This window comes from Streptomyces sp. DG2A-72 (assembly GCF_030499575.1).
In the GTDB taxonomy this organism is placed as follows: domain Bacteria; phylum Actinomycetota; class Actinomycetes; order Streptomycetales; family Streptomycetaceae; genus Streptomyces.
In genome coordinates, this window is the sequence record NZ_JASTLC010000001.1 from 6,730,349 (window position 1) to 6,788,019 (window position 57,671).

The 57,671-nt window shown below is 70.9% G+C and carries 51 protein-coding genes and 1 pseudogene (1 of these 52 cut by a window edge); 32 read left to right on the plus strand and 20 right to left on the minus strand.

The window, feature by feature from the left end; translation table 11 throughout:
• Positions 1-125: 125 nt before the first annotated feature.
• Positions 126-986, minus strand: coding sequence for a dihydropteroate synthase (folP, locus tag QQY66_RS32040; protein WP_301983791.1), 861 nt, complete (start codon positions 984-986; stop codon positions 126-128).
• 138 nt (positions 987-1,124) lie between these two features.
• On the opposite strand from folP, the gene QQY66_RS32045 reads away from it, so the two are divergent.
• Both QQY66_RS32045 and QQY66_RS32050 read left to right on the plus strand, forming a co-directional pair.
• Positions 1,125-1,472, plus strand: a complete 348-nt coding sequence (locus tag QQY66_RS32045; protein ID WP_301983792.1) for a DivIVA domain-containing protein — start codon at positions 1,125-1,127, stop codon at positions 1,470-1,472.
• On the plus strand, positions 1,469-2,056 hold the full coding sequence (locus QQY66_RS32050) for a DNA-3-methyladenine glycosylase I (RefSeq protein ID WP_301983793.1): 588 nt from the start codon (positions 1,469-1,471) through the stop codon (positions 2,054-2,056). The genes QQY66_RS32045 and QQY66_RS32050 overlap by 4 nt, the downstream gene beginning before the upstream one ends.
• Positions 2,057-2,125: 69 nt before the next feature.
• Here QQY66_RS32050 and QQY66_RS32055 read toward each other — a convergent pair whose 3' ends face one another.
• Positions 2,126-2,929 carry an enoyl-CoA hydratase/isomerase family protein gene (locus tag QQY66_RS32055; RefSeq protein WP_301983794.1) on the minus strand — a complete coding sequence of 268 codons (804 nt, stop codon included), beginning with the start codon at positions 2,927-2,929 and terminating at the stop codon, positions 2,126-2,128.
• Between the two features lie 381 nt (positions 2,930-3,310).
• Here QQY66_RS32055 and QQY66_RS32060 point away from each other — a divergent pair, with 381 nt between their 5' ends.
• Entirely contained in the window at positions 3,311-3,478 is a 168-nt protein-coding gene (locus QQY66_RS32060) for a DUF3117 domain-containing protein (RefSeq protein ID WP_003966491.1), read from the plus strand.
• A gap of 99 nt (positions 3,479-3,577) precedes the next feature.
• On the opposite strand, the gene QQY66_RS32065 is transcribed toward QQY66_RS32060, so the two are convergent.
• A complete protein-coding gene (locus tag QQY66_RS32065) occupies positions 3,578-4,276 on the minus strand; it encodes an O-methyltransferase (RefSeq protein WP_301987564.1) in 699 nt (232 codons plus the stop codon).
• 235 nt (positions 4,277-4,511) lie between these two features.
• On the opposite strand from QQY66_RS32065, the pseudogene sigE reads away from it, so the two are divergent.
• The 5 genes and pseudogenes from sigE to QQY66_RS32090 all read left to right on the plus strand — a co-directional run.
• A pseudogene (sigE, locus tag QQY66_RS32070) lies at positions 4,512-5,192 on the plus strand (RNA polymerase sigma factor SigE); the annotation flags it as partial.
• Between the two features lie 16 nt (positions 5,193-5,208).
• Positions 5,209-6,204, plus strand: a complete 996-nt coding sequence (locus tag QQY66_RS32075) for an anti-sigma factor (protein WP_301983796.1) — start codon at positions 5,209-5,211, stop codon at positions 6,202-6,204.
• 134 nt (positions 6,205-6,338) lie between these two features.
• Entirely contained in the window at positions 6,339-8,258 is a 1,920-nt protein-coding gene (locus tag QQY66_RS32080) for a trypsin-like peptidase domain-containing protein (protein ID WP_301983797.1), read from the plus strand.
• 245 nt (positions 8,259-8,503) lie between these two features.
• Positions 8,504-8,953, plus strand: a complete 450-nt coding sequence (locus QQY66_RS32085; protein ID WP_301983798.1) for a sec-independent translocase — start codon at positions 8,504-8,506, stop codon at positions 8,951-8,953.
• 302 nt (positions 8,954-9,255) lie between these two features.
• Positions 9,256-9,918 carry a hypothetical protein gene (locus QQY66_RS32090; protein ID WP_301983799.1) on the plus strand — a complete coding sequence of 221 codons (663 nt, stop codon included), beginning with the start codon at positions 9,256-9,258 and terminating at the stop codon, positions 9,916-9,918.
• Positions 9,919-10,043: 125 nt separating this feature from the next.
• Here QQY66_RS32090 and QQY66_RS32095 read toward each other — a convergent pair whose 3' ends face one another.
• Genes QQY66_RS32095 through QQY66_RS32105 form a run of 3 tightly spaced genes read right to left on the minus strand, consistent with a single transcriptional unit; the run spans position 10,044 to position 13,096 of the window.
• Entirely contained in the window at positions 10,044-11,177 is a 1,134-nt protein-coding gene (locus QQY66_RS32095) for an Mrp/NBP35 family ATP-binding protein (protein ID WP_301983800.1), read from the minus strand.
• Between the two features lie 43 nt (positions 11,178-11,220).
• Positions 11,221-11,811 (minus strand): DUF1003 domain-containing protein, encoded by a 591-nt coding sequence (locus QQY66_RS32100; RefSeq protein WP_301983801.1) that lies wholly within the window; start codon positions 11,809-11,811, stop codon positions 11,221-11,223.
• Positions 11,801-13,096, minus strand: a complete 1,296-nt coding sequence (locus tag QQY66_RS32105) for a CBS domain-containing protein (RefSeq protein ID WP_301983802.1) — start codon at positions 13,094-13,096, stop codon at positions 11,801-11,803. Before QQY66_RS32105 ends, QQY66_RS32100 begins: the two co-directional genes overlap by 11 nt.
• Before the next feature lie 226 nt (positions 13,097-13,322).
• Here QQY66_RS32105 and QQY66_RS32110 point away from each other — a divergent pair, with 226 nt between their 5' ends.
• Positions 13,323-14,084, plus strand: coding sequence for a hypothetical protein (locus QQY66_RS32110; protein ID WP_301983803.1), 762 nt, complete (start codon positions 13,323-13,325; stop codon positions 14,082-14,084).
• A gap of 3 nt (positions 14,085-14,087) precedes the next feature.
• Here QQY66_RS32110 and QQY66_RS32115 read toward each other — a convergent pair whose 3' ends face one another.
• Positions 14,088-14,600, minus strand: a complete 513-nt coding sequence (locus QQY66_RS32115; protein ID WP_301983804.1) for a hypothetical protein — start codon at positions 14,598-14,600, stop codon at positions 14,088-14,090.
• 23 nt (positions 14,601-14,623) lie between these two features.
• Positions 14,624-15,739 (minus strand): magnesium and cobalt transport protein CorA, encoded by a 1,116-nt coding sequence (locus QQY66_RS32120; protein WP_301983805.1) that lies wholly within the window; start codon positions 15,737-15,739, stop codon positions 14,624-14,626.
• Positions 15,740-16,205: 466 nt separating this feature from the next.
• Between QQY66_RS32120 and QQY66_RS32125 the strand changes: the two genes are divergently transcribed.
• The 4 genes from QQY66_RS32125 to QQY66_RS32140 all read left to right on the plus strand — a co-directional run bounded on the left by QQY66_RS32125 (position 16,206) and on the right by QQY66_RS32140 (position 19,243).
• Positions 16,206-16,790: a suppressor of fused domain protein gene (locus QQY66_RS32125; RefSeq protein WP_301983806.1), complete on the plus strand. Its 585-nt coding sequence runs from the start codon at positions 16,206-16,208 to the stop codon at positions 16,788-16,790.
• Between the two features lie 150 nt (positions 16,791-16,940).
• Positions 16,941-17,582 (plus strand): DUF6758 family protein, encoded by a 642-nt coding sequence (locus QQY66_RS32130; RefSeq protein WP_301983807.1) that lies wholly within the window; start codon positions 16,941-16,943, stop codon positions 17,580-17,582.
• 146 nt (positions 17,583-17,728) lie between these two features.
• Positions 17,729-18,589, plus strand: coding sequence for a PHP domain-containing protein (locus tag QQY66_RS32135; RefSeq protein ID WP_301983808.1), 861 nt, complete (start codon positions 17,729-17,731; stop codon positions 18,587-18,589).
• Between the two features lie 48 nt (positions 18,590-18,637).
• Positions 18,638-19,243: a MarC family protein gene (locus QQY66_RS32140; RefSeq protein ID WP_301983809.1), complete on the plus strand. Its 606-nt coding sequence runs from the start codon at positions 18,638-18,640 to the stop codon at positions 19,241-19,243.
• 79 nt (positions 19,244-19,322) lie between these two features.
• Here the strand turns inward: QQY66_RS32140 and QQY66_RS32145 are convergent, their stop codons facing one another.
• On the minus strand, positions 19,323-19,475 hold the full coding sequence (locus QQY66_RS32145) for a hypothetical protein (RefSeq protein ID WP_301983810.1): 153 nt from the start codon (positions 19,473-19,475) through the stop codon (positions 19,323-19,325).
• A gap of 192 nt (positions 19,476-19,667) precedes the next feature.
• On the opposite strand from QQY66_RS32145, the gene QQY66_RS32150 reads away from it, so the two are divergent.
• The gene (locus QQY66_RS32150) at positions 19,668-20,561 is read left to right on the plus strand and encodes an NYN domain-containing protein (RefSeq protein WP_301983811.1); all 894 of its coding nucleotides are present in this window, start codon (positions 19,668-19,670) and stop codon (positions 20,559-20,561) included.
• On the opposite strand, the gene QQY66_RS32155 is transcribed toward QQY66_RS32150, so the two are convergent.
• Positions 20,558-21,436, minus strand: coding sequence for an alpha/beta fold hydrolase (locus QQY66_RS32155; RefSeq protein ID WP_301983812.1), 879 nt, complete (start codon positions 21,434-21,436; stop codon positions 20,558-20,560). The two genes, QQY66_RS32150 and QQY66_RS32155, sit on opposite strands and share 4 nt — an antisense overlap.
• Positions 21,437-21,563: 127 nt before the next feature.
• Positions 21,564-23,915: a DEAD/DEAH box helicase gene (locus QQY66_RS32160; RefSeq protein ID WP_301983813.1), complete on the minus strand. Its 2,352-nt coding sequence runs from the start codon at positions 23,913-23,915 to the stop codon at positions 21,564-21,566.
• A 505-nt stretch (positions 23,916-24,420) separates the two neighbouring features.
• Between QQY66_RS32160 and QQY66_RS32165 the strand changes: the two genes are divergently transcribed.
• Entirely contained in the window at positions 24,421-25,176 is a 756-nt protein-coding gene (locus QQY66_RS32165; protein ID WP_210577226.1) for a ferritin-like domain-containing protein, read from the plus strand.
• A gap of 113 nt (positions 25,177-25,289) precedes the next feature.
• On the opposite strand, the gene QQY66_RS32170 is transcribed toward QQY66_RS32165, so the two are convergent.
• The 4 genes from QQY66_RS32170 to QQY66_RS32185 form a co-directional block, all read right to left on the minus strand.
• Positions 25,290-25,559 carry a hypothetical protein gene (locus QQY66_RS32170; RefSeq protein WP_301987565.1) on the minus strand — a complete coding sequence of 90 codons (270 nt, stop codon included), beginning with the start codon at positions 25,557-25,559 and terminating at the stop codon, positions 25,290-25,292.
• 181 nt (positions 25,560-25,740) lie between these two features.
• Positions 25,741-25,968, minus strand: a complete 228-nt coding sequence (locus QQY66_RS32175; protein ID WP_210577227.1) for a DUF3107 domain-containing protein — start codon at positions 25,966-25,968, stop codon at positions 25,741-25,743.
• A 170-nt stretch (positions 25,969-26,138) separates the two neighbouring features.
• Positions 26,139-26,780 (minus strand): TetR/AcrR family transcriptional regulator, encoded by a 642-nt coding sequence (locus tag QQY66_RS32180; protein ID WP_147993574.1) that lies wholly within the window; start codon positions 26,778-26,780, stop codon positions 26,139-26,141.
• 171 nt (positions 26,781-26,951) lie between these two features.
• Positions 26,952-27,173, minus strand: coding sequence for a hypothetical protein (locus QQY66_RS32185; RefSeq protein ID WP_301983814.1), 222 nt, complete (start codon positions 27,171-27,173; stop codon positions 26,952-26,954).
• A gap of 258 nt (positions 27,174-27,431) precedes the next feature.
• Here QQY66_RS32185 and QQY66_RS32190 point away from each other — a divergent pair, with 258 nt between their 5' ends.
• The 7 genes from QQY66_RS32190 (at position 27,432) to moeZ (ending at position 36,270) form a co-directional block, all read left to right on the plus strand.
• A complete protein-coding gene (locus QQY66_RS32190) occupies positions 27,432-28,430 on the plus strand; it encodes an alpha/beta fold hydrolase (protein WP_301983815.1) in 999 nt (332 codons plus the stop codon).
• Between the two features lie 8 nt (positions 28,431-28,438).
• A complete protein-coding gene (locus QQY66_RS32195) occupies positions 28,439-29,938 on the plus strand; it encodes a DUF3152 domain-containing protein (protein ID WP_301983816.1) in 1,500 nt (499 codons plus the stop codon).
• Positions 29,939-30,183: 245 nt separating this feature from the next.
• Positions 30,184-31,896, plus strand: coding sequence for a DUF3492 domain-containing protein (locus tag QQY66_RS32200; protein ID WP_301983817.1), 1,713 nt, complete (start codon positions 30,184-30,186; stop codon positions 31,894-31,896).
• A complete protein-coding gene (locus QQY66_RS32205; RefSeq protein WP_301983818.1) occupies positions 31,893-33,170 on the plus strand; it encodes a hypothetical protein in 1,278 nt (425 codons plus the stop codon). The genes QQY66_RS32200 and QQY66_RS32205 overlap by 4 nt, the downstream gene beginning before the upstream one ends.
• A 161-nt stretch (positions 33,171-33,331) precedes the next feature.
• On the plus strand, positions 33,332-34,291 hold the full coding sequence (locus QQY66_RS32210; protein ID WP_301983819.1) for an NAD(P)-dependent oxidoreductase: 960 nt from the start codon (positions 33,332-33,334) through the stop codon (positions 34,289-34,291).
• Positions 34,279-35,028 carry a spherulation-specific family 4 protein gene (locus tag QQY66_RS32215; RefSeq protein WP_301983820.1) on the plus strand — a complete coding sequence of 250 codons (750 nt, stop codon included), beginning with the start codon at positions 34,279-34,281 and terminating at the stop codon, positions 35,026-35,028. Before QQY66_RS32210 ends, QQY66_RS32215 begins: the two co-directional genes overlap by 13 nt.
• Before the next feature lie 63 nt (positions 35,029-35,091).
• Positions 35,092-36,270, plus strand: coding sequence for an adenylyltransferase/sulfurtransferase MoeZ (gene moeZ, locus QQY66_RS32220; protein WP_301983821.1), 1,179 nt, complete (start codon positions 35,092-35,094; stop codon positions 36,268-36,270).
• A 62-nt stretch (positions 36,271-36,332) separates the two neighbouring features.
• Here moeZ and QQY66_RS32225 read toward each other — a convergent pair whose 3' ends face one another.
• The 3 genes from QQY66_RS32225 to QQY66_RS32235 all read right to left on the minus strand — a co-directional run bounded on the left by QQY66_RS32225 (position 36,333) and on the right by QQY66_RS32235 (position 42,429).
• Positions 36,333-37,907, minus strand: a complete 1,575-nt coding sequence (locus QQY66_RS32225) for an alpha/beta hydrolase (RefSeq protein ID WP_301983822.1) — start codon at positions 37,905-37,907, stop codon at positions 36,333-36,335.
• A gap of 138 nt (positions 37,908-38,045) precedes the next feature.
• The gene (locus tag QQY66_RS32230) at positions 38,046-39,590 is read right to left on the minus strand and encodes an alpha/beta hydrolase (RefSeq protein WP_301983823.1); all 1,545 of its coding nucleotides are present in this window, start codon (positions 39,588-39,590) and stop codon (positions 38,046-38,048) included.
• 61 nt (positions 39,591-39,651) lie between these two features.
• Positions 39,652-42,429 carry a lysylphosphatidylglycerol synthase domain-containing protein gene (locus QQY66_RS32235; protein ID WP_301983824.1) on the minus strand — a complete coding sequence of 926 codons (2,778 nt, stop codon included), beginning with the start codon at positions 42,427-42,429 and terminating at the stop codon, positions 39,652-39,654.
• 176 nt (positions 42,430-42,605) lie between these two features.
• On the opposite strand from QQY66_RS32235, the gene QQY66_RS32240 reads away from it, so the two are divergent.
• From QQY66_RS32240 to nudC, 5 genes are all read left to right on the plus strand, one after another.
• The gene (locus QQY66_RS32240) at positions 42,606-42,965 is read left to right on the plus strand and encodes an MGMT family protein (protein ID WP_301983825.1); all 360 of its coding nucleotides are present in this window, start codon (positions 42,606-42,608) and stop codon (positions 42,963-42,965) included.
• 266 nt (positions 42,966-43,231) lie between these two features.
• Positions 43,232-46,624: an ATP-dependent DNA helicase gene (locus QQY66_RS32245; RefSeq protein ID WP_301983826.1), complete on the plus strand. Its 3,393-nt coding sequence runs from the start codon at positions 43,232-43,234 to the stop codon at positions 46,622-46,624.
• A 91-nt stretch (positions 46,625-46,715) separates the two neighbouring features.
• The gene (locus QQY66_RS32250; protein WP_301983827.1) at positions 46,716-50,201 is read left to right on the plus strand and encodes an ATP-dependent DNA helicase; all 3,486 of its coding nucleotides are present in this window, start codon (positions 46,716-46,718) and stop codon (positions 50,199-50,201) included.
• 10 nt (positions 50,202-50,211) lie between these two features.
• Positions 50,212-51,624 (plus strand): dipeptidase, encoded by a 1,413-nt coding sequence (locus QQY66_RS32255; protein WP_301983828.1) that lies wholly within the window; start codon positions 50,212-50,214, stop codon positions 51,622-51,624.
• A 144-nt stretch (positions 51,625-51,768) separates the two neighbouring features.
• Entirely contained in the window at positions 51,769-52,713 is a 945-nt protein-coding gene (gene nudC, locus QQY66_RS32260) for an NAD(+) diphosphatase (protein WP_301983829.1), read from the plus strand.
• Positions 52,714-52,768: 55 nt separating this feature from the next.
• On the opposite strand, the gene QQY66_RS32265 is transcribed toward nudC, so the two are convergent.
• Entirely contained in the window at positions 52,769-53,011 is a 243-nt protein-coding gene (locus tag QQY66_RS32265) for a mycoredoxin (RefSeq protein ID WP_009293545.1), read from the minus strand.
• Between the two features lie 184 nt (positions 53,012-53,195).
• Between QQY66_RS32265 and QQY66_RS32270 the strand changes: the two genes are divergently transcribed.
• The 5 genes from QQY66_RS32270 to QQY66_RS32290 all read left to right on the plus strand — a co-directional run bounded on the left by QQY66_RS32270 (position 53,196) and on the right by QQY66_RS32290 (position 57,085).
• Entirely contained in the window at positions 53,196-55,394 is a 2,199-nt protein-coding gene (locus QQY66_RS32270) for an ATP-dependent DNA helicase UvrD2 (RefSeq protein ID WP_301983830.1), read from the plus strand.
• Positions 55,395-55,559: 165 nt separating this feature from the next.
• Positions 55,560-55,886, plus strand: coding sequence for a hypothetical protein (locus tag QQY66_RS32275; protein ID WP_301983831.1), 327 nt, complete (start codon positions 55,560-55,562; stop codon positions 55,884-55,886).
• Positions 55,887-56,059: 173 nt separating this feature from the next.
• Positions 56,060-56,419, plus strand: a complete 360-nt coding sequence (locus tag QQY66_RS32280; protein ID WP_301983832.1) for a WhiB family transcriptional regulator — start codon at positions 56,060-56,062, stop codon at positions 56,417-56,419.
• Positions 56,416-56,739, plus strand: a complete 324-nt coding sequence (locus QQY66_RS32285; protein WP_301983833.1) for a hypothetical protein — start codon at positions 56,416-56,418, stop codon at positions 56,737-56,739. Before QQY66_RS32280 ends, QQY66_RS32285 begins: the two co-directional genes overlap by 4 nt.
• A 136-nt stretch (positions 56,740-56,875) precedes the next feature.
• A complete protein-coding gene (locus tag QQY66_RS32290) occupies positions 56,876-57,085 on the plus strand; it encodes a hypothetical protein (protein WP_301983834.1) in 210 nt (69 codons plus the stop codon).
• A gap of 24 nt (positions 57,086-57,109) precedes the next feature.
• On the opposite strand, the gene QQY66_RS32295 is transcribed toward QQY66_RS32290, so the two are convergent.
• Positions 57,110-57,671, minus strand: partial view of an AarF/ABC1/UbiB kinase family protein gene (locus tag QQY66_RS32295; protein WP_301983835.1) — the end only. Its footprint extends 809 nt past the window's final position; 562 of the gene's 1,371 nt are visible here — the last part of the coding sequence; its start codon lies off the right edge, out of view — the gene reads right to left on this strand; it ends in the stop codon at positions 57,110-57,112.

The following is a 57,671-nucleotide window of genomic DNA, read 5'->3' on the forward strand; positions in this document are numbered from 1 at the left end:
TGATTCTTTTCAGCCCCTCCGGCGTTTGAGGAGCGGGGGTCCGGAGGCCGACCCCCGGAACGGGGTCGAAGGGGCGGAGCCCCTTGAGGATGGGACGGGTAGGGGCGGCGGGGGCGAAAAAACGCCTACGCCAGCCCCCGCCGGGCAACAGCCGGCGGCCGACGCCCCGCGATCGACGCAACCATGTCCAGCACCTGCCGCGTCTCGGCAACCTCATGCACCCGATACACCTGCGCCCCGAGCCAAGCGGACACCGCAGTCGTCGCCAACGTCCCCACCACCCGCTCCTTCACGGGCCGATCCAACGTCTCCCCCACAAAGTCCTTGTTGGACAAGGACACCAACACCGGCCACCCCGTCCCGACCATCTCCCCCAACCGCCGCGTCGCCTCAAGACTGTGCCGCGTGTTCTTCCCGAAGTCATGCCCAGGATCGATCATCACCGACTCCCGGGGCACCCCCAGCGACACCGCCCGCTCAGCCAGCCCCACGGTCACCCGCAGAATGTCGGCCATGACATCGTCGTACGTCACCCGATGCGGCCGGGTCCGCGGCTGAGCCCCACCCGCGTGCGTGCACACCAGCCCCACCCGGTACCGCGCAGCAACCTCCGCAAGCCCCGGATCGACCCCGCCCCACGCGTCGTTCAGCACATCCGCCCCGGCCTCGCACACCGCCTCCCCGACGTCATGCCGCCACGTGTCCACGCTGATGATCACGTCCGGGAAGCGCCGCCGCACCTCCGCCACGAAGCCGACCGTCCGCCGCGCCTCCTCCTCGGCCGACACCTCTTCGCCCGGCCCCGCCTTGACCCCGCCGATGTCGATGATCGCAGCACCCTCTGACACCGCCTGCTCCACGCGCGCGAGGGCGGGCTCGTCACGGAAGGTGGCCCCCTGGTCGTAGAAGGAGTCCGGGGTCCGGTTCACGATCGCCATGATCACCGGCTCATGCGGCCCGAATTCCCGCCTGCCCAGCCTGAGCATCCCCTGTGACCTCTCCTAGTACTTCCCTGGTACATCCAGGCCTTGGGCCGCCTGCGACCCTGACTGTCAGACTCGCATGGCACGATCGGACCCTGATACACCCGACACATCCGACCGATCTCGTGGGGACCCTCAGCGATGGTTATGTTCTTGTTCCTGGTCGTCGCGCTAGCCGTGGTCGTCGCCGCGGTGACCCTCGCCGTGCTGGGCGGCGGCGAGGACGGCCCGCTGCCGGAGGTCGCCCCCGAGCGCCTCCAGGACCCGCTGCCGCTGGACCGCCCGGTCAGCCGCGGCGACGTGGAGGGCCTCCGCTTCCCGCTCGCCGCCCGCGGCTACCGCATGGCCGACGTGGACGACGCCCTCAGCCGCCTCGGCGCTGAGCTTGCCGAGCGCGACGCCCGTATCGCCGACCTGGAGTCCGCACTGGCCGGTGCGCGGGCCGCCCGCCACTCCATGGACAAGCACACCGAGGGGGACCAGCAGTGAGCGAGGGCCAGGCCGTCGCCGGCCCGGACGGCGCCCTGCGCTGCCCCTGGGCCCTGTCCACGCCGGACTACGTGACGTATCACGACGAGGAGTGGGGCCGCCCGGTCCACGGCGACGACGCCCTCTTCGAACGCCTCAGCCTGGAAGCCTTCCAGTCCGGCCTGTCCTGGATCACCATCCTGCGCCGCCGCCCCGGCTTCCGCACCGCCTTCGCCGGCTTCGAGATCGCCAAGGTGGCCACCTTCACGGACACCGACAAGGACCGCCTCCTCGCCGACCCCGGCATCATCCGCAACCGCGCCAAGATCGACGCAACACTCGCCAACGCACGCGTGCTGTCCGACTGGACGCCGGGTGAGCTGGACGCCCTCATCTGGTCCCACGCCCCGGACCCGACGACCCGCCCGGTCCCGAAGACGCTCGGCGACGTCCCGGCGGTCACTCCGGAGTCGACGGCCCTGTCGAAGACCCTGAAGAAAAGGGGCCTGCGCTTCGTAGGCCCCACAACGGCCTACGCCCTGATGCAGGCGTGCGGCCTGGTGGACGACCACCTGGAATCATGCGTGGCCAGGAGCGCCCCGTAAGGGGCGCGGGGAACTGCGCGACCAGCCCCCACGGACCCGCACCCCCCGACGGCGCTACTGTCCCGAGCTCTACCGGCCCAAATACTTCGGCTGTTCCTTATTGACAAAGGCCTGCACAGCGATCGCATGGTCCTCAGAAGACCCAGCCCGAGTCTGCAACTCGTCCTCCTTCTCCAACGTCTCGGCAAGAGAGTGCGACATGCCGAAGGCCACCGCTTCCTTGATCGCCGCGTAAGCCACCGTCGGCCCCGCCGCCAACGCCCGAGCCGTCTTCTCGGCCTCCGCCCGCAGCTCGGCGGACGGCACGACCCGGTTCGCGATCCCCAGCTCGTACGCCTCCTGCGCCTTGATGCTCCGCGGGAAGAGCAGCAGATCAGCCGCTCGCCCGGGTCCGACCACCCGGGGCAGCGTCCATGAGATTCCGGAGTCCGCAGCCAGCGCCACGCCCGCGAACGACGTATTGAAGGCAGCCGAGTCGGCCACGACTCGATAGTCCGCGGCCAGCGCGAACCCGAACCCGGCACCCGCCGCCACGCCGTTCACCCCGGCCACGACGGGCTTGCGCATCTCCGTCAGCGCCCGCGCGATGGGGTTGTAGTGCTCCCGCACCGTGGTCATGGTCTGCCGCGAGCCGGTCTCCCGGTCGGCCGCCAGCAGGCCGATGTGCTCCTTGAGGTCCTGACCCACGCAGAACGCCCGCTCACCGGCGGAGGTCAGCAGCACGGCCCGTACGGCGTCGTCGGCGGCTGCCGTCAGAACCGCATCGCGCAGCGCGACCTTCGTCGCGACGTTCAGCGCGTTCATCGCCTCGGGGCGGTTCAGGATGATCGTCGCAAGCCCGTCGCTGACCTCGTAGAGCACGGTGTCGGCCATGGCTGTCCCCTCCGGTGTGCGGCTCCGGCGTACTCGTCGGTACGTCCTGTCTCAGGACAGCATGGCGTAGATCACCGATGACGGACCGGAACGGACGTGTGACCTGCGTCAAAGAATTCATGACACGATTCGTGCGGCGGCGGTGCGAGCGGCGGCGCAGTATCGCAGTCACATCGCCGAATTGAGTGGTTTTGCTCGCGCGCGTTGCCCAAGCGATGCCGACTGATGTTGGTCATCGGGTCCTGAGATGCGGGATAATGGCTTGGAAGCAATGTGTTCGATGCCGGTGTCGCGTCTCCTGCGCCCTTTGGGCAGGGTCCGCGCATGCCCTCCAGGGCCGTCGGCTTTGACTATGAGCTGGTTTCAGGAAGGGGAACGAGCATGGCGGCCATGAAGCCGCGGACGGGCGATGGCCCGCTCGAGGTGACCAAGGAGGGGCGGGGCATCGTCATGCGCGTTCCGCTCGAAGGCGGCGGTCGACTCGTCGTCGAGCTGACCCCTGACGAGGCCGACGCGCTGGGCGATGCCCTCAAGAAGGTCGTCGGCTGACGCGCAAGCGACCATACCCTTTCAGCCGCCCCGGCATCGTATGAGATGCCGGGGCGGCTGTTTGCCGTACGGCCGTCAGGGCCGGACCGGGATGTCGGGTCAGCGCTTGACCGCGCAGAGCAGCCCGTCGCCCACCGGCAGCAGCGACGGCACCAGCTCCTGGCTCTCGCGCACCGCGCGCAGCAGCTCTCGCAGCCGCAGCACCTCGGTCGGCTGCGGTCCGGAGTCCACCGTCCGGCCGTTGGCGAAGACGCCCTCGAAGACGACCAGGCCGCCGGGGCGCAGCAGGCGCAACGATTCAGCGAGGTAGTCCATGACCTCCTGCCGGTCACCGTCGCAGAAGACGAGGTCGTAGCCGACATCGGCGAGACGGGGCAGGACGTCGAGGGCGCGGCCGGGGATGAAGCGGGCCCGGTTGCTGGCGAAGCCGGAGGCGCGGAAGGCCTGGCGGGCGAACTGCTGGTGCTCCGGCTCGGGGTCGACGGTGGTCAGCACGCCGTCCGGCCGCATACCGTGCAGCAGATGGATCCCGGAGACGCCGGTGCCGGTACCGATCTCCGCGACCGCCTTGGCGTCCACGGTGGCGGCGAGCATCCGCAGCGCGGCGCCCGCGCCGGGCGACACCGAGCGCAGCCCCGCCTCGCGGGCCCGGTCACGGGCCCAGCGCAGGGCTTCGTCCTCGGCGACATAGGCGTCGGCGAACGCCCAGCTCGTCTGCCGGTTGCCGGTAATGACCCTCTCCTGTCCCCGTGTGTACCTGGGCGTGACTGTATCCGTTGCGCCCGGGAACCCGCAGATGGGACCGGGCGTTTAAGGGGGTGGGAGACAAGAGCGGGGGACACGGATGGATCACGAAGAGGTGCGGGACGGCGAGCAAGTGCTGACGCAGCCGCATGAGCCGTATCAGCCCAGATCAATTTCTCGCAAAACCGCTTATCCGGAGCTAACGGGCGAGGTGGCTATGGTAGGGGCTCCACTGGACACCACCAGAGCCGACAGGGGAGGTGCGGCTGCGCCTGGGGATCGGGGAGGAGTGCTGCGGCGCTTTCTCGGATCGGCAGGCAAGCCGAAATCCGTGAACGACACCGCTGCTGACCACCGCCACGCCGGCGACTACGCCCAGACCGCGACCTTCTCCAGCGACGCGGACGGGCAGGCGTGGACTCCGCCCACCTGGGAGGAGATCGTCAGCACCCACAGCGGCCGGGTCTACCGCCTGGCCTACCGCCTCACCGGCAACCAGCACGACGCCGAGGACCTCACCCAGGAGGTCTTCGTCCGCGTCTTCCGCTCCCTGTCGACCTATACACCGGGCACCTTCGAGGGCTGGCTGCACCGCATCACCACGAACCTGTTCCTGGACATGGTCCGCCGCAAGCAGCGCATCCGTTTCGACGCGCTCGGCGACGACGCGGCGGAGCGCCTGCCCAGCCGCGAGCCCAACCCGCAGCAGATCTTCAACGACGCGCACTTCGACGCGGACGTCCAGCAGGCCCTCGACACGCTCGCGCCCGAGTTCCGGGCCGCGGTCGTCCTGTGCGACATCGAAGGACTGTCGTACGAGGAGATCGCCGCGACCCTCGGGGTCAAGCTCGGCACGGTCCGGTCCCGTATTCACCGCGGCCGCTCGCAGCTGCGCAAGGCCCTGGCGCACCGGTCGCCCGAGGCCCGGGCCGAGCGCCGCTCCTTCGCGGCCCGTGTCCCGGTACTGGGGGAGGGGGCGCGTCCGCGTGAGTGGATCACGGCCCAAACCCGCCGAGGGGCACCTCGCAGAACAGCACCTGGGAGACCGACTCGCCGCGCTGGTCGACGGCGAGCTCGGTCATGAGGCGCGCGAGCGTGTGCTCGCGCATCTGGCCACCTGCTCGAAGTGCAAGGCAGAGGCCGACGCGCAGCGCCGTCTGAAGAACGTCTTCGCGGAAGCGGCCCCGCCGCCCCCTTCCGAGAGCTTCCTGGCCCGCCTCCAGGGGCTGCCGGGGGGAGGTGACAGCGATGGTGGCTCTCCGCTGGACGGGTTGGGTGACGGACTCTCCGGACGGCCCGCGGCTGCCGGCGTCTTCGGGATGAAGCGGAGCGAGCGCTTCGAGTTCGGCTACGTCCCCGCCCGCGCGCATGACTCCATGCTTCCGTCGGCGGGCCGTGGCTTCCGTATACACGACGTCAGCCGCCATGAGGCCGAGCGGTCGGCCTCGCGCGGAATGCGGTTCGCGTTCGTCGCGGCCGGAGCGGTGTCGCTGGCCGCGATCGCGCTCGGCGGGGTCACCACCGGCACCGGCGAGACCACGAACGCCGCGCGGGACGGCTCCGGCGGCAGCAATGTGACCCCGATGCGGACACAGGGCTCGGGAGCCGCGACGGCGCCCGAGAACCAGCGCCGCCGAGGTGTCGGCGTCGGCCCACTGCTCGCCCAGGGCGGCCAGCAGACGCCGCTCGGTCAGACCCCGGTCGCCCCGACCGCCGTCTCGGCCCCACTGCTGCCCGGCGTTCCGGCCCCCGGCGGCGGACACGGCCAGCAGGCCGCGGCACATCCGCTGACCACGCCGGTGGTCGCCGGTGCGGCCGCCATGTCCCCGTTGATACGTCCGCTCAACTCCACCCCGCCGCTCACCCTCACCTCGTGGTCCACCGTCCCGGAGATCACGCACCCCGGCCTGTTCGCCGCGCCCGCCCCCGACACGGCCTCGTCCCCCACAGCCCCGTCCGGCTCCCCCGGCAGGGGCCACTGACCAGACCTCTGCGCTACGGCGCGTGAACCTGGTTGAATCCAGGGTGAGCCGCGCCCAGGCAGGCAGCCGGGCGCGGAGTAGACGATCTGCGGCCACCGCCGACGAGCCGTGCCGCGGCCAGCTGTGGGGAGAGCATGAACGAGGGGAAGCCCACGAAGTCGAAGTGGTGGAGCCGACCTCGCCCGCAGCCCCCTGCGGACGTGGCCCAGGGCGCTTCCCCGACGCAGGCCGAGGCGACACCGCCCGAGGCGGCCGACGGCGACTTCGAGTCGGCCCGGCTGTCGGGGGTAGGCGGCGGTGGCAGGGCTTCGGGGGATGGGGACTTCGAGCTGGATCGGCCGGCGGGGAGTCGCGGTGGTGACTTCGAGTTGGAGCAGCCTGCGGGAGGTCGGGGTGACACGGGCTCGGCCGAGGGGGACTTCGAGCTGCGGCTTCCTGCAGAGGCGGGGGCCGAGGACGACTTCGTGCGGGCTCAGCCCTCCGTGACGCCGGTTTCGCAGGCGGACAGGGAGTCGACCACCGAGCGCCCCAAACCCCTGCACGACCCCGACCCGTACAGCACCCCGCCGTACGGCGAGCCCGGCCCCTGGGCACCCGCCCCGCCGGTCCAGCACCCGGCGACCACACCGGCCGAGGGCACGCCGACGCCCGCGGCTACGCAGGACACGTCGGCGCCAACGCGTGTGCCGACGCCGACGAACGGCACGCCCGCACCCGCGCCCACGACGACGCCGGCTCACGGCACATCGGCGCCAGTACCGAACCCGCCCCCGACGCCGATCCCTGCCCTGCCTCCCGCCGCGCCAGCCCCCACCGCGCCCGCTCCGCCCACCACCCCCTTCCCACCCCCCGCCAACCCCTGGCAGAACTACGACCCCTGGGCCCCCGTCACCGGCCCCCTCCAGCAGAACGGCGCGGCCGTACCCACCACCACCCAGCGCCGTAAGCGCGCACGCAAGGCTCTGCTCGGCGGTGCCTTGCTGCTGGCGCTGGTTTCCGGGGGCGTCGGGGGCGCCGTAGGGGCGTACCTCGAGCGGAATGGTGGCGTGGGGAGTGTGGAGTTGCCGCAGGCCGATGTGGAGCCCACCGGGCGGCCGGTGGACAGTGTCGCGGGGATCGCCGCGCGGGCGCTGCCCAGCGTGGTCACCCTGCATGTCAGCGGGAGCGAAGCACAGGGCACCGGCACCGGCTTCGTGCTGGACGACCGCGGCCACATCCTCACCAACAACCACGTCGTGGAACCGGCCGGCACAGGCGGCGAGATCTCGGTGACGTTCCACAGCGGCGACACCGCCAAGGCCACGGTCGTAGGCCGGGACGGCGGCTATGACCTCGCTGTCGTCAAGGTCAGCGGCGTCACAGGACTCAAGCCCATGAGGCTCGGCAACTCCGACAACGTCCAGGTCGGCGACCCCGTCGTCGCCATCGGCGCCCCCTTCGACCTGGCCGGCACGGTCACCTCCGGCATCATCAGCGCCAAGGAGCGGCCCATCACGGCGGGCGGCGAGAGCGGCGACAGAAGTGATGTGTCGTACGTCGATGCCTTGCAGACCGACGCGCCCATCAACCCCGGCAACTCCGGCGGGCCCCTCCTCGACGCCGAGGCCCGCGTCATCGGCATCAACTCCGCCATCCGCTCCGCCGGCGACGGCTCCGACCTGGACGGCGGCCAGGCCGGTTCGATAGGGCTCGGCTTCGCCATCCCCGTCAACCAGGCCAAGCACGTCGCCGAGGAGCTGATCAACACCGGCAAGGCGACCCATCCGGTCATCGGCGTCACCCTCGACATGGGCTACGCCGGCGACGGCGCTCGCGTCGGCACGGAGGACACCGGCGGCGGCCCCGCGGTCAACGCGGGCGGCCCCGGCGACAAGGCCGGCATCAAGGCGGGCGACGTCATCACCGAGGTCGACGGCCAGCGCATCCACTCCGGTGAGGAACTGATCGTCAAGACCCGCGCCCACCGCCCCGGCGACCGTCTGGAGCTGACGCTGGAGCGCGACGGCAAGGAGATCCGGATCGCGCTCGTGCTCGGCTCCTCCGACGCCGACTGAAACACCCCGAAAACCGTGACCCGCCAAGACTTACAGAAACGTCACAGTCCGGACCCGCCAAGCCGCCCCATCAGCGCCCCCACAAGGCAAACAATTCCGAAAACCGCACTCCTACCCGCATTCGGAGGCCTCGGGACAGTACCGGTCGTACGGCATCGCCGGGTACCGTGGACCCGGCCCGGACCACGGAAGACCCACACAGACCACCGAGGGCCGAGGACCGAGGGACTCGCAAGGAGCTTCAGGTGTTCAATGACATAGGACCGCTCGAGCTGATCACGCTCGTTGTCCTCGCCGTGCTCGTCTTCGGTCCGGAAAAGCTTCCGAAGGTCATCCAGGACGTCATGCGGACCGTCCGCAAGATCCGTGAGTTCTCGGAGAGCGCCAAGCAGGACATCCGCGAGGAACTCGGGCCGGAGTTCAAGGACTTCGAGTTCGAGGACCTCAACCCCAAGACGTTCATCCGCAAGCAGCTGGACAACGACGAACTGGGGATCAAGGAGATCCGCAACGGCTTCGACCTGAAGAAGGAGATGGCCGAGGTCACGGACGCGGTCCAGGGCCGCGACGCCGACTCCTCGTCGTCCTCGTCCTCCGCCGCGTCGTCGGGTTCGTCCGGCTCCCGCATCGACATGACGAAGAAGCCCGAGAGCCCGCGCGACGAGCGCCCGCCGGTCGACTACGACGCCACGTGAGCGTTCGTACGACGCCGGCTGAGCAGTGCGTACGACGCCGCCAGAGCCGTACGGCCGCGGCGCCCGCCGGCGTCGTACGTGACGCGTTTCATACTCCGCCGCTGCGCCCTGCGGCCTGAAGACGGCGTCCGAGCGGCCCACGCGCCGGGCGATTTCCCGGCTGCCCCGAGTGCTGTGGATATGCTGCCGAGTTGTTGTGCGGACCGGATGACCGCGCCCGAGAGGGCCGGCCGTCCCGGGCCGACGAGAGCAAGGGGGGCGGGCCGTACCGGCCCGACACGAGCGAGGAGGCGTCCGGGCACATGGAGACGACGAGTCGAGTCGCGCAGCCTGCAGCCGCGGAGGGTGGACAACAGGTCCCCTCCGCCCGGCATACGGTCGACGGCTACCTGCTGGCGTCCTTCCCGTGGTACGGCCTCGACGAGGCCTTCACGGGGCCGCGCTGGCTGATGCAGGTGGGGACGGCGGCCGACGGGGCGGTGGAGCACGGGTCGATCGGGCACGGTGACGAGCCCTCCGTCCGCAGCGAGACCGTTGCCGCTGCCGATGCGAGGGAGAAGTTCGCGGTCGTGGTGACCGTCGCGGCGAATCCGTCCCGGCGGAGCGCCGACGGTACGGGGCTGCTGGAGGCCACGTCGGTGTCCTCGGCGGCGTGGCTGGCGGGGGTGGGGCTGCTGTCCTTCACCTGGCCCGGGCAGATGGACCACTCCCTGCGGGACGACTGGCTGGAGCAGCAGACGGAGACGGCGTGGGCGCTGGCCGACGATCTCGCCGGGTCGGCGTGGTCGACGTTGTCCCTGCCTGTGGACGGGGTGCCTACGCCGTTCCACTACCGGGAGTCCGAGTTCGGCTGGGTGCTGGCCGGGTCCACGCCGGAAGGGGTGCATGTGGGGGCGTACGGGAGAGGGATGAGTGCGTATGGGCTTGGCTTCGCCGTGATCAAGGACGTTGCGGCGTACGCATGACAAAGGGCGCCGCCGGGTTTGCGGCGCCCCCTCGCCGTAGGGCCTCAGGTTGTGTGGCGAGTGCGGGTCGGTTGTGGCTTGTCGCGCAGTTCCCCGCGCCCCTGAAGGCGTTTCCCCGCCGTCCGTTAAAACTTGTTCCTCGGCGTGATTCCCAGCGACATGCCCGACAAGCCCCTCTGCCGTCCCCCCAGCTTCCCCGCGATCGCCCGTAGTGCGGAGCCCGCGGGGGAGTCCGGGTTGGTCAGGACGATCGGCTTGCCCTCGTCGCTGCCCTCGCGGAGGCGGACGTCGATGGGGATGTTGCCGAGGACGGGGACGTTCGTGCCGGTGGTGCGGGTGAGGCCGTCGGCGACGACCTGGCCGCCGCCCGTGCCGAAGACGTCGACCATCTCGCCGCAGTGGGGGCAGGGGAGGCCGGACATGTTCTCGACGACGCCGACGATCTTCTGGTGGGTCTGGACGGCGATGGAGCCGGCGCGCTCGGCTACCTCGGCGGCGGCCTGCTGGGGCGTGGTGACTACGAGGATCTCCGCGTTCGGCACCAGTTGGGCGACCGAGATGGCGATGTCGCCCGTGCCAGGTGGGAGGTCCATCAACAGCACGTCCAGGTCGCCCCAGTAGACGTCCGCCAGGAACTGCTGCAGCGCCCTGTGCAGCATCGGGCCGCGCCAGACCACCGGGGCGTTGCCCGGCGTGAACATGCCGATGGAGATGACCTTCACGCCGTTGGCGGACGGCGGCATGATCATGTTCTCGACCTGGGTGGGACTGCCGTCGGCGCCCAGCATGCGGGGCACGGAGTGGCCGTAGATGTCGGCGTCGACGACGCCCACCTTGAGGCCGTCCGCCGCCATCGCCGCCGCGAGGTTGACGGTGACGGAGGACTTGCCGACGCCGCCCTTGCCGGAGGCGACCGCGTACACGCGGGTGAGGGAGCCGGGCTTGGCGAAGGGGACCTCGCGCTCGGCCGTGCCGCCGCGCAGGGCGGCGGCCAGTTCCTTGCGCTGCTCGTCACTCATCACGTCGAGTTCGACGTCGACGCGGGTGACGCCTTCGACCCGCGACACCGCCTCCGTCACGCGCTGCGTGATCGTGTCGCGCATCGGACAGCCGGAAACCGTCAGGTACACGGCGACCGCGACCGCTCCGTCCGCACCGATCTGAACCGACTTGACCATCCCGAGTTCGGTGATGGGGCGGTTGATCTCGGGGTCGTTCACCGTCGACAGTGCTTCGCGCACCGCGTCTTCCATAGCCATAAGGACGATGGTACGGCGCCTCACAAGTACCCCGGAAAGCCCGTCAGCGGTCGTCTACGTCACGTCCGTGCGGCCGTTCCGCCGGGAATACGCCGTGCCCGTCCTGCCGGTCCTCCAGTTCCTTGACCACATCCTGGAGTTCCGAGCGGATCCAGTCCCGGGTCGCGACCTCGCCGAGGCCGATGCGCAGGGCGGCGATCTCCCGGGTCAGATACTCGGTGTCGGCGATCGACCGCTCGTTCTGCCTGCGGTCCTGTTCGAGGTTGACCCGGTCGCGGTCGTCCTGCCGGTTCTGTGCGAGCAGGATCAGCGGCGCGGCATAGCTGGCCTGCAGCGACAGCATCAGCGTCAGGAAGATGAACGGGTACTCGTCGAAGCGCAGCACGCTGGGCGCGGCCACGTTCCACAGCACCCACATGATGATGGCGAACGTCATCCAGACGAGGAACCGCCCGGTGCCGAGGAAGCGCGCGATGCGCTCGCTGAACCGCCCGAAGGCCTCCGGGTCCCACTCCGGCAGGACCCGGCGCCGGGGCGGGGCGGGCTGGTCGAGGCGGGGGTGGCGCGGCCTGGCGGCGGCCGTCGCGCCGGCGGGCGTGCGCTCGCGGGTCGCGGTCTCGCGCTCAGGGACCACTCGACGTCACCCCCTCGGCGGTCTCGCTCAGGTCGTCGAACTCCGACTCCCGCCAGTCGTCGGGCAGCATGTGGTCGAGTACGTCGTCCACGGTCACCGCCCCGAGCAGCGACCCCGACTCGTCGACGACGGGCGCCGCGACCATGTCGTACGTCGCGAAGAAACCGGCGACGATGGGCAGCGCCGCATCCGGGGCGAGCGGTAGCAGGTCGTCGTCGACGAGCGAGCTGACCAGGGTGTACGGCGGGTCGCGCAGCAGGCGCTGGAAGTGGACCGTGCCGAGGTACTTGCCGGTCGGGGTCTCGTCGGGCGGGCGGCAGACGTAGACCTGGGCGGCGAGTGCGGGGGACAGGTCGGGGTTGCGGACGCGGGCGAGGGCGTCGGCGACGGTGGAGTCGGGGCGGAGGATGATCGGCTCGGTGGTCATCAGGCCGCCCGCCGTGCGCTCCTCGTACGCCATCAGGCGCCGTACGTCGGCCGCTTCGGCGGGCTGCATCAGACCCAGCAGCCGCTCCTTCTCCTCCTCCGGCAGTTCGCCCAGCAGGTCGGCCGCGTCGTCGGGGTCCATGGCCTCCAGGACGTCCGCCGCGCGTTCCTCCTTCAGCTTGCCGAGGATCTCGATCTGGTCGTCCTCGGGGAGTTCTTCCAGTACGTCGGCGAGGCGGTCGTCGTCCAGGGCGGCGGCGACCTCCGCGCGCCGTTTGGGGGAGAGGTGGTGGAGCACATTCGCAAGGTCGGCGGGGCGCAGTTGCTCGAAGGTGGCGAGGAGGCTCTCGGCGCCCTGTCCGTGCTCCTCCAGGGAGAAGCCGGTGACGTGGGACCACTCGACGGTCAGCGTCTCTCCCTTGGCCCGCCGGAAGGCGCCGCCCTTCCTGCCCTTGCGCACGAACACCCGGTCGATCTCCCAGTCCCTACGCGCCGGCAAGTGCTGCACCGACACGTCCAGCACCGTGACCTCCTCGCCGGTCTCCGCCAGCGTCACGCGCCGGTCGAGCAACTCACCGAAGACCAGCCGCTCGGTGGGCCGCTGCTCGAAGCGCCGGACGTTGAGCACACCGGTGGTGATGACCTGGCCGGACTCGATGCCGGTCACCCGGGTCATGGGCAGGAAGATCCGGCGGCGGGTGGCGAGTTCGACGACCAGTCCGATCACCCGGGGCGGACGCCGCCCGACACGCAGCACGACGACGAGATCGCGTACCCGCCCGACCTGATCACCGGCCGGATCGAAGACGGCGACGCCGGAGAGGTGCGAGACGAAGATCCGGGGGGCGCCGGCTGCCATGGCTGCGCCTCCTTCTCGTACGGGTTGCTGCATCTGTTCCGAAGTGTCGTACAGGTTGCTCACACATGTTCTGAATTGCCCGCTCGAACGGCCTTCAGGCTAGCCCGTCCCGATCGGGTCCGCCCTGGTGAGCGGTCCGGACGGACTGGCTCCGCCGGACCCGCCCGGCCCCGGTACTCTGCGGTACGCCGCTGAAGGAACCCTCGTCAGAAAGGCAGCTCCACCTGTGACTGCGATTCCCCAGGGCCGTACCCGCAGTGCCACGCTGGTGAGCGCGATGTGCGCCCTGGCCGTGACGGGCACGGCGGCACTGACGGGATGCAGCGAGGACCCCGACGCGGGCACGAACGGGGTCGGCAAGCTGCCGGCCGACAAGATCCAGAGCCGGACTCGCACGGCCGCCGAGTCCGCCACCGCGGTACACCTCTCCGGAACCGTGGTCACCAGCGGGCGCACTTACAAACTCGACATGCGCCTGAAGTCCGACGGCGGCTCGGGCGAGGTCAGCGCCGAGGGGACGACGTTCCACCTGCTGCGGATCGGTGAGCAGCTGTTCCTGAAGGCGGACGCGGAGTTCTGGCATCCCGAGCACGCCAAGGGCGACGCATCCGACGACACCGACACGGCCGCCGCCGACAAGCTCGAGGGCAAGTATGTGAAGGTGCCCCAGGGCGACCCCTCGTACAAGAAGTTCAGCGGCTTCACCGACAAGGGCGTCCTCCTCGACGGCCTGCTGACCCTGCACGGCACCCTGGAGACCGACGGCCACCACGAGGAGTCCGGCACCCGCACCATCCGCATCGCCGGCGACAAGGGCTCCGGCGGCACCCTCGACGTCTCCCTGGAGGGCCGGCCGTATCCCCTCCGCCTGGTCCGCGCGGGCAGCGCCGGCACCCTGCTCTTCACGGACTGGGGCAAGGACTTCAAGATCGAGGAACCGAAGCAGGACGACACGGTGGACTACGGCAAGGCGCTGCCGACGTCCTAGCGGTTACTTGCGCCGACGCTTCTTCATCAGCAACTTCGGCAGTCCCGCAGGAATCGGCTCACGTGTCGTCGCCGACGTCGGCAGCGGTGGCTCGGCCAACCGGTCAGCAGGCAAGGGCGCAATCGTCCCCGTCGGTTCCAGCCGCACCACGCGACACTCCCGAGCCCACCGCTCCGGCATCGCCTCTCCGTCGGGTGCGTTCAGCCGCTTGCCCTTGAGCTCGGCGACCGTGGCGTCCCACTGCTCGGATCCCGGCGACAGCTCGACGACCTTCGCCGCCCAGGAGACCAGCCGACCGCCCTTGTCCTTGCTGCGGACGGTCACTTCGGCGGCGGCCCCGTCGGCCAGCCCCGGCAGCGGCTGCTCGCCCGGCCCGTCGCCGATCAGACAGGCCGCGCCCTCGTGCCACACATGCCACAGCGCACGGACCGGTCCGCCGGGCCCCTTGACCCAGATGAGCCCGGACTTCTTGGTGGCCTCCTCGACGAGGGCCTGCTCGAGCAGCTCACGTGTCATGAGCCCAGCCTAGCCAGCGACCCTCACAGCCAGCCGTTGCGCTTCAGGGTGCGGTGGATGCCGAAGCAGATGGCGACGGTGATGGTCAGGACCATCGGGTAGCCGAACTTCCAGTGCAGCTCGGGCATGTACTCGAAGTTCATGCCGTACACACCACACACCATCGTCGGTACGGCGATGATGGCCGCCCAGGACGTGATCTTCCGCATGTCCTCGTTCTGCGCGACGGACGCCTGCGCGAGGTTGGCCTGGAGGATCGAGTTGAGCAGCTCGTCGAAGCCGACGACCTGCTCCTGCACCCGGGCCAGGTGGTCGGCGACGTCCCGGAAGTACTTCTGGATGTCGGGGTCGATCAACCGCATCGGCCGCTCGCTGAGCAGCAGCATGGGACGCAGCAGCGGCGCTACGGCACGCTTGAACTCCAGCACCTCACGCTTGAGTTGGTAGATCCGCCCGGCGTCCGTGCCGCGCGGGGTGCCCTTGCGCCCCGGCGAGAAGACCTCGGTCTCGACCTCGTCGATGTCGTCCTGCACTGCGTCGGCGACCGCGACATACCCGTCGACGACGTGGTCGGCGATCGCGTGCAGCACCGCCGAGGGGCCCTTGGCGAGCAGCTCGGGGTCGTCCTGCAGCCGGTGCCGCAGTGCCCGCAGCGAGCCCTGTCCGCCGTGCCGGACGGTGATGAAGAAGTCCCGTCCGGTGAAGCACATGACCTCGCCGGTCTCCACGATCTCGCTGCTGGCGGTGAGTTGGTCGTGCTCGATGTAGTGGATGGTCTTGAAGACGGTGAACAGGGAGTCGTCGTAGCGCTCCAGCTTGGGCCGCTGATGGGCCTGGACGGCGTCCTCGACGGCCAGCGGGTGCAGCCCGAACTCGCTTGCGATCCCGGAGAATTCGGCTTCGGTGGGCTCGTGCAGCCCGATCCAGACGAAGCCCCCGTCGCGCCGCACCTGGCGCATCGCCTCGTGCGGGGTGAGCGGCGTCGGGGTCTGGAGGCGGGCGCCGTCGCGGTAGATGGCGCAGTCGACCACGGCCGAGGGCGTCGACGGGTCGCGCGTCGTGTCGTACCCGGCGGTGTCCTTGCGGAGCGACGGACGGGACGGACGGACGGCGGCACGCAGGTCGCGGATCATCGACATGGCAGGCTCCTTCGCGGACAGGCAGCGAAAGGCTCCGACGAGGGGTGGAACTACCCGGAATGGGGACGTCCTGACTTCACATGTTTGGCACGTCCACAAAGCGGGGAGCACCGCACCATCGCGGTGGTGAGCTTCGCTACTGATTCAGCTACTGCTGCGGGACAGACAGATCAGGCAATACGAAACGAAGGCTCTTCCGCGGTGAAGAACGTGCGAGAGGTGGCGGCCGGCTAGAGAAGCAGAGCGGCTACGTCAGCGGCGGGAAGAGCGGGTGCTACTGCACGGTCGACTTCGATCCATTGCAGCCCCACCTCCTCCGGCCGGTCCCTCGTAAGGGAGTGTCGTCGGCGTCGGGACTCGATCGCGACGCCGCAGCGTGCTGCCCCGAACCACGGGCAAGAGTATCAGCCGACTGAAGTGTCAAGGTGCTCGTTTGCCCGGTCCTGACGAGTTCTATGCTCACCGCATGGTTGATGTTCTTCCTCTGGTCGAGGCCCGGTTGCGCACCGCGCTGGGCGAACCGGACGCCCGCGCCGCGGTCACCTTCCTCGGTACCGACCGCATCGAGGTGCTGCGTTTCCAGCAGGACGACATCGTCCGCTACGCCACGCTGGGTATGTCCGCGCACCCCATGACGGACCCCACCGCGGTCCTCGCCGACCCGGTCAAGGGCCCTCGCGCCGAGCTGGTCCTCTCCGTACGATCCGGGCTCGCCGACACCGACAAGGTGCTCCGCCCGCTCGCCGTCCTCGCCGCCTCTCCGCAGGTGGAGGGTCTGATCGTGGCTCCCGGTGCGTCCCTGGACGTCGGCGATCCCCTCTGGCCCGGCGCCCCTTTCACCTCGGTCCTGGTCGCCGAGCCGGGCGGCCTGGTCGAGGACCTGGACCTCGATGAGCCGATGGACCCCGTCCAGTTCCTGCCGCTGCTCCCCATGACGCCGAACGAGGCCGCCTGGAAGCGCGTGCACGGCGCCCAGGCCCTCCAGGAGCGTTGGCTGACGAACGGAACGGACCTGCGGGATCCGTCCCGCAGGTCCGTCCCGCTGGACTGACCGCCCGAGTGACCCATCTCACCAACCGCATACAGTTGGTTGGCTCGGCTAATTAATGTGAGGCGCATCTGGTTACGCCCGGTCAGGCACTCCGGCCGGACGGGTGATCGTCCTTGACGTGGCGGAGCAGGGGTAGGACCGTGGGGCCCTATGAGGGGCGAACCCAGTTGCCCGAAGTGCGGTGGCCGGGTCAGGGCTCCCGGACTCTTCGCCGATTCCTGGCAGTGCGATGTGCACGGCACCGTGCATCCGCTGCAGCCCGTGATCCCGCCCAGCGTCGAGGCCCTCAGTGTCGTGGTGCACCGCACGCAGGTACCCGTGTGGATGCCGTGGCCGCTCCCGGTCGGCTGGCTGTTCACCGGTGTGGGCTGTGCGGGCGACGACCGCAGCGGGGGGCGTGCGACGGCGGTGGCGTGCTCGGGGCCGGGGCCGCTCGGCGGTATGGGCGAGTTGATTCTGGTCGCCGAGGAGCTTGGTGTCGGACTCGGTGCGCGATATGCGGGGATCGACGGGCCCGACCCGGGGCCGTACATGAACGTCGAGAAGCCGCCGCAGGCGAAGGTGCTGGCCGCGGGGCGGCCTACGCCGTTGTGGCATGTCGCCGGGTCGCCCGACGACCGTGCGGTTTTCGCCGGTGAGGCGCGGGGGTTGTGGCTGTGGGCGGTGGTGTGGCCCGAGCAGTCGGGGCTGCTGATGTATGACGAGCTGGTGCTTACGGATTTGCGGGATGCGGGGGCTGAGGTGGACTTGGTTCCCTGCGGTGCGTTGTCGCCGCGCTTGCTGGAGCCGTAGCGCCCAGTAGCTCGGGGCTGCTGATCGTCGGCGGCTGCGGGTTCGTTGGGGCTTGTCGCGTAGTTCCCCGCGCCCCTGGGTGGGCCCAGCAGCCGTTATTGTTGGGTGTCCCCCTTGGTGCCGTCCCGCTTGGAGTGTTTTGCGTCGTGCGAATAGATCTGCACACCCACTCCACTGCTTCCGACGGTACGGATACCCCAGCTGAGCTGGTGCGCAATGCCGCCGCGGCTGGACTGGATGTTGTCGCGCTGACCGATCACGACACGACCCGTGGGCACGCCGAGGCGATCGCCGCGCTGCCGGAGGGGCTGACGCTTGTCACCGGGGCCGAGCTGTCCTGTCGTATCGACGGGATCAGCATGCACATGCTGGCCTATCTGTTCGATCCCGAGGAGCCGGCGCTGCTGGCCGAGCGTGAGCTGGTGCGGGACGATCGGGTGCCGCGGGCCAAGGGCATGATCGGGAAGCTGAACGAGCTGGGTGTGGCGGTGACGTGGGAGCAGGTCGAGCGGATCGCCGGTGGCGGGTCCGTGGGGCGGCCACATGTCGCCTCCGCGCTGGTGGAGCTGGGCGTCGTGCCGACCGTGGGGGACGCCTTCACGCAGGACTGGCTGGCGGACGGCGGGCGGGCGTTCGTCGAGAAGCACGAGACCGACCCCTTCGAGGCGATCCGGCTGATCAAGGCAGCGGGCGGGGTCGCGGTGTTCGCGCATCCGGCGGCCAGCAAGCGGGGGCGCACCGTGCCGGAGTCCGCGATCGCCGAGATGGCCGCCGCGGGCCTCGACGGCATCGAGGTCGACCACATGGACCACGACCCGGAGACGCGTGAGCGGCTACGAGGGCTGGGGAAGGAACTGGGGCTGCTGACCACCGGCTCCAGCGATTACCACGGCAGCCGGAAGACCGTCCTGCTCGGCGAGTACACGACGGATCCCGAGGTGTACGGGGAGATCACGCGGCGGGCGACCGGGGCGTTCCCGGTGCCGGGGGCCGGCGGAGCGGGCTGAAGCTCAACCCCCGCTGACCAGTCACCCACTCTCTCGCAAGGCTCACCCATGTTCGACGTCGCTGTCTTCGGCTCTCTCTTCCTCACCCTTTTCGTCATCATGGATCCCCCTGGGATCACCCCGATCTTCCTGGCGCTGACCTCCGGCCGTCCGGCGAAGGTGCAGAAGCGGATGGCCTTCCAGGCCGTCTGTGTCGCCGGCGCTGTGATCACCGTGTTCGGGCTGCTGGGGCATCAGATCCTCGACTATCTGCATGTCTCCGTCCCCGCGCTGATGATCGCGGGCGGGCTGCTGCTTCTGCTGATCGCGCTCGACCTGCTCACCGGAAAGACGGACGAGCCGAAGCAGACCAAGGACGTGAACGTGGCGCTCGTACCGCTGGGCATGCCGCTGCTCGCCGGGCCCGGTGCGATCGTCTCCGTCATCCTCGCCGTGCAGAAGGCCGACAGTGTCGCCACGCAGGTGTCGGTGTGGGTGGCGATCCTGGCCATCCACGTCGTGCTGTGGCTGGTGATGCGGTACTCGCTGCTGATCATCCGGGTCATCAAGGACGGCGGCGTGGTCCTGGTGACACGGCTCGCGGGAATGATGCTCTCCGCGATCGCCGTGCAGCAGATCATCAACGGGGTCACCCAGGTGATCCAGGGGAGCTGAACCCCGTGCAAGCGCAGAGCCCCCGCCCGGCGTCGGTGCCGGGCAGGGGCTCTGAAGCTTCTGCGGTGATCCGCGTCTGTTACGAGGCCGTGGTGTCGGCCGGACGGATCCACAGCCGCTGGCCTATGGCGGCGGCCTGCTGAACGATCCGCTTGACGGAGGCGGCGTCCACAACGGTGGTGTCCACGGGTGTGCCGTCGACGTCGTCGAGTCGCATGATCTCGAAGCGCATGGCTTCTCCCTTCGTCTGGTCATCCTCCTGAGGAGAATTGCTGTACGTGTGTAGTCAACGAGCTGCGTGTTACAAACATTCCCTACGCTAAGGAAATTTTTCGAACGGCTAACTACTGTCGGGTACAGGAGACTTCGGAGACCCTTTGGGACCGGTTGTGTTCACAGCGTGACCGCCGGGACAATGGAGGCGATGAACGACGACCTCGCGGCGCTCGGCGCCCGTATCGACCGCACCAATGAGCTGCTCCAGCGCATGCTCGCCGAGGTGGCGAAGACGCCATCGACCCATGCGATCTTCGTCGACGCCGGGTATCTGTATGCGGCCGCGGGTCGGCTCGTCGCCGGAACCGAGGACCGGCGCGCCTTCGACCTCGACGCCGAGGGACTGATCGACGCGCTCATCGACAAGGCCCGCACGATCTTCGCGGACAGCCGGCTGCTGCGGGTCTACTGGTATGACGGTGCCCGGCGCCGTATCCACACCGCCGAGCAGCAGTCCATCGCCGAACTCCCGGACGTCAAGGTGCGGTTGGGCAATCTCAACGCCAACAACCAGCAGAAGGGCGTCGATTCCCTCATCCGCTCCGACCTGGAGTCACTCGCCCGGCACCGCGCGATCAGCGACGCGGCCCTGCTCGGCGGCGACGAGGACCTGGTGTCGGCCGTGGAGGCGGCGCAGGGGTACGGCGCGCGGGTGCACCTGTGGGGCATCGAGGCACCGGAGGGCCGCAACCAGGCGGAGCCGCTGCTCTGGGAGGTCGACAGCCAGCGCACCTTCGACCTCGACTTCTTCAAGCCGTACGTCGCCCGGCGCACCGCCCCCGCCTACGACGCCATGGGGACCCGGCCCACCCGCGAGGACGTGCGCTTCGTCGGCGCGCAGATCGCCGCGAAGTGGCTGGCGGCGCGCGGCAGGGAGTCGCTGGTGGAGCTGCTGCCCGGGCATCCGTATCTGCCGGGGTCCGTGGACCAGGACCTGCTGGTGGAGGCGGAGGGCCTGCTGCAGTACTCGCTGCGCGGCCAGGCGGACCTGCGGCGGGCGCTGCGCGACGGCTTCTGGGAGCACCTGCAGACGCTTTACTAGCTCAGGTCCTGGCCGGCGTCGTCCCAGAAGTCCGCGAGGGCGTGGGCCGTGGGGAGCGGCTGGTCCATGTTGGGCGAGTGCTCCGCACCGGCCACGACCGAGCGGCGCGCCTTCAGCCGTACGGCCATGTCGTCGAGGAGCGTCACGGGCCACGCGTCGTCGCGGGAACCCGACAGCACATGGAACGGGAGCGGGACGGCGGCGAGTTCGGCGACTCGGTCCGGCTCGGTGCACAACTGGCGGCCCGTCGCGATGAGCTGGGCGGGTTTGTTGCCCAGCCAGCGGCGCTGGAGCTGGCCCAGGTCGCCGATTCCGCGGGCCGGGCCGCCGACCTCCTCCGGGGGGCCCATGGCCAGGATCGCCTCCCACACCTCGGGCATCGTCAGCACCGCGAGCGTGTCCCGCAGCAGCTTGATGCGCTGCTTCTGGGAATCGGAGACCTCGGCGGGACCCGAGGACATCAGGGTGAGCGAGCGGAAGGGCGAGTGGTCGAGGAGGACGGCGGCGCGGGCGATCAGGCCGCCGAGGGAGTGCCCGAAGAGATGCAGGGGCGTGCCGAGTGCCGCGGCCTGTGCGAGCACGTCCTTCGCCAACTCGTCCTGCGCGTAGGCCGATTCATCGTGCTCCGGGCCGTCGGACTCGTGCTGTCCGCGCCCGTCGACGGCCACGACCCGGTAACCGCGCGCGTTCAGCGGCTCATGCAGCAGCGTGAAGTCCTCCTTGCTGCCCGTGAAGCCGGGAACCATCAGCACGACGCCCCTCGGCTCGACGCCTGAGGGCACCGGCGAGTCGACGACGGCGAAGTCGCCACGGGCCGTGTGCAGGCGGTGGAGGCGGGCGCCGGGCGGCGGGGGAACGGGCGCTGAGCTGGTCACGAGGTGAGGCTATCGGGTGGGGCGGCGACGTCGGTGCCCGGTTCCCGGTCGTTGTCGGGCCGACGGTGCGTAAGAACGCCGATGGCCCGGCCCACGCGAGGTGGGACCGGGCCATCAGGGTGCGCTATCAGCCCTCCGCGGGCTCCGCGGCGGCCGTGGCCTTACGCGTGCGGCGCGGCTTCGGCTCCGTGGTCTCCGGCGCCTCGGTGGCCGCCGTGGCCTTGCGGGTACGGCGGCGCGGAGCGGCAGCCTCCGGCTCCTGCGTGGCCTGCGCCGGAATCTCCGCTGTCTCGACGGTGGCGGCGGCCTTGCGGGTACGGCGGACCTTGGGCTTGGCTTCCTCCGTGCCGTCGACGGCGTCGACCGCGGCCGTGGCCTTGCGGGTGCGGCGCGGCTTGGGCTCCGTGGCTTCCGGCGCCTCGGTGGTGGCGGCAGCCTTGCGCGTACGGCGCGGCTTGGCCTCCGTGCCTTCGGCCGTGTCGACCGCTGCTTCGGCGGCGGCCGTGGTCTTACGGGTGCGGCGGACCTTGGGCTTGGCTTCCTCCGTGCCGTCGGCGGTGTCGACCGCGGTCTCGGCCGCCGTCTTCCGCGCCCGGCGCGGCTTCGCCTCGGTGGACTCCGGTGCCTCGGTGGTGGCGGCAGCCTTGCGCGTACGGCGCGGCTTGGCCTCCGTGGCCTCGGCCGTGTCGGTCGCCACCTCGGCGGCGGCCGTCTTCTTGCGGGTGCGCCGGGGCTTGGGCTCCTCCGCGCTCTCCGCCGTGTCGACCGCGGTCTCCGCGGCGGCCGTGGCCTTGCGGGTGCGGCGGCGCGGGGCGGGAGCCTCGGTCTCGGGGGCCTCGGCAGCCGCCGGGGTCTCCGACACCTGCACGGCGGACGCGGCCTGCGTGTCCTCGGTGGCCGTCGCCGGCTCCGTCGACTTGCGCGTACGGCGGCGGCGCGGCTTGGCCGGGGCCTCGGGGGCGTCCAGGGCGGGGCCCTCCGTGGTCGCTACGGCGGTTGCCGCGGGCTCGGTGGTCGGCTCCGTGGCCGTCGTCACCGGCTCCGCCGCTCCGCCGCGGGTGCGGCGACGCCGGCGCGGGGTGCGGGGAGAGGTCACGTCCTCCGCGGTGGTCTCCGACGGGGTGTCCGTCGTGGGGGCCGTACCGCTGGGAGCCGTCTCGTCCAGTTCGGACCCGCCGCGCGTACGGCGGCGGCGACGCGGCGTACGGGCCGGGCGCTCACGGTCGGCGGAGCGGGATTCGTCCCGGCCGCCACGACCACCACGGCCGCGCGGACCGCCACGTCCGCCCGTCTCGCCGAGGTCCTCGACCTCCTCCGCCGCGAGCCCGGCGCGCGTGCGCTCCGAGCGCGGCAGGACACCCTTGGTGCCCGCGGGGATGTTCAGCTCCTCGAAGAAGTGCGGGGAGCTGGAGTACGTCTCCGCCGGGTCGTTGAAGTTCAGCTCCAGCGCCTTGTTGATCAGCTGCCAGCGCGGGATGTCGTCCCAGTCGACGAGGGTGATCGCGATGCCCTTGGCGCCAGCGCGGCCCGTACGGCCGATGCGGTGCAGGTACGTCTTCTCGTCCTCGGGGGACTGGTAGTTGATGACGTGCGTCACGCCCTCGACGTCGATGCCGCGCGCGGCCACGTCGGTGCAGACGAGCACGTCCACCTTGCCGTTGCGGAACGCCCGCAGCGCCTGCTCGCGGGCGCCCTGGCCGAGGTCGCCGTGGACCGCGCCGGAGGCGAAGCCGCGCTGCTGCAGCTGGTCGGCGAGGTCCGCCGCCGTCCGCTTGGTGCGGCAGAAGACCATCACGAGACCGCGGCCGTCGGCCTGCAGTATCCGCGAGACCATCTCCGGCTTGTCCATGTTGTGCGCGCGGTAGACGAACTGCGCGGTGTTGCGGACCGTCTGGCCCTCGTCGTCCGGCGCGGTGGCGCGGATGTGCGTGGGCTGCGACATGTAGCGGCGCGCGAGACCGATGACCGCGCCCGGCATGGTCGCCGAGAACAGCATCGTCTGACGACGGGCCGGCAGCATGTTGATGATCTTCTCGACGTCGGGCAGGAAGCCCAGGTCGAGCATCTCGTCGGCCTCGTCGAGGACGAGCGCCTTGATGTGCTTGAGGTTGAGCTTCTTCTGGCCCGCGAGGTCGAGCAGCCGGCCCGGGGTGCCGACGACGACGTCGATGCCCTTCTTGAGGGCCTCGACCTGAGGCTCGTACGCCCGGCCGCCGTAGATGGCGAGCACCCGGACGTTGCGCACCTTGCCCGCGGTCAGCAGGTCGTTCGTCACCTGGGTGCACAGCTCGCGCGTGGGGACCACGACGAGTGCCTGCGGGGCGTCGGTGAGGGCCTCGGGCTTGGCGCGGCCCGCCTCGACGTCGGCGGGGACGGTGACGCGCTCGAGAAGCGGAAGGCCGAAGCCCAGCGTCTTGCCGGTGCCGGTCTTGGCCTGGCCGATGACGTCGGTGCCCGAGAGGGCGACGGGGAGCGTCATCTCCTGGATGGGGAAGGGGTTGATGATGCCGACGGCTTCAAGGGCCTCGGCGGTCTCGGGAAGGATGCCGAGCTCTCGGAAAGTAGTAGTCAGGGTGCTGCCTCTTCTGTGTACGCGGCGCGAGGCGAGCGCGGGGGTCGTGTCAGACCGTGCCGGGGACGTCGGCTGCCGTACGGCGAGCCGTATGGCACGGGAGACCTCTGCCGACGCTCTAGCGCTCGAACCGCTGAGGGTCCCTCCAGGCTTTGTACGCAGAGTGCCGTACGGCCGTGGAGAGCTGTCTGGTCGGAGCCGATCGGGCCACCGACCGGGCATCCTCATACGTGCGGCCTGTCGAGTAACCGTCGAGCTACGTCGATGTACTCAGCAGGCGCATTACCACCATACCCCGGAAACGCGCACATGCGATGGCCGATTAGGTCACGTTGTTGTCGTCACACCACTTCACGTAGTCGTCGTCACAGTGACTGACCAGGGACTTCCTTAGTGCGGCGAGCGGGCTATTGTGCGCTTCATGACGACCTCTGACAAGCCTGACAACGCCTCCGACGCCCCCGCCGAAGCCACCGGAGTCGCCGCCCAGGACTGGGCGAAGGCCGCCGCCGACCCGCAGTACCGCGCCGCGGTCGTCGACCTGCTCGGCGCGCTCGCCTATGGGGAGCTGGCCGCGTTCGAGCGGCTGGCGGAGGACGCCAAGCTGGCGCCGACGCTGGCGGACAAGGCGGAGCTGGCGAAGATGGCGTCGGCCGAGTTCCACCACTTCGAGCGGTTGCGCGACCGGCTCACGGAGATCGGTGAGGAGCCGACTCGGGCCATGGAGCCGTTCGTCGCCGCGCTGGACGGCTTCCATAAGCAGACGGCGCCTTCGGACTGGCTGGAGGGGCTGGTCAAGGCGTACGTCGGCGACTCGATCGCCAGCGACTTCTACCGTGAGGTTGCCGCGCGGCTCGACGCGGACACGCGTGAACTCGTCCTGGCTGTGCTGGACGACACCGGGCACGCCGGGTTCGCCGTGGAGAAGGTGCGGGCGGCGATCGATGCGGATCCGCGGGTGGGTGGGCGGCTCGCGCTGTGGGCGCGGCGGCTGATGGGCGAGGCGCTGTCGCAGTCCCAGCGGGTGGTGGCCGACCGGGATGCGTTGTCGACGATGCTGGTGGGTGGGGTTGCCGACGGGTTCGATCTCGCTGAGGTCGGGAGGATGTTCTCGCGGATCACTGAGGCGCATACGAAGCGGATGGCTGCGTTGGGGTTGGCGGCGTAGCGCTCCGTGGGGGGTGCTTCTGTTGATTCGCGGCTGCGGCCGGTGGGGGCTTGTCGCGCAGTTCCCCGCGCCCCTTTCGGGGCGCTTGCCTGGACGGCGTTGTCAGTCAGGGTCTACGCCGTTGCTGACTGTCGCCTCAGTTTTCCCGTGGGGCGCACCAGCAGGGACAGGGACGCTGCGGAGACGGTTGTCGCGCCGGTCAGGATCAGGAGGACGTTGCCTGCGTCCAGGGCGCTGTGGGTGAGGAAGGCGCCGAAGAGGGCGCCTGCTGCGCCGGTCGGGAGGACCAGGGAGCGGGCGGGGAGGCGGTGCGAGAGGCGGTGCATCGCGGCCCAGGCCAGTGCGAGGCCGAGCACTGCGGAGCCGAGCGCTTCCAAGATCATCACGGGGTCCCTCCCACACGGCCTGCCTGCGCACCACGGACGTAGCCCGTCATACCCGTGACCTGCGGAATGCAATCCTCGCGTGTGCTCGATATGTGCTCCGCCCGTGAAGGAAATCGGCCAGGGGACAGGGAAGGGCCCGGCAGTCGAGCGACCGCCGGGCCCTTTCCTTCACACGTGACTACAGCGCGCCGAAGCCCACCTTGCGCGGCGCCGGCTCGCCGAGCTCGACGTAGGCGAGGCGGTCCGCCGGGACCAGGACCTTGCGGCCGTGCTCGTCCACGAGGCTCAGCAGCGCCGACTTGCCGGCCAGCGCGTCGGACACCGCCCGCTCGACCTCCTCGGCACTCTGACCGCTCTCCAGAACGATCTCGCGGGGCGCGTGCTGCACGCCGATCTTGACCTCCACGGCTATGTCCCTCCGACGGTCAGTTAAGTGCGCGACCTTCCGCGCCGTACGCAGCACACATTAGCCCGGTGAGGGGATGTACACGTTGCGCAGGGGAACGCCAGGAGCGAACAGCGGGCGGGAACAAACGGACGGTCATGGTGCCTCGGTGCCTTGGTGCCGTACGGCGGTCAGTGGTGCTCGCTGCCGTGCAGCGGGAAGCCGGCGATGCCCCGCCAGGCCAGTGAGGTCAGCAGCTGGACCGCCTGGTCGCGCGGGACGCTGCGGTCGCTGTGCAGCCAGGAGCGTGCCACCACTTGGGCGAGGCCGCCGAGACCGGAGGCGAGCAGCATCGACTCGGCGCGCGAGAGGCCGGTGTCCTCGGCGATGACGTCGCAGATCGCCTCGGCGCACTCGTTGGTGACCTTGTCGACGCGCTCGCGCACCGCGGGCTCGTTCGTCAGGTCGGACTCGAAGACCAGGCGGAAGGCGCCGCCGTCGTCCTCGACGTACGCGAAGTACGCGTCCATCGTCGCCCGTACGCGCTGCTTGTTGTCGGTCGTCGACGCGAGCGCGTGGCGTACGGCCTGGATCAGGGACTCGCAGTGCTGGTCCAGCAGGGCGAGGTAGAGGTCGAGCTTGCCCGGGAAGTGCTGGTAGAGCACCGGCTTGCTGACGCCGGCGCGCTCGGCGATGTCGTCCATCGCGGCCGCGTGGTAGCCCTGTGCCACGAAGACTTCCTGGGCGGCGCCCAGCAACTGGTTCCGCCGGGCCCGGCGCGGCAGGCGCGTGCCCCTCGGGCGTGCCGCCTCTGTCTGCTCGATGGCTGTCACGCCGCCTCCCAAAGTCGTCCACTTGCGGTGTGCGCCGCGCGGCCATCGTACTTTTCGGTAACCGTGGTGTGCGCGGTGCGAGCGCAGAATTTCACGGACCGGACGGCTACGAAAGCGGTGTGAAGGGTTTCAAACAGGGGTGGGTCGGGCATTGTGCCGCCTCATTGCTGCTCACCGGTAGTCGTCCTCGTCCAGTGACACCACGCGGGCCTGTTCCAGCAGATCCGCCTCGCTGGCGCGGTCCGGCTCCACGCCGTTCAGCGAGTCGTCGCGATCCGGCGCGACATCGGCCTGCTGCTCGGCGGCATCGCCTTCCGGGGCCTCGACGTCGATCTCCTCGTCGCTCTCCTCGATCTCCTCGAAGGTGTCGGGATCGGTCGGGTCTACGGCCATGACGGGCTCCCTTCCTACGAACGTCCCTGGGAAAGCAGGGGCCACATGCGGGTGCCCTCTGTACGAGCCTAGGAGACACCCGATCCGGACGCTATGCGATCCGCGTCCGGATCGTGACGCGGTGCGTCCGCGCGGGGGGAGCGGGGGGGGATGATTGTCCTGATTCGCGCGTGGCAGGGCACAGGCTCCCGTGATTCGCGCGGGGCTTGTGATGGCGAACACGTGAACCACTGCGTGATCGTCTCGTAACATTGCTGCATGTCTTCGACCGAGCTTCCGTCCGCACCGGCCAGCAGTGCGCTCCCGAAAGTGGCGCCCGTCAGGGTCGCGGAGGGCGAGCGGCTCAGGTCGGTGCGGCTGCCGGGAATCACGCTGACGGTCCGGTCGAGGCCCGCGGCCCGCGCAGGTCTGCCGCCCGCGCTGTACGTCCATGGACTGGGCGGTTCCTCGCAGAACTGGTCGGGGTTCATGCAGCTGCTCGATGCGCATGTCGACAGCGAGGCCCTCGATCTGCCGGGCTTCGGCGATTCCCCGCCACCGGACGACGGCGACTACTCCATCACCGCCCATGCCCGCGCGGTGATCCGTTATCTCGACTCCTCCGGGCGCGGGCCCGTGCACCTCTTCGGCAACTCGCTCGGCGGCGCGGTCACCACCCGCGTCGCCGCCGTGCGCCCCGATCTGGTCCGTACGCTCACGCTCGTGTCGCCCGCGCTTCCGGAACTGCGTATCCAGCCCACCGCCGTCCCGACGGCCCTGCTGGCGCTGCCCGGTGTGGCGGCCCTGTTCACCCGGTACAGCAGGGACTGGTCCGCGGAGCAGCGGGTGCGCGGGGTGATGGCGCTCTGCTACGGCGATCGCGGGCGCGTGACGCCCGAGGAGTTCGACAACGCCGTGGAGGAGATGGCACGGCGGCTGCAACTGCCGTACTTCTGGGACGCGTTGGCGCGCTCCGCGCGCGGGATCGTCAACGCGTACACGCTGGGCGGCCAGCACGGGCTGTGGCGCCAGGCCGAGCGCGTCCTCGCGCCGACCCTTCTCATATACGGCGGCCGGGACCAGCTCGTCGGCTACCGCATGAGCCAGAGGGCGGCCCGTTCCTTCCGCTCCTCCCGGCTGGTGTCCTTGCCGGACGCCGGACACGTGGCCATGATGGAGTACCCCGAGGTGGTGGCGCGGGCCTTCCAGGAACTCCTCGCCGACAGCGGTGAGTTGAGTGCCGTCACGGGGACCGCCGTCGAGACCGCGGGGAGCTGAGGGGCGAGGTGGGACGCCACAGTCGGCGCGGATCTGCGCCCAAGGGCGCGGTCAAGGGTGATTCCGACGGCACTCCGGCGCCTCGGAGTGCGCCGAGGGTTCCTGACGGTTCCTCTCCTCTGGGTGCACCGAGGCTTCCTGACGGGACGCCGGCGCATGGCTTTCCGAGGCTTGCGGAGGGGGCACCGGCTCGGGGAGTTCCCAGGGTTCCCGACGGCACGCCGGCCCATGGCTTTCCGAGGCTTCCCGACGGAACTCCCGCGCATGGTTTCCCGCGGCTTCCCGACGGTACGCCTGCCCATGGCACCCCGCGGCTTCCCGACGGCACTCCCGCTCACGGCACCCCCCGTTACGCCGACGGCACGCCCGCGCGTGGGGTCCCCCAAGTCCGGGGTGGCCACCCCGAGCAGCGGGAACCCGGCCAGGGCTGGGGTGAGCCGAGGGGGCGCGGTGGGGGCGGGTACGGGGCTGCGGCCGGGCCGGGCGCCTCGATACCGCGACAGCGGCAGGCGCCTCCAGGCGAGCCGCGCCAGGAGTACGTCGACGCCTTCGGCGAGAACGTCGACGTCTTCTCACGCCGTACGCCCGCCTCCGACCCGTATGCCTCCGTCACCGAATGGTCCGCCGCGGCGACCGGTATCGCGAACGACACCGAGGCCGACGCCGACGACGCGCCGCCCACCGGCGTGCCCGCACAGGCCAAGGGCGGCAAGGGGCGGACCTTCGCGGGGATCGCGGCCCTCGCGGTCACGACCGTGCTGGCCGTCGTCGTGGCCGGCCAGGTCATCGGGGGGCGCGACGACGACGTGCAGTCGCAGTCCGCCACCGACCAGGCCCGGGACGCCCGTGACGGTGCGTCGCGCGCGGACGGGCGGCCGACGCCCTCCCCGCCGCCGAGCGAGGCGACGCTGACGTATGCGCAGAAGATGGACCGGAAGTACCCGCTCAGCGCCACGCTCGACGGCTCCGGCACGTTCGACGCGGTCGCCGGTATCGACAAGGCGCCGGGCACGGGACAGAAGTACACCTACCGCGTGGACGTGGAGCAGGGGCTCGGGCTCGACGGTGAACTCTTCGCGCAGGCCGTGCAGCAGACGCTCAACGACGACCGGAGCTGGGCCCACAGGGGCGCCCGTACCTTCGAGCGCATCTACTCCGGCAAGCCCGACTTCGTGATCACGCTCGCCAGCCCCGGCACCACCGCCGAGTGGTGCGCCAAGTCCGGTCTGGACACGACCGAGGACAACGTGTCCTGCGACTCGGCGTCGACGGAACGCGTGATGATCAACGCGTATCGCTGGGCGCAGGGGGCGGAGACATACGGCGATCAGATGTACGCGTACCGCCAAATGCTGATCAACCATGAGATCGGCCACCGGCTCGGCTACGGCCACGTCACCTGTGACAAGAACGGCGACCTCGCCCCGGTCATGCAGCAGCAGACCAAGTTCCTCGACCACGACGGGATCCGCTGCCGGGCCAACCCCTGGCCGTATCCCGGGAGTTGACAGAGCGATCAGGCGTGAGCCGGCCGTGGCCGGACGGGAGTTGGTCGCGATCTAACGAAGCGTAACTGCTTGATCTCTTAGCGCGATCGAACGCGATCCGCGCGGGAAAGTTACGACCGTTCACCCCTTTTGGTGGCGTGATGGACAACCGTCCGTCGCGGCACCGCCTTGTCCGCATACGTTCTTCCCGCTGCGAGCCGTCGAGTCAACGGCGGCTCCCCATACGGGAGATCGGGGGTGCACTTGTGCGCATCGGACTGCTTACGGAGGGTGGCTATCCGTATGTGAGCGGTGACGCCAGGCTCTGGTGCGACCGGCTCGTGCGCGGGCTCGAGCAGCACGAGTTCGATGTCTACGCGCTCAGCCGCAGTGCACACCAGGAGGACGAGGGCTGGGTGCCGCTGCCGTCGCAGGTCGGCCGGGTACGGACGGCGCCGCTGTGGACGGCCGAGGACGACGGTGTCCGGTACGGGCGGCGGGCGCGGCGGCGTTTCGCCGACTGCTACGGCGAGTTGGCGGCTGCCCTGTGTGCGACGGGAGGCATCGGGGCGGAGGCCACCCCTGAGGCAGGGACCACCTCTGAGGCGGACCGTTTCGGCAGCGCGTTGTACGGGCTCGCTGAACTCGCCCGCGACGAAGGCGGCCTGATGGGAGCGCTCCGCTCCGAGACCGCCGTGCGCGCTCTCGAACGCGCCTGTCGCGCGCGCGGCGCCCTGGGCACGGTGCGGGAGGTGCGCGTACCCGAGCTCCTCACCGTCGCCGCGCACCTGGAACGCGCCCTGCGCCCCTTGTCGCTCGACTGGTACGAGGACGACGGGCTCGGCTCGGTCGACCTGTGCCACGCGGCGTCCGGCGGCCCGGCCGCCCTGCCCGGGCTGGTCGCCCGCCACTTCTCGGGCGTACCGCTGCTGGTGACCGAGTACGGCGTACAACTGCGCACGCACTATCTGACCGCCGGCGACGCGGCACCCGCCGTACGGGCCCTGCTCGCGGCCTTCCACGGTCGGCTCGCCGCCGAGATCTACCGCCGGGCAGCCGTCATCACGCCCGGCAACTCGCACGCCCGCCGCTGGCAGGAGCGCTGCGGCGCCGATCGCGAGAAGCTGCGCACGGTCTACCCGGGCATGGAGGCCGCCCGTTTCACGGAGGTGGGCGAGGCGCCGGAGTGCGTGGATCCGGACACCCTGGTCTGGGTCGGCCGGATCGAACCCACCAAGGACCTGGTCTCCCTGCTGCACGCCTTCGCGGAGGTGCGCAAGGAGGAACCGAAGACCCGGCTGCGGATCATCGGCACCCCATCGGGCGCCGAGGGCACGGCCTACCTGGCCCACTGCAAGGCACTCGCCGCCCAGCTCTTCCCGGACGAGGCGGAGGGCCCGCACGCGGTCGGCCGCAACCCGGTGACCTTCGAGGAGATCGGCGGCCCCGAGGCCCCGACGCTCGCCGAGGCGTACGCCGGGGGAGCGGTGGCCGTTCTGTCCAGCGTCGTCGAGGGCTTCCCGATCGGCCTCGTCGAGGCCATGTTCTGCGGTCGCGCCACGGTGTCCACCGACGTCGGCGCCGTCGTGGAGGTCATCGGCGGCACCGGACTGGTCGTGCCGCCGCGCAATCCGCGGGCGCTCGCCGACGCGTGCGTGGCGCTGCTGCGCGACCCCGAGCGCCGTGCACGCCTGGGCGCCGCCGCTCGCGCCCGGGCGCTCGAACTCTTCACGGTCGAGCAGAACACCGCGGCATTCCACGGCATTTATCTGGAGATCGTCTCGCAGTGCCCGGTCCGCCGAGTCGTGCTCGACGACACCGGAGAACCCCTGCCGTTCGGTGTCCCCGCCGAAGCCCACGTCCCCGGCCGCTGGACCGACCCGGCGGCCCGCGTGGCGGCCCGCGGCGGCCCCGGCTGGGCGACGGGACGGCCGGTACGCGGGGGCGGCCCCGTACCCGCGACGGAGGGAGCACGATGAGCGACCTGGGCGAACTGGACCGCCCCGGCACACCGGCCGGCGCCGGAGCGTGGGACACGCGCTCGGAGGAGTGGCTGTCGGGAGCCGCGTGCTTGAGCGATGACGGGCAGCCGCACGCACAGAGCGAGGCAGAGCCCGACAAGCCCGCTCCCGACACTGCCCCTGCCCGCGTTCCCGGCCGCCGTGCCGCTGCCGCGGATCCGGTGAAGGCACTGATGCACCGTCACCGTGAGCTGTGCGAACGCGCCGTGGATCCCCTGGAGATCGCGGCGGGTCTGGAGGCCCACGGCGTCACCGACCGCACCGCGTCCCGCTTCCGCCACCGGGACGTCTTCTCGCTGGCGGAGGAGATGTACGCCCGCGTCCCGCGCGACGGCGAGACAACCCACCGCCCCACGCCGCCGACGGCCCTCCGGCTCCGAGCCGACTGGGCGCTGCTCACCCTGCTGCCGGGCGCACTGTGCGCTGCCACGCTGACCGGCCTGCGCCTCACCCACGGCCAACCACGCCTGATCACGGCGGCCGTGGGCGTCCTGGCCGTGGCCCTGGGCATCCGCGCGGCCCTGTCCCGCGGCCCGCTCGCCCCGAAGAGCCGCACGCCCGAGCCCGGCAGCGGCCCCTGGACCTGGTGGCTGGTGGCATACGCCGTCCTCGGCGACGGACTGCTCCGCGCGGCCGTGGCCGGAGGACCCGACGGCCTGCCCACCGGCACCACGGACGGCGGCCCCTGGCCCCTCGCCACCGCACCGGTCCTCGCCCTCGCCCTGGCCTGCGCCCCCGCGGCGTGGAGCGCCCACCTCTTCGCCGCGCGAGCCCGCCGCAAACTGACGGCCAGCCGTGGCCTGAACGAGTTCACCTCCTCCGTACGCCCCCTGCTGTGCGGCACGTTCGCCCTGTTCCTGTGCCTCCTGACCGCCCTCCTCGCCCTGACCGGCGCCGCCCTCGACGAGCCCGCGCCCTACGCCCAGACCGTCGCCCTGGGCGCCCTCCTGTTCCTGGCCCGCCTCCTCACCGCCCACGGCTTCACGCACGCCCCCGCGGTCGTCCTCATCGCGACGGCGACCGTCGAAGGAGCGGCCCTGGCCACGGTCTTCGCGGGCCGCCTCCCCGGCTGCGGCTTCCTGGCCACCCCGGTCGACACGCTCGTCGAGACCTGGGGCCCCGGCAGCGTCCCCGCCCTCGCCTGCGGAGCCGCCGCCCTGACCCTCCTGCTCCACGCGAACCGCCGGCTGACGAGGGCGTCGGCCCACGCGCGATCGGACGGGTCGCCATGAGACGCGCACCGGACGAGTCGCCATGACACACGACGCGACAGCGGGCGACACACATCCCGGCCGGTCGGCCGCATGCCGGCCGCCCCGAACCACCACCCCCGAGAAGGAGAACCCCAGATGATCACCTCCCGACCCGGAACCTCGGCCCCGGGAGCCGCCCGATGAGGGTCCTGCTGATCGGAGCCAACGGCTACCTCGGCCGCTTCGTCGCCGACCGTCTGCTCGCCGACCCGGCCGTCCAGCTCACCGCGCTCGGCCGCGGCGACGACGCGGACGTCCGCTTCGACCTCGCGTCCGGCAGCCCCGGCGCGCTCACCCGCTTCCTCGACGCGGTGCACCCCGGCGTGGTCGTCAACTGCGCCGGAGCCACCCGAGGCGGCGCCCGGGAACTCACCCGCCACAACACCGTCGCCGTGGCCACGGTCTGCGAGGCTCTTCGCCGCAGCGGCTGTGGCGCCCGCCTCGTCCAGATCGGCTGCGGCGCCGAGTACGGGCCCAGCCAGCCCGGCTCCTCCACGGCCGAGGACGCCGTGCCCCGCCCCGGCGGCCCGTACGGCGTCAGCAAACTCGCCGCCACCGAACTCGTCCTCGGCTCCGGCCTGGACGCCGTGGTCCTCCGCGTCTTCTCACCGGCAGGCCCCGGCACGCCCGCCGGCTCCCCGCTCGGCCGCCTGGCGGAGGCCATGCGTCGCGCCATGCAGTCCGGCGACGGCGAGCTCAAACTCGGCGGCCTCGGCGCCCAGCGCGACTTCATCGACGTGCGCGACGTCGCCCGCGCCGTGCACGCCGCCTCGCTCTCCGCCGCGCAGGGCGTCATCAACATCGGCTCGGGACGCGCCGTCCGTCTCCGTGACGCCGCGGCGGTCCTCGCGCGCGTGGCCGGATACGGCGGGGCCCTCCACGAACTCGACGGGCACCCCGGCCCGTTGAGGGCGTCCATCGGCCACCCCCGCTCCGAATCGGACCACGCGGCCCCGGTCGCGTACCCGTACCCGGACGGCTGCGGCAGCTGGCAGCAGGCCGATGTGCGCACCGCACGTGACCGGCTCGGCTGGCGCCCCCGGATCAATCTCGAAGAGTCCCTCGCCGACATCTGGATGGAGGCGGCATGCCGCATCTGACCAGCACCAATTCGAGCACTGCCAGCACTGACCTGCGCACCGGATTCGGCATCCCGGGTTTCGCGCACCCCCTCGTCGCCCCCGCCGAGTGGGCCGAACTCACCCGCCCCGGCACCCCGGTGCACTGGGCCGTCCTCAATGTCGCCGACGGCCCGGGCACCCGCCCCGACCCGCACTGCCTGGAAGCGGCAGGCCGGCTCCGCAACGCGGGCCTGCGCGTCCTCGGCCACCTCGACACCACCTACGGCGCCCGGGTCCTCGGCGAGCTGATCTCCGAAGCGCACCGCTATCTCGACTGGTACCAGGTCGACGGCTTCCTCCTGGACCGCTGTCCCACCGAAGGCGCCGCACTCCCGGAGATCCACCGCACGGTCACCACGCTCCGCGCGATCAGTGACGACCCCCACATCGTCCTCGGCCACGGCACCCATCCCCACCCCGGCTACGCCGAGAGCGCCGACCAACTGGTCACCTTCTCCGGGCCGTGGAGCGACTACCGCTGGTCGCAGGTGGCGGAGTGGACCGCCGACCACCCGCCCGAGCGCTTCTGCCACTTGGTGCACGGAGTGCCCCTCGGACACCTCGACGAGGCTCTGCGCATCGCCCGCTGGCAGGGTGCCTCGACGATCTGGTTCACCGACCGCACGGACCACGGCGGCCGCACCGACCCCTGGGAGACGATGCCCGGCTACTGGGACGAAATCGTCTCGCGGGTCGGAACGGGTGTCTCGGAATGAAAAAGCGCATGGCACTGTTACGGGGAGAACAACTGTAGTGATTGACCGACCAACGGAGCCCCCGTGTCGCTGCCACCCCTGGTCGAGCCAGCTCCTGAGCTCACCGTAGACGAGGTCCGCAGGTACTCCCGTCACCTGATCATCCCTGACGTCGGGATGGACGGGCAGAAGCGGCTGAAGAACGCCAAGGTGCTCTGTGTGGGCGCCGGCGGCCTGGGCTCGCCGGCGCTGATGTACCTGGCCGCCGCGGGCGTCGGCACCCTCGGCATCGTGGAGTTCGACGAGGTCGACGAGTCGAACCTGCAGCGCCAGATCATCCACAGCCAGGCCGACATCGGCCGCTCCAAGGCCGAGTCGGCCCGCGACTCCGTCAAGGGCATCAACCCGTACGTGAACGTGATCCTTCACGAGGAGCGGCTCGAGGCCGACAACGTGATGGACATCTTCAGCCAGTACGACCTGATCGTCGACGGCACGGACAACTTCGCGACCCGCTACCTGGTCAACGACGCCTGCGTGCTGCTGAACAAGCCGTACGTCTGGGGTTCGATCTACCGCTTCGACGGCCAGGCCTCCGTCTTCTGGTCCGAGCACGGCCCCTGCTACCGCTGCCTCTACCCGGAGCCCCCGCCCCCCGGCATGGTCCCCTCCTGCGCCGAGGGCGGTGTCCTGGGCGTGCTGTGCGCGTCCATCGGCTCCATCCAGGTCAACGAGGCCATCAAGCTCCTCGCGGGCATCGGCGAGCCGCTCGTCGGCCGCCTGATGATCTACGACGCCCTGGAGATGCAGTACCGCCAGGTCAAGGTCCGCAAGGACCCCAACTGCGCGGTCTGCGGCGAGAACCCGACCGTCACCGAGCTCATCGACTACGAGGCCTTCTGCGGCGTCGTCTCCGAGGAGGCTCAGGAGGCCGCGGCCGGTTCGACGATCACTCCCAAGCAGCTCAAGGAGTGGATCGACGACGGCGAGAACATCGAGATCATCGACGTCCGCGAGATCAACGAGTACGAGATCGTCTCCATCCCGGGCGCCAAGCTGATCCCGAAGAACGAGTTCCTCATGGGCACCGCCCTGGAGACCCTCCCGCAGGACAAGAAGATCGTCTTGCACTGCAAGACGGGTGTCCGCAGTGCGGAAGTCCTCGCCGTGCTGAAGTCCGCGGGCTTCGCGGACGCCGTGCACGTCGGCGGCGGTGTGATCGGCTGGGTCAACCAGATCGAGCCGAGCAAGCCGGTCTACTGACCTCAGATCTCCCGAACGGCGGGGGTCGCATGCACCACGGGTGCGCGCGGCCCCCGCCGTCGTCATGAACAGACCTTGCCGTCCTTCGGCACCTTGCCGTCGAGCAGATACGCGTTCACGGTCGAGTCGAGGCAGCCGTTCCCGTTGCCGTACGCGCCGTGACCCTCGCCCTTCCAGGTCAGCATCACGCCGACGCCCCGGCCCAGTTCGTCCGCCATCCTGCGGGCGCCCTCGTACGGCGTCGCCGGGTCGCCGGTGGTGCCGACCACAAGGATCGGCGCCGCTCCCGGCGCACTCACTTCCGGGGTCTCGTGCTGTCCGGGCACCGGCCAGTCGTGGCAGAAGCCGGCCGTGTCCCAGCCGAAGAAGTCCCCGAAGACCGGCGAGATCTTCTCGAACTTCGGCAGCAGCTTCTTCGTCTCGGCGGCCTTCGGCCGCTCCTTGTCGTCCAAGCACGATATGACCCGTTGTGAGTGGGTCGTCGTGCCGTAGTGCCCCGAGGCGTCGCGTTCGTTGTAGCCGTCGGCGAGCGCCAGGAGTTCGGAGCCGTCGCCTTCCTCCGCCGCCGTCAGGGCACTGGTCAGCGTCGGCCAGGCCGACTGGTCGTACAGCGGCAGCGCGATGCCGATGACCGCGAGCGTCTGCGTCAACTCCCGGCCGGACGACGTCGGCAGCGGATCCGCCTCGATCCGGTCCAGTAGGCCCGCGATCTTCCGGGAGCCCTCCGCTGGGTCCTGGCCGGTGGACTTCACGTAGTTGTCCAGCGCGCGCTGGAAGCCCCTGGCCTGGTTCTCGGCGTGACCCACCGTCCCGGCGGTCGGGTCGACGACCGCGTCCAGGATCAGCCGCCCCACGTTCTTCGGGAACAAGTGGGCGTAGACGCCGCCGAGTTCGGTGCCGTAGGAGATGCCGAAGTAGTGCATCTTGGCATCGCCGAGGACCTGGCGCATCAGGTCCATGTCGCGGGCGGTGTCCGTGGTGGACACATGCGCCATCAGCTTCCCGGCGTCCTGCTCGCAGCCCCCGCCGAAGTCGGCGGCGTCCTGGAGGTAGGCCCTTTCCTCTGCCGCGGTGTCCGGTGTGGTGTCGATCGCCTCCGCGGCCTGGATCTCCTTGTCGCCGCGGCAGCGGACACCCTCACTGGCGGCAACGCCGCGCGGGTCCCAGCTCACCAGGTCGTAGCGCTCGCGGAGCAGGGAGTACGACGGTGAGAACGACGGCAGGGCGGAGACGCCCGAGCCACCCGGGCCGCCGAAGTTGAACAGCAGCGAGCCGATGCGGTCGTCCCCGGTGGCCTTGGCACGGATCAGCGCGAGGCCGATCGTCTCGCCGTCCGGCTTCGCCCAGTCCAGCGGCACCTTGAGCCTCGCGCACTGCCAGTCGCCGCCGGGCGCGGGCGAGTCCGCGGTGGCCTCGCAGCGCCCCCAGTCCAGCTTCTGTGAGGTCAGTGAGGAGGGCAGCGGATCCGCCGTACCGCCCGCCGTGCCGGAGGAACCGGACGACGGCGCCGTAGCCGAGGACCGCCCCCCGCTGCTCTCCTCCCCGTCCTTGCCGTCGTCGGACGAGCCGCTGCCGCAGCCCGCCGCCAGCAGTGCGGCGGCGGCCGTCAGAGCCGTCCACCGGACGATACGCGCCATGTGCACTTCCCCCCTCGCAAGCCGTCCGCGTGGATCCGCGGATGGCGGTCAGGCCATGGTAGGCGGATCTCGCAGCACCTGCCGGGCCTTGTGGATAACCTTTTGACCTGCATTTTTGCCTGGATTTCAGTCCCGGCTTCAGGAGCAGACGGTCCCCGCGGCCGGGACCTTCCCGTCCAGCAGATAGCCGTTCACGGCGCTCTGCACGCACTTGTTCTTGCTGTCGTAGGCGCCGTGCCCCTGCCCCTTGTACGTGAGCTCGACGCCGACGCCCTTGCCCAGGGCCTGCGCCATCTTGCGCGCGCCCTCGTACGGTGTGGCCGGGTCGCCGGTGTTGCCCACGACCAGGATCGGGGCCGCGCCGGGCGCGCTCACGTCGGGGTGGTCGGCGGAGCCTGCCACGGGCCAGTCCGTGCAGCTGATCATGGACCAGGCGAGATAGTCGCCGAACACCGGCGAGGCGGCCCGGAACTCCGGCAGTTTCCGCTCCACGTGGGCGGGGGTGTAACGCGGTTTGTCGTCCGCGCAGTTGATGGAGATGTTGGCCGCCGTGAGGTTGCTGTACTCGCCGTTCTCGTTGCGCCCGTTCAGTGAGTCGGACAGCAGCATCAGGATCTGGCCGTTGCCGTCGTACGCCTGGTCCAGGCCCTGAGTGAGGTACTCCCAGAAGTCCTGGGAGTACAGCGCCTGTGCGATGCCGCTGGTCGCCGCGGTCTGGGTCAGCTCGCCGGGGAAGACGCCGGTGATCGGCTTGCGGTCGAGGTCCTTCAGCAGCTTGGCGATGCGGTTCTTGACGTCCTGCGCGCTGTCGCCGATCGGACAGTCCTCGACCTGCGAGGTGCAGTGCTCGGCGAAGTTGTCGAGTGCGAGCTGGAATCCCTCGGCCTGGCCGAGGGAGCCCTGCTCGGGGTTCTCCGTCGGGTCGACGACCGCGTCGAACACGGCACGGCCCACGTTCTTCGGGAACAGGTGGGCGTAGACGCCGCCGAGTTCGGTGCCGTAGGAGATGCCGAAGTAGTGCAGCTTGTCGTCGCCGAGGACCTGGCGCATCAGGTCCAGGTCACGGGCCGCGTCGGTGGTGCGCAGATGCGGCAGGACCTTCTTGGAGTTCTTCTCGCAGGCCGCGTTGAACTCCTTGGTGCTGTCCAGGAGTTCGGTGCGCTCGGCGGCGTTCTCGGGGGTGGCGTCCTGCTGGAAGTAGGCGTCGAGCTGCTGGTCGTTCTCGCACTTCGCAGGGGCGCTGCGGCCCACTCCGCGCGGGTCGAAGCTCACCAGGTCGTAGCGGGTGCGCAGTTTCGCGTAGTCCTCGCCGAAGGCGGGCAGCGTGGTGACGCCGGAGCCGCCGGGCCCGCCGAAGTTGAAGATGAGCGAGCCGATGCGCTTGCTCTCGTCGCCGCTCGCCTTCGCGCGGATCAGGGCGATACCGATGGTGTCGCCCTTGGGCTCGTCCCAGTCGAGCGGCGCCTTCATGGTGCTGCACTGCCATTCGTCGCCGTTCGCCAGAGGTGACGGGGCGCCTCCGCCGCCTTCCGCCTGGGACGGGGCCGGGCAGTCCTTCCAGCTCAGCGACTGGTCCGACAGGTCCTCGTCCCGCGAGTCGTCGCCGCAGCCCGCCAGCACGGCGGACAGCAGCACGGCGGTGGCGGTCAGGGCAGCGGCGCGCAGCCGGGAGCGGTTGGGCATGACCCCATCCTGCGGTCGCGCACGGACGTGCGCTCGGGGCGCGAGCCGTACGAGGTACGACCTACAGGGCGCCCTTGCGCGTCAGGTGGTTGAAGGCCAGCCAGCCCGGCAGCACCGGCAGCCACAGTGTCAGCAGCCGGAACAGCAGCACCGAGGGGGCGGCGACCTCACTGGGCAGCCCCACGGCGATCAGACCGACCGTCAGGGTCGCCTCGACCGCGCCCACACCACCCGGTGTCGGGGCGGCGGACCCCAGTGCGTTGCCGGCGAGGAAGACGACGGCGACGCTGGCGATGCTGATCGACGTCGATTCGTCGCCGAACGCCCGGATCGACGCGTCCAGGCACATCACGAAGCAGGCCGTCAGCAGAAGCATGCCGCCGATGCCGGTCAGCAGCTTCTGCGGGCGCTGCAGCACGTCGAGCATGCGCGGCACGACACCCGCGAACAGCGACCTCACGCGCGTGGAGATGAATTTCCGCAGGAACGGCACCGAGGTCACCACGAGCACCAGCACCGCCACCGTCAGCAGACCCGCGATGACCGTCCGGGACGGCGACAGTGACGGTGTCTTCTCGGTGCCGGTGAGATAGCCGAAGGCCAGCAGCATCATGATGTGGGCGCCGAGCCCGAACAGCTGCGAGGCGCCGACACTCGCCACCGCGAGCCCCGGCCGCACGCCCTCGCGCTGCAGGAACCGCGTGTTCAGAGCCACGCCGCCCACCGCGGCCGGGGCGACGATCTTCACGAAGGACCCGGCGACCTGGGCGGCCACGGTCCGCAGGAACGGCACCCGCTCCGGCACGAACCCCAGCAGCGCCATCGCCGCCGCGAAGTAACTGCCCGCCGAGAACAGCACGGCCGCCGCGACCCAGCCCCACTCGGCGTTGGCGATCAGCGGACCGAACTCGATGTGCGTGAGCTGCGTCAGCAGGAAGTACGCGCCGATCGCACCGGCGAAGAGGCTGATCAGGGTGCGTGGCCGCACCCGCTCCAGGCGGGCCGGCTCGACCGGCGCCTGCGGCCTGATCCGCAGCACCTCGTGGCGGATCTGCGTGAGCAGATCCTCCTCGCGCGCCTCCTCCACCGCCTCGTCGATGGCCCGCTTCTCGGCTCGCTGCTCCGCTCGTACGGCCTTCTTGTCGAGCTTGTCGAGTACGGGCTTCGTGTCCTCGTGGGCCTCGTCCAGCCGGGCCTGCTTGGCCTGCCGGGACGACTCCAGGACGGCGTCACGTTCGCGCTGCGCCCGCTCCCGGGCCAGTCTCCGCAGCGTCGCGCGCGTGGAGCGCGTCAGGGCGATGGGCTGGAGCATCGGCAGGCAGTCGGCGACGGCGTCGGGACCGAGGACCTCGACCGCTGAGGCCACCGCGCGCTCGGCGCCGACGCGCAGCCCGAGCGTCGTCACCAACTGGGCGATGTCCATGCGCAGCAGCAGTTCACCGGCCGCGATCTCGCCGCCGCGCAGATCGGTGAGGATGACCGTGCCGGAACGATCCACCAGAATCGCGTCGCCTGCCAGCCGCCGGTGCGCGATCCGCCGCGACTGCAGCGCCTGCACCTGGTGCCAGGTGCTGCGCAGCAGATCGTCGGTGATTTCCGTGTCGTCCAGCGAGTCGAGCGTGCGTCCGCCGGAGTGTTCGTAGACGAGCATCACGGCGTCCGGGCCGAGCTCGGAGGTAGCGATCAGCTTGGGCGCGTTGGCACCGGCCGCGATGGCCGCGTAGGCGAGCAGCGCCTCCTGCTCCAGCGCCTGGCGCAGCGACTGCAGACTGCGGCGGGTGGCGATGCCGCGCAGCGTCAGGTTGCGCCACACCCGGTAGAAGAAGCCCTGTGCCTGCTGCTCGCGGTCGACGACCGTGACGTCCAGAGGCGGACCGTCCTCCAGGGTGACGAAGTAGCGCCGGCCGCGGTCGCCGCTCTCCGCCGTCTCCTGTGCGTCCTCGCGGGACGCGGTCACCGGACGGAAGCCCACATGCCTCAGGCCCGCCATCAGTGTCCGTCCGGTAGGACGGACGTTGGGCGAGCCGACCGCGTACAGCGTCCCGTAGGCGACGGTCCAGCCGATCAGCACCGTCAGGATGATCGAGAACGGCGTGGTGTAGCCGGTGACGAGCATCGAGAAGGCGTCCAGGAGCAGCACGATCCACAGCACGGCGCGCCAGCGTGGCCGACGCGACATGCCGACGGCCGTCATGTACGCGATGACCGGGGCGAGATAGCCGTGCACGGGGTCGGTGAGGGCGTGGATGTCGCCGGGGGAGGGCTGGGTGAGCGCCTCCTGGATCGAGTCGGGGGCCGCCTTGGCGACCCACAGATCGGTGGCGAGCGTCACTCCGTGCGCGAGGACCGCCGCGAGCACACCGTCGGCGATACGCAGCCCGTCCCGCTTGATCAGCCGCTCGATTGCGAACGCAACCGGCACCAGGAGGATCGCGATGCTGGACGCCAGTCCCGCGATCTTGATGAGCAGATCGGGTGCCTGCCCGGTGCCCTTGTTGATGTCCTGTTCGAGGCCCGAGGTGGTGCCGTGCGCGAACGCGGCGATCGCGATCAGTATGGCGACGGCCAGCACGCCCACCAGGAGCCGCATCAGGTCGGACGGGCGGTGCACGCGCGCGGGGAGGAGTGGTTCGTCGCCCTCGACCTCGTCGGTGTGCGTGTCGTCCTCGTCGGGGTGGGCCTCGTCGAAGTGCTCGGCACCTGGGCCGGAGATGCTCGCGACCACCGCCTCCTCGGCTGTGTCGTGCGCGTCCTTGTCGTCCGCGTCGGCGGTGTGCGGGTGCGACGAAGCGTCAGAGGTGCTCTTCGCGTCCTCCGGGTGCACACCCTGCTGCTTCATCGTCTCTTCTTGATCTCGTATCACCGATCACCGCCCGCACGATGGTGGCATGCCCCACCGACACACAGGGGCATCAGGGTGCAAACGCGGGGCGCACAGTCTGCCCGAAGCGCCGCTCGGGAGCGAGGGATACGCACAGTCACGAGTGCGTCACATTGTCGGTGGGGTGCGGCAGGATGGGACGGATGAGCGAGGAGAGCCTTCCGGAGTACGCAGAGCGGGTCCTCGAGGTCGCCGAGCTGATTCCGCCGGGGCGCGTGATGACGTACGGCGATGTCGCCGAGTGGCTTCAGGAGGGCGGGCCCCGCCAGGTCGGCCGGGTGATGGCGCTCTACGGAGGAGCTGTTCCGTGGTGGCGGGTCATCCGCGCGGACGGCGTCCTGCTGCCCGGTCACGAACTGCGGGCACTCGACCACTACCGCGCGGAGGGCACACCGCTGAAGGAGGCGAGCAGGGCGGCCGAGGGCCACCTGCCTCGGGTCGACATGAAGCGGGCGCGGTGGGACGGCGGCGAACACGCGGAACCTCACACCTGACAGCTTCCGCCATCGGACCCACCCAGGGGCAACCTGTGGCCCGTACGGGGGAAACATGGCACGTCCGTGGCATGCCGTACGTTCGTGGGATGAGGGACGCACGAGACATGAGCGCACTGACGGGACGGATGCGCCAATCGGAAGCCCTGCTTCCGTACCATCCGTCGGCGTAGCGTCGGCGGCGCGCGTCCCCCTCACCACGCGGCCAACGTCCTGAACGCGCCGCAGATCGCAAACCAGCACACCCACCAGGACCGGCGAACCACGTGAGCTCCTCTTCCTCCACCAGGCGCCTGTCGCACTCCCAGGTGCGACAGGGGAGCCGTGGCGCTTACCGACTGGTCCGTACCCCGCCGGCGCGAGTGGTTCCCCCTCATCTGGACGCGGCCCAGCGCTCGGTGGTTGACCACGGCAGGGGTCCACTGCTCGTCCTCGCCGGTCCGGGCACCGGCAAGACGACCACGCTCGTGGAGTCCGTGGCGGCCAGGATCGCCCGGGGCGTGGACCCCGAGCGGGTCCTCGTCCTGACGTTCAGCCGCAAGGCGGCCGTCGAGCTGCGCGACCGCATGGCACTGCGCATAGGGGCGGCGCGGGCCCCGCAGGCGACCACCCTCCACTCGTTCTGCTACGCCCTGGTCCGCGCCCACCAGGACAGCGACCTGTTCGTGGAGCCCCTACGGCTGCTGTCGGGCCCCGAGCAGGACGTCGCCGTCCGGGAGCTGCTCGCCGGCCAGCCCGATCTGGAGCGGCTCGGCCTCGCCCATGTGCGCTGGCCGGACGAACTGCGCGCCTGTCTGACCACGCGCGGTTTCGCCGACGAGGTCCGGGCGGTCCTCGCCCGCAGCCGCGAACTGGGCCTGGGCCCCGATGCCCTCGATGCCTTCGCCCGCCGTATCGGACGCCCCGACTGGCGGGCGGCGGCCACCTTCCTCGCCGAGTACCTCGACGTTCTCGACCTGCAGGGCGTACTCGACTACGCGGAACTCGTCCACCGCGCGGTGCTCCTGGCACGTCGCCCCGAGGCCGCCGCCCAGCTGGCCGACCGGTACGACGCCGTGTTCGTCGACGAGTACCAGGACACCGATCCGGCTCAGGTACGGCTGCTGGACGCACTGGCGGGCGGCGGTCGCACCCTTGTCGCCTTCGGTGACCCCGACCAGTCGATCTACGCGTTCCGGGGCGCCGACGTGAACGGCATCCTGGAGTTCCCGGACGCCTTCCCGCGCGCGGACGGCCGCCCGGCGCCCGTGGAGGTCCTGCGCACCTCCCGTCGCTCCGGCGCCGACCTGCTGGGCGCCACCCGGCTGCTGACCCAGCGGATGCCGCTGACTCGGCTGCCCGCCGACAAGGTCCGCGCCCACCGGGCGCTCACTCCGGTCCGCGACGGCGGTCGCGTCGAGGTCTACACGTACCCGACGCCCGGCACCGAGCTGGACAACATCGCCGACATCCTCCGCCGGGCACATCTGGAGGACGGCGTCCCCTGGAGCGACATGGCCGTCCTGGTGCGCGCCGGGTCCCGCACCATCCCGACGGTCCGCCGCGCACTGACAGCGGCCGGCGTCCCTCTGGACATAGACGGCGACGACCTGCCCCTCCGGCACGAACCTGCGGTGGCACCACTGCTGACGGCACTTCGGGCGGTGGCGACGGCGGAGGCGGCCGAGGGGGGCGTACGGGATGAGGGGGCAGGCGAGGCCGGCGCCTCTGAAGAGGCCGGCGCCTCTGAAGAGGCCGGCGCCTCCGGAGAGGCCGGCGCCTCCGGAGAAGCTGAGTCGGACACCTCCTGGCTCGATACCGAAACCGCCCTCACCCTGCTGGCCTCCCCGCTCGCCGGCATGGACGCGGCCGACCTGCGCCGTCTGGGCCGGGCGTTGCGCGAGGAGGAGCGGACCGGCGGCAACCCGCTGCCGCCGCCGTCGGACGACCTCCTCGCGCGGGCGCTGGCCGAGCCGGAGCGGCTGGTCGCGCACGATCCGGCGTACGCGCGGGGCGCTCAGCGTCTCGGCGCGCTGCTGCGCAAGGCACGTGAGCGCCTGGCCGGCGGTGGTACGGCCGAGGAGGCGCTGTGGGAGCTGTGGGACGGCACTCCGTGGCCCGCACGGCTGGAGCGGGCCGCCCGGCGCGGAGGCGCGGCCGGGCGCAACGCGGACCGCGACCTGGACGCCGTATGCGCCCTGTTCGCCACCGCGGCCCGCGCCGAGGAACGCACCGGCGGGCGTGGCGCCCTCAACTTCCTGGAGGAGATCGAGGCAGAGGACATCGCCGCCGACACACTCACGAGGCGTGCCGTACGACCGGACGCGGTGCGCCTGATGACCGCGCACCGCTCGAAGGGACTGGAGTGGCGCCTGGTCGTCGTCGCGGGCGTCCAGGAGGGCCTGTGGCCGGACCTGCGCCGCCGCGGCTCCCTCCTGGAGGCCGACCGCATCGGCCGCGACGGACTGGCCGAACCGCTCGCGCCGGGCGCCCTGCTCGCAGAGGAGCGCCGCCTGTTCTACGTGGCCGCCACGCGCGCGCGTGAACGCCTCGTCGTGACGGCGGTGAAGGCGCCCGCGGACGACGGCGACCAGCCGTCCCGCTTCCTGACCGAACTGGGCGTCGAACCCAGGGACGTGACGGGCCGCCCGCGCCGCCCGCTGTCCGTGGCGGCGCTCGTGGCCGAACTGCGCGCCACGACGGTCGACCCGCGTGTCTCCGACACCCTCAGGGAGGCTGCCGCCCGCAGGCTGGCCCGGCTCGCCGCGCTAGCCGACGAGGACGGCCGCCCCCTGGTGCCGTCCGCGCATCCCTACCGCTGGTGGGGCCTGTTCGAGCCGACCGAGTCCAAGGTGCCGCTGCGCAACCGCGACCAGCCCGTCGTCCTCTCCGGCAGCGCCCTCGACCAGCTCGCCAACACCTGTGCCCTGCAGTGGTTCCTGGGCCGCGAGGTGAAGGCGGACGCGCCCGCGACCGTCGCCCAGGGCTTCGGCAATGTGGTGCACGTCCTCGCCGACGAGGTCGCCTCCGGGCACACCCCGGCCGACCTCGCCGTCCTCATGGAGCGACTGGACTCGGTGTGGAACGCGCTCGCCTTCGACGCGCCCTGGAAGTCGGCGCAGGAGAAGGAGCACGCGCGCGTGGCGCTCGAACGGTTCCTGAAGTGGCACGTCATGGACCGGGCGGGACGTACTCCGGTCGCCAGTGAGCACGACTTCGACGTCACCCTCGAAGCGGGCGACTACGAGGTGCGCATCCGCGGCCAGATGGACCGTGTCGAGGCGGACAGCGAGGGCCGCGCCTATGTCGTCGACTTCAAGACCGGCAAGCAGGCGCCCACGGCTGCCGAAGTCGCCCACCATCCTCAACTCGCCGTCTACCAACTCGCGGTCCGCGAGGGCGCCATCGACGACACCTTCGACGGGCGCCGCCCCGAGCCGGGCGGCGCCGAACTCGTCCAGCTGCGCCAGGGCGCCGCCCAGCGGGACGGCGGCGAGAACCTGCCCAAGGTCCAGGCGCAACAGCCCCTGGAGGGCGAGTGGGTCGGCGACCTGCTGGCCACCGCCGCGGGCAAGGTCCTGGACGAGCGGTTCACGCCGACATCCGGCCAGCACTGCGCGCACTGCGCGTTCCGGGCGTCGTGCAGCGCGCGCCCCGAGGGACGCCACGTGGTGGAGTGATATACCGCACCACCTGTGCTGACCTGCGCTTCCTCCACCCCGGTGGCCGATTCGGCATCCACTGTCAGTGACCGCCGCTAGCCTCTCTGAGGTGCCCGCTCGTATCACCGACCCCGAACAGCTCAAGGAGCTCCTCGGCATCCCGTTCACCCCGGAGCAGACGGCCTGCATCACCGCGCCGCCCGCCCCGCAGGTGATCGTGGCCGGAGCCGGTTCGGGCAAGACGACGGTGATGGCGGCCCGCGTGGTGTGGCTGGTCGGCACCGGCCAGGTCGCCCCCGAACAGGTCCTCGGCCTCACCTTCACCGACAAGGCGGCCGGCGAACTCGCCGAGCGCGTCCGCAAGGCACTGATCAGGGCGGGCGTCACCGACCCCGATGTCATCGACCCGGACAACCCTCCGGGCGAGCCGGTGATCTCGACGTACCACGCCTTCGCGGGCCGCCTGCTGACCGACCACGGCCTGCGCATCGGCCTCGAACCGACCTCCCGCCTGCTGGCCGACGCCACCCGCTACCAACTCGCCGCGCGTGTCCTGCGCGAGGCCCCGGGGCCCTACCCGGCGCTGACCCGCTCCTTCCCCGACCTGGTCGGCGACCTCCTCACCCTCGACGCCGAACTCGCCGAGCACCTCGTACGGCCCGAGGACCTGCGCGCATACGACGCCGAGCTGCTGGGGGCCCTGCAAGGCGTCAAGCTCACCAACGCCGACCTGCGCAAGGTCCCCGAGGCCGCCGCCGCGCGCCGCGAACTCGCCGAGCTGGTGCTCCGCTACCGGGCCGCCAAGCGCGAGCGCGACCTGCTCGACTTCGGCGACCAGATCGCCCTGTCGGCCGGCCTCGCCGGGCTTCCCGAAGTGGGCCGCATCCTGCGCGACGAGTTCCGCGTGGTGCTGCTCGACGAGTACCAGGACACGTCGGTGGCCCAACGCGTCCTCCTGGCCGGTCTGTTCGGCAGCGGCACGGGCCACCCGGTGACCGCCGTCGGCGATCCCTGCCAGGCGATCTACGGCTGGCGCGGCGCCTCCGTCGCCAACCTCGACGACTTCCCCGAGCACTTCGCCCACGCCGACGGCCGGCCCGCCACCCGCCAGGCACTCAGCGAGAACCGCCGCAGCGGCGGCCGCCTCCTCGACCTCGCCAACGGCCTCGCCGAGCCCCTGCGCGCCATGCACGCCGGCGTGGAGGCCCTCCGCCCGGCCCCCGGCGCCGAACACGACGGCCTGGTCCGCTGCGCCCTGCTGCGCACCCACGCCGAGGAGATCGACTGGATCGCCGACTCCGTCGCCCATCTCGTACGGACCGGAAAGGCGCCCGGCGAGATCGCCGTCCTGTGCCGCACGGCGACCGACTTCGCCGAGATCCAGGGCGCGCTCGTCGCCCGCGACATCCCGGTCGAGGTCGTCGGCCTGTCCGGGCTGCTGCACCTGCCCGAGATCGCCGACCTGGTCGCCGTGTGCGAAGTCCTTCAGGACCCCGGTGCCAACGCCTCGCTGGTCCGGCTGCTGACCGGCCCGCGCTGGCGGATCGGCCCGCGCGACCTCGCTCTTCTGGGCCGGCGCGCCCGGCTTCTCGTGTCGCACGCGCGCGTGGAGGCCGACGACGATCCGGACCGCCGGCTCGCCGAGGCGGTCGAGGGCGTCGACCCGTCCGAGGTGATCTCGCTCGCGGACGCCCTCGACACGTTCCTGGAGATGCCGATCGAGGCGCAAGGGGAGGACGACGGGCTGCCGTTCTCGCCGGACGCGCGCGTGCGGTTCGCCCGGCTCGCCGCCGAACTGCGCGACCTGCGCCGCTCCCTGTCCGACCCGCTGATGGACGTCCTCCACCGCGTCCTCGCCGTCACCGGTCTGGAAGTGGAACTGTCGGCATCCCCGCACGCCCTGGCCGCCCGCCGCCGCGAGACCCTGTCCAACTTCCTGGACATCGCCGCCTCGTTCGCCGCGGGCGACGGCGAGGCCACCCTGCTGGCCTTCCTCGGCTTCCTGCGCACCGCCGCGCAGTACGAGAAGGGCCTCGACAACGCCCTCCCCGGCGGCGAGAACACCGTCAAGGTGCTCACCGCGCACAAGTCCAAGGGCCTGGAGTGGGACGTCGTGGCCGTTCCCGGCCTGGTCACCGGCACCTTCCCCAGCACCCAGGGCCGCGAGAAGTGGACCGCGCAGAGCAAGGTGCTCCCGCACGACCTGCGCGGCGACGCCGACACCCTGCCGGACGTCGACGCCTGGGACTCCCGAGGCCTCAAGGCCTTCCAGGAGGCCATGAAGGAGCACCAGCACACCGAGGAACTCCGCCTCGGCTACGTCACGTTCACCCGCCCCCGCTCCCTCCTCCTCGGCTCCGGCCACTGGTGGGGGCCCTCGCAGAAGAAGCCCCGCGGCCCGTCCGACTTCCTCCAGGCGCTGTACGACCACTGCGCTGCCGGACACGGCGAGATCGAGGCCTGGGCGGACGAACCCGCCGAGGACGAGGAGAACCCGGCCCTGCACCGGGCGACCGCCGACCAGGTCTGGCCCCTGCCCCTCGACGACACCGCCCTCGCCCGCCGCCGCGCCGCAGCCGAGACGGTCCTGGCGCACCTGGAAGACCTCGCCTCCCACACCGACGGCCACCCGGCGGCCACGCACGACCCGGACACGTACGACGACCCGGACTGGCCGCCACCGGAGGACGACGAGGTCCTGTACGACGAATACAACGAAAACGAAGAGGACACCCCCTTCGAGGAGGACCCGGGTGACTGGGAATCGTGGACCCCGGACCGTCCGGCCGTCCCGCACCAGGCGGCACCTCCGGACATCACCGAGCACTCAGCCGACACGGACCTCCCGCGCTCTCACTCCCGCCTTGCCCCGGAGGAAGCCCGCACCATCGCCTCCTGGGACCGCGATCTCGACGCCCTCACCGGCGAACTCCTGCGCGCCCGGCAGGGAAGCACGGACGTACCCCTGCCGACGACCCTGACCGCATCGCAGCTGATGCGCCTGGCCGCCGACCCGGACGGTTTCGCACAGGAGCTGGCCCGCCCCATGCCCCGCCCGCCGCAGCCCGCCGCACGCCGCGGCACCCGCTTCCATGCCTGGGTCGAAGCCCGCTTCGAAGAGCTGACGCTGCCCATGCTGGACCCGGAGGAGCTGCCCGGCAGCGAGGCCGAGATCGCCGACGAACGCGATCTGGAGGCCCTCAAGGACGCCTTCGAGCGCACCCCGTACGCGCACCGCACGCCCTACCGAGTGGAGGCCCCCTTCCAGCTCGCCATCGCCGGCCGGATGATCCGGGGCCGTATCGACGCCGTCTACCGGGAGAGCGACGGCGACAGGACGTCGTACGAGATCGTCGACTGGAAGACCAGCCGTGCCCGCACCGCCGACCCCCTCCAGCTCGCCCTGTACCGGCTGGCCTGGGCCGAGCAGCAGGGCGTGCCCCTGGAGTCGGTCAACGCCGCGTTCGTGTATGTGCGCGGTGGTGAGGTCGTACGGCCGCAAGACCTCCCGGACCGGGCCGCGCTGGAGCGGCTGCTGACGGAGGAGCCGTCGTGTGACGAACCGCCCAATCAGGATGTCGGTGCGGGCCGATAGGCTCGTGACCATGAGCCAGTCCGTTGACAGTGCCGTCAGCGCCGTCCGCACGCACATCGAGCAGCACCGCGTCGCCTTCCTCGACGACCTCGCCGAGTGGCTGCGCATCCCGTCCGTGTCGGCGCAGCCCGACCACGCGGCGGACGTGCGCCGCAGCGCCGACTGGCTCGCCGCCAAGCTCAAGGAGACCGGCTTCCCCGCGACCGAGGTGTGGCAGACACCCGGGGCACCTGCCGTCTTCGCCGAGTGGCCCGCCGACGACCCCGAGGCGCCCACGGTCCTCGTCTACGGCCATCACGACGTCCAGCCCGCCGCCCGCGAAGACGGCTGGGACAGCGACCCCTTCGAGCCGGTCGTCCGCGAAAACCGCCTGTACGCGCGCGGGGCTGCCGACGACAAGGGCCAGGTGTTCTTCCACACACTCGGCGTCCGCGCGCACCTCGCCGCGACGGGCCGCACCTGCCCGGCCGTCAACCTGAAGTTGCTGATCGAGGGCGAGGAGGAGTCCGGATCCCCGCACTTCCGCCCGCTCGTCGAGGAGCAAGCGGGCCGGCTCGCCGCCGACGCCGTGATCGTCTCCGACACCAGCATGTGGGACGAGCACACCCCCACCGTGTGCACGGGCATGCGCGGCCTCGCCGAGTGCGAGATCCGGTTCCACGGCCCCGATCAGGACATCCACTCCGGTGCCTTCGGCGGCGCCGTCCCCAACCCGGCGACCGCCGCCGCCCGCCTGGTCGCCGCGCTGCACGACGAACACGCGCGCGTGACGATCCCCGGCTTCTACGACGGCATCGTCGAACTCACCGACCAGGAGCGCGAACTCTTCACCGCACTGCCCTTCGACGAGGAGCAGTGGCTGCGTACGGCCAAGTCCTACGCCACCCATGGCGAGGCCGGGCACACCACCCTGGAGCGCATTTGGGCCCGGCCCACCGCCGAGGTCAACGGCATCGGCGGCGGCTACCAAGGCCCTGGCAGCAAGACGATCATCCCCTCGTCCGCCATGGTGAAGCTCTCGTTCCGGCTCGTCGCGGGCCAGGACCCCGACCGCATCGAGGAGGCGGTCCGCGCCTGGGCTGCCGACCAGGTGCCCGCCGGAATCCGGCACGAGATCACGTTCTGCCCGGCCACGCGCCCGTGCCTGACGCCGCTGGACCACCCGGCGCTGCAGACTGTGGCCCGCGCCATGAGCCGAGCCTTCGAAAGACCGGTCCTCTTCACGCGGGTGGGCGGCTCGGGACCGGCCGCCGACCTCCAGGAAGTGCTCGGCGCGCCCGTGCTCTTCCTGGGCATCTCGGTCCCGTCCGACGGCCAGCACGCCCCGAACGAGAAGGTCGAGCTGGATCTGCTCCTCAAGGGCGTCGAGACCAGCGCATATCTGTGGGGCGACCTCGCGGACAACTGGCGCCATGCTCCCTGAGCCCTCCGCACCACCCGGAGGTGTGCCCCGCGCGGGGCACACTGGAAAGGCCGCCCCGCACCGCCAAGCCGTCACCACCCGCCGCAGGTCCCGTCGAACCGCTCGCCGAAACAATCCGCTGCACCGGGGGAGTTGGAAGCACCCGTGACCACCTGGACCGACCCAACCGCCGACCGACCCATCTCGCTCACCACCCCCAGCGGCATCGACCGCGCCGCCCACCACCGGCTCGACGAGGCATGGCTCGCGGCGGCGTGGAGCCACCCCACGACCCGCTGCTTCGTGGTCTCCGGCGGTCAGGTCCTCATCGACGAGACGTCCGACGGGCGCACCGAAATCGTCATGACGCCCTCCTTCGAAGCCCCCCTCACCGAGGCACACCGCTATTTCCTCGGCATCGACGAGGACGGCGTCAGCTACTTCGCCCTCCAGAAGGACGCTCTCCCCGGCCGTATCGACCAGTCCGCGCGCGCGGCGGGGCTGCGCGAGGCGGGGCTGCTGCTGTCACCGCGCGACACGGGCCTGATGGTGCACGCGGTCGGTCTGGAGAACTGGCAGCGCACCCACCGCTTCTGCTCCCGCTGCGGCGAGCGCACGGTCATCGCCGCGGCCGGCCACATCCGCCGCTGCCCGGCCTGCGGCGCCGAGCACTACCCGCGTACCGACCCGGCCGTGATCATGGCTGTCACCGATGAAGAGGACCGCATCCTGCTCGGCCGCCAGGTCCACTGGCCCGAGGGCCGCTTCTCCACGCTCGCCGGCTTCGTCGAGCCCGGCGAGTCCATCGAGCAGTCCGTGCGCCGCGAGGTCTTCGAGGAGGCCGGCATCACCGTCGGCCAGGTCGAGTACGTCGCCAGCCAGCCCTGGCCCTTCCCGTCCAGCCTGATGCTCGGCTTCCTGGCCCGCGCCACCACGACCGACATCGAGGTCGACGGCGACGAGATCCACGAGGCCCGCTGGTTCTCCCGCGACGAGCTGCGCGCCGCCTTCGACTCCGGCGAGGTCCTGCCGCCGTACGGCATCTCGATCGCGGCCCGCCTCATCGAGCTCTGGTACGGCAAGCCACTGCCGACGCGCAGCGTGTTCTGACACGCAGGAAGGCGGTCCCGAGCTGTCTCGGGACCGCCTTCGTGCACTGCCCTGGTTACGCGCCGATCTTCTGCTTGACCTGGGCCAGCGAAGGGTTCGTGAGCGTCGAGCCGTCCGGGAACAGCACGGTGGGCACCGTCTGGTTCCCGCCGTTCGCCTTCTCCACGAAGGCGGCCGACTCCGGGTCCTGCTCGATGTTGATCTCGTTGTACGCGATGCCCTCACGGTCCATCTGGCTCTTCAGCCGACGGCAGTAGCCGCACCACGTGGTGCTGTACATCGTCACAGTGCCCGGCATGTCTATCGCGCTCCTCGGCGGTTCGGGGGACGGGTGGTCGCAGGAAGGGAACGTACGCGACCGCGCCGCCATTCCCGCGGGGGGTATCCGTCCGCACGTGACGCCTGCCGCATTAGTGCGACTGCGGGTGCTTGCCTGTGGACAACCGGCTCACCCGTCTCCGGCGACCTGGCAGCATGGCCGTGTGACAGCAGCAACGCACTCCACGCTCTTCCCGCAGGCACCGGGCTCGGCCGACGCGGTGCTCGAAGGGCTCGACCCCGAGCAGCGCGAGGTGGCCACCGCCCTGCAGGGCCCGGTCTGTGTGCTGGCGGGCGCCGGCACGGGCAAGACACGGGCGATCACCCACCGCATCGCCTATGGGGTGCGCGCCGGAATCCTCCAGCCCTCCAGCGTGCTGGCCGTCACCTTCACCAACCGTGCCGCCGGGGAGATGCGCGGCCGGCTGCGCCAGCTCGGCGCCGTCGGCGTCCAGGCCCGCACCTTCCACTCGGCCGCCCTGCGCCAGCTGCAGTACTTCTGGCCGAGGGCGATCGGCGGCTCCATGCCCCGGCTCGTCGACCGCAAGATCCAGCTGGTCGCCGACGCGGCCGCCGCCTGCAGCATCCGCCTCGACCGGGGCGAGCTGCGGGACGTCACCGCCGAGATCGAGTGGTCCAAGGCCACCCAGACCGTCCCCGCCGACTACGCTGCCGCCGCCGCCAAGTCCGGCCGCGAGATCCCCCGTCACCCGGCCGAGATCGCCCAGCTCTACTCCGCCTACGAGGACGTCAAGCGCAGTCGCGCCGTCATCGACTTCGAGGACGTCCTGCTGCTGACCGTCGCCGTCCTCCAGGACCGGCACGACATCGCCGAGCAGGTCCGCGCCCAGTACCAGCACTTCGTGGTCGACGAGTACCAGGACGTCAGCCCGCTCCAGCAGCGCCTGTTGGAGCTGTGGCTCGGTGACCGGGAGAACCTGTGTGTGGTCGGCGACGCCAGCCAGACGATCTATTCGTTCACAGGAGCAACTCCGGACCATCTGCTCGACTTCCGCACCCGCCACCCCGGCGCCACCGTGGTCAAGCTGGTCCGTGACTACCGTTCCACCCCGCAGGTCGTCCACCTTGCCAACGGCCTGCTCGCGCAGGCCCGCGGACGCGCAGCCGATCACCGCCTGGAGCTGATCTCCCAGCGTGCCCCGGGCCCCGAGCCTGGCTACACCCAGTACGACGACGAGCCCGCCGAGGCAGAGGGCGCCGCCCGTCGCATCCGAGAGCTCATCGACGCCGGTGTCCCGGCGAGCGAGATCGCGATCCTGTTCCGCACGAACTCCCAGTCCGAGACCTACGAACAGGCCCTCGCCGACGCCGGGGTCTCCTACCAGCTGCGGGGCGCCGAGCGGTTCTTCGACCGGCCCGAGGTCCGCAAGGCCGGCATCGCCCTGCGGGGCGCGGCCCGTTTCGGCGGCAACGACTCCCTGCTCGACGACGCGGTCGACCTCCCCTCCCAGGTGCGTGCCGTGCTCTCCGGCGAGGGCTGGACGCCGCAGTCCCCGGCCGGGTCCGGTGCCGTCAGAGAGCGGTGGGAGTCCCTGGCCGCCTTGGTGAACCTGGCGGTGGACTTCGCCGCCGCCAGCCCCGGCGCCACCCTCGGCGACCTGGTCGCGGAGCTCGACGAGCGGGCGAACGCCCAGCACGCCCCGACCGTGCAGGGCGTCACCCTCGCCTCCCTGCACTCGGCCAAGGGCCTGGAGTGGGACGTCGTCTTTCTGGTAGGCGTGGCCGATGGCATGATGCCGATCACCTATGCGAAGACGGAGGAGCAGATCGAGGAGGAACGCCGACTCCTCTATGTCGGCGTGACCCGCGCTCGAGAACAGCTCCATGTTTCCTGGGCGTTGTCCCGCTCGCCCGGCGGCCGTCCCAACCGCAAGCCCAGCCCCTTCCTCGACGGGCTGCGCCCCGGTTCGACCACCACCGCCGGCCGCGCAGCGACGGTCGGCGCCGGTGGCGTCGAGCGTGGCTTCACCACCAGCGCCCCGGCCGTCGCGCCGAGACGCAGACAGCGCAGCCCGGCCCGCTGCCGAGTCTGCGGACGCACCCTCACCGACGCCGGCGAGATGAAGCTGATGCGCTGCGAGGACTGCCCCTCCGACATGGACGAGGGCCTCTACGAGCGGTTGCGTCAGTGGCGTGCGGATCAGGCGCAGCGCAGCGGCCAGCCCGCCTTCTGCGTCTTCACCGACAAGACGCTGATGGCCATCGCCGAGGCCGTGCCCGACGACGACGGCGAGCTGGCGCGGATCCCGGGCGTGGGCGTGCGCAAGCTCGACCGCTACGGCGCCGATGTGCTGGCCATCTGCGCAGGCCGGGAGGGGCTGGGAGAGGAAGACGCAGGCTGAAACGAACTCGTCGAAAAAATAGTTTGCGCATGCCCCAGCAATCCCCATAGGTTCTTAGCCACGGGGACGGAGGCCTTCTCGGAGGCCCCGATTCCGTGTTGTACTTGCATTTCCGTCGGACTGGCTCACCCCAGTCCCCCGAGACGCCGAGAGGAGGCGAGTCCTGTGATCAGCATCAACACCAGCTCCGTCAGCACCGTGAAAATGACCGATCGCTCGGTCGTCGCCTCCCTGTGCATGCTCGGCGCCTCCAACCGGGGCACCGGTCTGTCCGGCATTCGTGCCGCGCGTCCGGCGTCCTCCGTGTCTCCTGCGGGCCTTCCCGTCAGCGAGCGCAATGAGCGACCGACCAAGGCACTGGAAGCGGCTGTAGTGGCACAGGCCAACGCCTATGCCTTTGCGGCGACCGGTGCCGGATTCCGGAAGCAGACGACGCAGCACCACCTGATGTGGGCCTTCCGTGGGCCAGAACCCTGGAGTGATCCAGCCTGATTGATCAGGCCGGCGCCTTCAGGGCCGCGGAACCCCATCCGGGATCCGCGGCCCTTCTGTTTGTCCCCGACCAGGGACGGCGGAGCGAAGGGGCCTCGGGACAAGAAAAGAACCCGGTACCAGCCGACCACCGGCCCAACAGGGCCGGACCGACCAGACGAGGAAGACGAACCGTGCAACTCGAAGCGCACGCCCCGTCCGTACCGCCTTCCGACACGATCCCCAAGCCCGGCCTCACGGAGGACTCCACCTTGACCCCGCTCACCGCGCTGGACGACGCCATCGAGAACCTCGGCGTGCCCGTCCCCTGCCGTTCCTACGACCCGGAGGTCTTCTTCGCCGAGTCGCCGGCGGACGTCGAGTACGCCAAGTCCCTCTGCCGCACCTGCCCGCTGATGGAGGCCTGCCTCGCCGGCGCCAAGGAGCGGCGTGAGCCCTGGGGCGTCTGGGGTGGCGAGCTGTTCGTCCAGGGTGTCGTCGTCGCCCGGAAGCGGCCGCGTGGCCGCCCGCGCAAGAACCCGGTCACGGCATGAACACCGCAGGAACGATCGACCGCCCCCTCACGCACGACCCCAAGAAGCAGGCCCCGATGAAGCCGTCCACCAACGAGCCCGCCGGCTCCGCGATCGAAGACGTCACCACCACCGGCGCGATCGACTCGCGTCAGAACAGGACCCGAGAGATGCAACTCATCCCAGAAGCCATGGCTCGTGCGCATATGCGCGAGCGCCTGTACGAGGCCGAGCGGGAACGTCAGGCCGTGCGCCTGGCGGCCGCTCGCCGGATGCAGCGCCGGGCGGAGCGCGCGTCGCTGCGCGCCCGCCGTGCGCTCGCCATGGCCGTCATGCAGTGATCGAGAACACCTGAAGCGGTGGCCTCCCGAACAGGGGGGCGAGAGCTGTCCCGCGGGGGCCGGTCCGTCCGAACGGACCGGCCCCCGCGGTGCGTTGTGCCCGCCGATCCACCGGCCACGGCGATATCGTCACCGGGTGACGAGTCTTCCCGGAGGCAGTGACAACGGCGATGCCGACACGGAGCCGACCTCCCTCGTGTGTGCCCGCTGCGGCACCCGTGCCTCGGGTCCCCAGCCCACCTGGACCTGCTCCGTGGAGAACGGCACCCGCCACTACTTCTGCGACACCTGCTCCCGGGAGAACCTCAGAGCCATCGAGGGTCGGCTGGACTCGGCCTGGTGGTGAGCCCGGCTCACGCCTCGCCGCGGCTCACGCCTCCGCCGCCGAATCCTCCTCGTCCAGGATCTCCTCAGGCACGAACCCCGGCAGCCACTCCTCCAGTTCCTCGCGCAGTCGCACCGTCGCTCCCAGCTGGCACAGCACGCCGATCGTGCTGAGGGTCACCCGGTGTATCAGCAGATACGCCGGAGGCAGATTGAGCTGCTTGCCCAACTGGTAGGCGGGGGAGCGCGGGTCGGCGACTCGGGCCGCCTGGCTGCGCATCCAGCCGCGGGTGAAGGTGAACTCGTCCACACGGGCCGGTTCGATGATCGGCAGGAGATAGTCGAGGACGGCGTCGGGGTCCAGGTCTATCGATTCCTTGACGAAGCCCTCCGTGCACAGCAGTTCGTAGACGGCGTCCGCCTCGCCGTCGAGCGTCATGCGCAGGGAATCGCCGATCGGGGTCGGCAGTCCGCCCGGGAGGCGGTCGACGGTGCCGAAGTCCAGCACACCCAGGCGCCAGTCGTCCTCGCCGTCGGGTCCGCCGGGCAGGAGCCGGAAGTTGCCCGGGTGGGGGTCGGCGTGCAGGAGGCCGGTGCGGGCCGGGCCG

Excerpts from the sequence above, each read along its gene's own strand:
- QQY66_RS32045 (WP_301983792.1), top strand. The coding sequence starts at position 1,125 with ATGGTTATGTTCTTGTTCCTGGTCGTCGCGCTAGCCGTGGTCGTCGCC.
- QQY66_RS32055 (WP_301983794.1), bottom strand. The coding sequence starts at position 2,929 with ATGGCCGACACCGTGCTCTACGAGGTCAGCGACGGGCTTGCGACGATC.
- QQY66_RS32145 (WP_301983810.1), bottom strand. The coding sequence starts at position 19,475 with ATGCGCTTCGAGATCATGCGACTCGACGACGTCGACGGCACACCCGTG.
- QQY66_RS32240 (WP_301983825.1), top strand. The coding sequence starts at position 42,606 with ATGGGACGGATGAGCGAGGAGAGCCTTCCGGAGTACGCAGAGCGGGTC.
- QQY66_RS32230 (WP_301983823.1), bottom strand. The coding sequence starts at position 39,590 with ATGCCCAACCGCTCCCGGCTGCGCGCCGCTGCCCTGACCGCCACCGCC.
- QQY66_RS32285 (WP_301983833.1), top strand. The coding sequence starts at position 56,416 with ATGAACACCGCAGGAACGATCGACCGCCCCCTCACGCACGACCCCAAG.
- QQY66_RS32080 (WP_301983797.1), top strand. The coding sequence starts at position 6,339 with ATGAACGAGGGGAAGCCCACGAAGTCGAAGTGGTGGAGCCGACCTCGC.
- QQY66_RS32130 (WP_301983807.1), top strand. The coding sequence starts at position 16,941 with ATGAGGGGCGAACCCAGTTGCCCGAAGTGCGGTGGCCGGGTCAGGGCT.
- QQY66_RS32105 (WP_301983802.1), bottom strand. The coding sequence starts at position 13,096 with ATGGCAGCCGGCGCCCCCCGGATCTTCGTCTCGCACCTCTCCGGCGTC.
- QQY66_RS32210 (WP_301983819.1), top strand. The coding sequence starts at position 33,332 with ATGAGGGTCCTGCTGATCGGAGCCAACGGCTACCTCGGCCGCTTCGTC.
- QQY66_RS32120 (WP_301983805.1), bottom strand. The coding sequence starts at position 15,739 with ATGTCGATGATCCGCGACCTGCGTGCCGCCGTCCGTCCGTCCCGTCCG.
- QQY66_RS32125 (WP_301983806.1), top strand. The coding sequence starts at position 16,206 with ATGGTTGATGTTCTTCCTCTGGTCGAGGCCCGGTTGCGCACCGCGCTG.
- QQY66_RS32060 (WP_003966491.1), top strand. The coding sequence starts at position 3,311 with ATGGCGGCCATGAAGCCGCGGACGGGCGATGGCCCGCTCGAGGTGACC.
- QQY66_RS32255 (WP_301983828.1), top strand. The coding sequence starts at position 50,212 with ATGAGCCAGTCCGTTGACAGTGCCGTCAGCGCCGTCCGCACGCACATC.
- QQY66_RS32150 (WP_301983811.1), top strand. The coding sequence starts at position 19,668 with ATGAACGACGACCTCGCGGCGCTCGGCGCCCGTATCGACCGCACCAAT.
- QQY66_RS32170 (WP_301987565.1), bottom strand. The coding sequence starts at position 25,559 with ATGATCTTGGAAGCGCTCGGCTCCGCAGTGCTCGGCCTCGCACTGGCC.
- QQY66_RS32160 (WP_301983813.1), bottom strand. The coding sequence starts at position 23,915 with ATGACGCTCCCCGTCGCCCTCTCGGGCACCGACGTCATCGGCCAGGCC.
- folP (WP_301983791.1), bottom strand. The coding sequence starts at position 986 with ATGCTCAGGCTGGGCAGGCGGGAATTCGGGCCGCATGAGCCGGTGATC.
- QQY66_RS32265 (WP_009293545.1), bottom strand. The coding sequence starts at position 53,011 with ATGCCGGGCACTGTGACGATGTACAGCACCACGTGGTGCGGCTACTGC.
- QQY66_RS32235 (WP_301983824.1), bottom strand. The coding sequence starts at position 42,429 with ATGAAGCAGCAGGGTGTGCACCCGGAGGACGCGAAGAGCACCTCTGAC.
- QQY66_RS32140 (WP_301983809.1), top strand. The coding sequence starts at position 18,638 with ATGTTCGACGTCGCTGTCTTCGGCTCTCTCTTCCTCACCCTTTTCGTC.
- QQY66_RS32190 (WP_301983815.1), top strand. The coding sequence starts at position 27,432 with ATGTCTTCGACCGAGCTTCCGTCCGCACCGGCCAGCAGTGCGCTCCCG.
- QQY66_RS32215 (WP_301983820.1), top strand. The coding sequence starts at position 34,279 with ATGCCGCATCTGACCAGCACCAATTCGAGCACTGCCAGCACTGACCTG.
- QQY66_RS32225 (WP_301983822.1), bottom strand. The coding sequence starts at position 37,907 with ATGGCGCGTATCGTCCGGTGGACGGCTCTGACGGCCGCCGCCGCACTG.
- QQY66_RS32090 (WP_301983799.1), top strand. The coding sequence starts at position 9,256 with ATGGAGACGACGAGTCGAGTCGCGCAGCCTGCAGCCGCGGAGGGTGGA.
- QQY66_RS32115 (WP_301983804.1), bottom strand. The coding sequence starts at position 14,600 with ATGACACGTGAGCTGCTCGAGCAGGCCCTCGTCGAGGAGGCCACCAAG.
- QQY66_RS32205 (WP_301983818.1), top strand. The coding sequence starts at position 31,893 with ATGAGCGACCTGGGCGAACTGGACCGCCCCGGCACACCGGCCGGCGCC.
- QQY66_RS32185 (WP_301983814.1), bottom strand. The coding sequence starts at position 27,173 with ATGGCCGTAGACCCGACCGATCCCGACACCTTCGAGGAGATCGAGGAG.
- QQY66_RS32095 (WP_301983800.1), bottom strand. The coding sequence starts at position 11,177 with ATGGCTATGGAAGACGCGGTGCGCGAAGCACTGTCGACGGTGAACGAC.